Consider the following 57313-nt stretch of genomic DNA (forward strand, 5'->3'; position numbering starts at 1 on the left):
CGGACGACTCAGCCACAGCTCTGATCATCCACGCCCAACCACCAGGATCAAGCAACGACCACAGCGCGTCCCCGCAACACAAACCCCAAGGTCAGCGGGCTACCCCTGCGCACCCGTGAATGGACACCCGGCGGAGTACCTGGAAGCGAGGGTTCTTCGCGACGGGCTAGCAAGACCCGGGGACCCCAGCGCGGCACATCTCGGTGAGGCGGAGACGCTTGCGATTGTGATTCGCCGAAACCTGCAGGGGATTTTTCTTACTGATGATCGTGGAGCGGCTCGGCTCGCTGCGCACAACAAGATCCCCGTCGTGACGACCTGGCATCTTCTCAAGCTTGCCGGCAGGAAGCCGCTGGTCGACGCCAACGCTCTCTGGGGCTATACCGAGACTCTTCGCGGACAGAACCGCGGCACGCCACCCGGCGTGTTCGACCGCCCCTCCTTTGACCGGTGGCTTACGTCGTAGGTCGTGTTCCTGCCGGGCCGGTTGCACCATTGCTGTCCCCAGCGCCTTCCGGCAGCTCGTCGTCAGGCCTCTGATCGCCAATACGGTGCACTACAGCCTCCTTCGCCGCTCCGGCAGAGCTTCAGCGACCATTTTCGGCGGTAGCCGACGGTCGTAACCGTCGTACTGCTCATCCCCCGGATACAAGATCGTTCATCGCGGCAGCCGCGAGATCGGAGGCGCTGTTCCTCTCAGCCCAGACCACGACCCCGAGGCCGTCCGCGCGGTTCACGTGGCCGCCGGACGGGTATCCGCGCGGGTCGCCCGGCTTACGGTGACCTCACCTTCCGTGCCCCGCAGCCGCGTCCGCCCGGTCGCCGCTGCGGGCGTGCCGCCCCGTCGTTGTTGCTTCTTTGTGAGGTATGCCAGCCCCCAGGCGGCCTGACCGCGAGCTCGCTGGTCGAGCCAGGACTCGGACAACGGGCGCATGGCGGGATCTTCCGACAGTGCGACGGTCTGCACCAGCGTGCTGAGCGCCGCATCGGCGTCCGTAGCCGAACACCTTCCCGAGAGAGTCGGCGGCAGCGAACCGGAGCACCTGTCGACCGGTAAGGAGTATGGCACGGGGAGTATGGTCGATTGTATGGCGACGAAGAAGGTCACGGTGACGATCCCTGAGGATCTCCTGGATGAGATTCGCGTAGAGGCGGCAGAGCGGGGACTGTCGGCATACGTCGCCGATGCGCTGCGCTTCAAGCGTGACCGGGATCGGCTCCTCGAACTGGTCGACTGGCTGCAGGAGGAGCACGGCCCTGTCACCGAGCACGAGCGTGCGGCAGCACTCGACGAGCTGGCGGAACTCGACGCCGAACACGAGCGGCGCCGCGCCTCCGGGCCGAGCAACGCCGGAGAGGCGGCGTGAGGAAACAGGCCGGCGGGCGCGGGCAGCGGCCCCTCCGCGTCTTCGTACTGGACTGTGAAGCGTTGTCACTCGCGGTGCGCGGCGATCGTAAGATGATCGCCCGGCTCGACGTCGCGGCGCGAGGGGAGGCCGAGGTGGTGACCTCTCCGATGACGCTGGTCGAGGCGCACGACGGCAGAACCACCGAACAGCGGTGGGACTGGGTGCTGTCCCGGCTCCAGGTCGTCGACATCGGGAAGGACGAGGCCCGCCAGGCGCGTCGCCTCCTGGCCGACGCCTCGTTGCACGGCCACAAGCACGCGATAGACGCCGTCCTCGCCGTCATCGCGCGGCAGCAGAAGGGGCAGATCGCCGTCTTCACGTCGGACGTCGGCGACCTGGAGAGGCTGGTGCCGGACACGATCGTCGTCAAGAGGGTCTGATAGGTCCGAGATGGACCTGGTGCATGCCGTGTCCGCCCATGCCCGGCCGCTACGACCGGATCGTCTCCGTGGTATCTGTGCCGTTCATCCCGCCGAGCTGGCCGGCCGCCCTGCGTCCCGGGGGCCGGCTGGTCACCACGACCAGCGGCACGCACATTGTCGGGACCGCGGCGAACATCCCGCGCGGCTTCGTGCGCATGGTCGAGTTCGAGGATCTGGACGTGCGAGACGGCGAGCACGTTGGGCCCGGCCGCTGTCCGGTCCTGCACGTCGCGGAGGCGTTGGAGCTCTCGTCCCTGTTCACGCTCGCCGCTTCCGGCGTCCGCCAGGGCGGACAGCGCCGCCTGTGGGACTCCGCGATGACTGGCTCTGCCGCGGCTTCGCGGTCCGTCGCTGTCAACCTTCGGCCTGCGTGGCGGCCTCTGGGGGGTGAGGAGGGTTTATGGATGATGAGGGGTACGAGGATTTCCAGGCCTACTTCGCCGACCGGCTGCCCGGTCTGCTGCGGCTCGCCTACCTGCTGACCGCGGACGCGGCCGAGGCCGAGGACCTGGCGCAGACGGCGTTGGCCCGCACCTTTGTCGCCTGGCGGCGGGTCCGCGTGTGCGACTCCCCGGACGCCTACGTGCGGCGCATTCTCGTCAACGCGCATCGTCGGCGCTTCCGCGGGCGCCGGGTCAGCGAGACGTTGGTGCCTTCCGTACCGGAGCAGCCCGCCGCGGCCAGCGGACGTGGATTCGCGGCAGTGGAGGACCGAGCGGGCCTCGCCGCGGCGCTGGCGCTGCTGCCGCGTCGGCAGCGGGCGGTCGTGGTGCTGCGCTACTGCGAGGACCTGCCGGAGGCGCGGGTCGCGCAGATCGTGGGCTGTTCGGTCGGCTCGGTGAAGACCCATGCGTCCCGCGGTCTGGCGAGGCTGCGGGCCGATCCGTTGCTGCGGCTGGAGGCGGGCGTGCGTCCCGTTGAGGTGGGGGGACAGGCCGCGTCGGAGATCGATCACGCGGTGCCGCTCGGCTGCCGGTCTGCGCAGGAGCCGGAGGTCGAAAGGGACGAGATCAGGAGGGGACTGGCGTGATCACAGACGATGAGCTGGCGGCGGGTCTTCGTGGCCGTGCGGCGGCGATCACCGTGCAGCCGCCGGAGGATCTGTGGGCCGGCGTGCGGGCGCGGGTGCCCGGTGAGCGCCGGCGGCGGTTTGCGCGCCGGGCCGTCCCCGCGGTGACGCTGGCCGTGGTCGCGGCGAGTATCGCGACCGGTCTGACGCTGACCAGCGCGTCGCAGGACGCGGTTGTCACTCCGGCTGTGATCAGGCCGAGCCCGCCGGCTGAGCGACTGCATCCGATCACCTTCACTCCGGCGGAGTCGTCCCGACTGGATCTCGAATGCGCGCAGTCGGCCGAGGGGCCGGCTGACCCGGCGCGGGTGCGGCCGTTGGGCCTCACGGTGTGGGCGGCGGTCCGGGACAGGTACGGAGCGACCGTCATCTTCACGAACGGACTGGGGTTCAGCGACTGTGACGTGCCGGCCGACACCTCCGGCCGGCTCAAGATCGACGATGCTTACACCTTCTCGTTCAGCGCGCCGTCGGAGCGTTCGACCGGGCTTGGGGACGGGTCCACGTCCGATCTCCAGTTCGTCGACCGCGGCAGTCACGAGATCGGAGGCGCTGTTCCCGTCAGCCCAGACCGCGACCTTGACACCGTCCGTACTGACCACGTCGCCGCCGGAGTGGTGTCCGCGCGGGTCGCCCGGCTCACGGTGACCTCACCCTCCGGAGAGGTCACCGAGGTTCCCATCCAGAACGGACGTTTCGTCCTGAGATCCGTGCAGATCGATGGCGCCGAGCCTGGCCCGAAGCCGGGTGACGAGGGCTTCGGGCAGTTCAGGCGAGAAGATCAGGCGCTGATGGCAAGGTGGCGCCAGGAGCATCTTCCACTGATTCTGGCCTACGACCGTGATGGAAAGGTTCTCGCGAGAGAGCAAGGGGGCTGAGGCGGAGCCGGCGCCGGGTGGAGGCGGATGGTGAGGAGGGTGAGGTCGTCCTTGTCGACGGCGCCGACGGTGCGCTGGGCGGCGAGGTGGGTGCGCAGGTCGTCGCGTGGGGTGCGGATGACCTGACGTAACCCGTCGGGTTCGCGGGTCAGGGTCAGCAGCCAGCGGGCGACGGCGTCCGTGGCGAGCAGCAGGGTGTCTCCCGCGGCGAGCGGGCCCGACGACCGTTGCACCGTCGTGGCGTCCATGCTGGCGGCGAGCAGGTCCGGTTGGCCGGGGAGCAGGCTCGGGGTGTCGGAGAACTGGTCCGGGTCGGTCAGCGGGAATGACGTGACCTCACCGGCGGCGGCGACCCGCAGCAGACAGCAGTCACCGACGGCGATCGCCTGCCAGCTCGCGCCGCCCTGCGCGTCGCCATGCTCGTCGAACACCAGCTGAAGGCCGAGGAAGGTGGCGTAGGCGCTGGTCACCGCGCCGGGACCCTCGTCGAGCCAGCTGGGCCCGACCGCCGCGGGCAGGGTTGCCGCGTGCTGTGTGGCCACGGCGAGGAACCAGTCCCGTAGGTCGGCGTCGCTGGCCTGGCCCGGGGGCGGTTCGCGGATGTAGGCGCGGACGAGTGCCTGTGCCCAGAGGTGGACGTCGCGGCCGGCGGAGGCGCCATCGGCGACGGCGAAACGGCCGGTGCGCTCGCTCAGGGCCGCGCCGTCCTCGATCGGGTCGATCGGGTTCTTCGGCAGCCGCAGGACCCGCGCGCTGCACCGCGGCGGTGCCTGGGGCTGGGCCCGGCCCGGCGCGTCGTCGGCGGTCACCGGCGGTCGTCGGTCAGGCTGGTGCCGACCCGCAGGGCCAGCACCAGGTCGTCGGGGGCCGCGTTCGCGACGAAGCCGCGGGAGCCGGCGGACAGGCTGACGTTGGAGTTGTACTCCGCCCGCTTGCGCATCTCCACCGGTATCTCGCTGGAGGTGTCGAACAGCAGGCGGGTGAAGTCGTCGTCCGCGGGCAGCGCCGCGGGGCTGGCCGGGAAGCGCACCGGGGCGGACAGGCCGTCGGAGAGGCTCACGTTGAACAGCAGGAGGCTTCCGTCCCGGGTGTGCAGCGAGCGCAGCCGGTCGGCCCAGGTGCGCACCTCATCGCCGTCGCCGTCCGTCGCCATCCCGTCCGTGATGTTGATGATGATCGGCGGGTGGGACCGCTGATGTCCCGAGACCCAGCCGTTGGCGAGCCTTCCGGCCTGGTTGAGGGCCTGGCACATCGGGGTCTGACCGGACGCGAAGGGTTCCACCCAGACGGGTCTGGACCGTCCGTCCCGTTCCTCGTGGCGCAGCACCGACCCGAACAGCTCGGGGATCGACGCCAGCCACTGGCCGGCCAGTGGGCCGCCGAGCAGCGAGCGCACCTCCTTCCCGCAGTAGCCGAGGACGGCCAGGTCGTAGTAGGCCCGCGGAGTCGGCTCGGTGTGTACCTTCCGGCACCGCCGCAGGATCATCGCGATGGTGTCGTTGACGATGTCGGCCAGCAGCTCGGCGCGGGACAGGTTGGAGTGGCCCCCGACAGGCAGGTTCATCGAGTCGGACTGGTCCAACAGGAAGATCACGCAACCCGGGGTGGACCGGTCGATCGACTGGGAGTAAGGCACGGACCGGATCTCCTAGGGACGTGACGCGACAGGCGGGACGGTGCTGTCGGGATCGATCACGAGGTCGGGCCAGGGTTCGCCGGGCTCGATCGTCCACTCGTGGTCGCAGTGGTCGCAGTAGTAGTCGGCGATGATCGCCTGGTCGGTGCCGCAGCGCGGACAGATCGGGTCGTCCAGCAGCCGCCAGCCACGATCCGGCGGGGCAGACGGCCGCGGCCGGGGTGGTCCGGCGGTCCCTGTCGCGGCGTCGTCCTCGCGCTGAGGGAGCCACGGCTGCTCCCGGATGTTCCCGTCACCCGGATCACTGGTCGTGCGGTCGGGTCGCACGTGCTCTCGCTCCCGGTCAGCGGGCGCGGTGGACGCGGTGGGCGAGGTGGGCGAGGTGGGCGCTTCGGCGACGGTGGACGTCCGGTGGATGGCCGGCTGGCCGGGCGGGCTCGCCTGACCGGTCTGGCGTTGCCGCTGCCGCTGCGGCGGGGTGGCGCCGGAGGGCGGCGAGGCGGGGTCGGAGGGCGGCGAGGCGGCGTCGGCGATGGTGAGGACGAGGCGGGTCAGTGGGATCAGGACGACGCCCAGGACGTACAGCGCGAGCCAGCCGAGCGCGTGCGCCGCGGGCGCCGAGTGCCCGCCGGTCAGCAGTCCGATCACCGCGACGGCCAGACCGACCCCGGCGACGACCGCGGCGAGGGCCCTGCGCGGGCGCGTCCACCCGGCGAGGGCTGGCCAACGCTGGGACGGAGGTACCGGGGGTGGCGAGGTGTGCACAGGGCCGTCCTCGGGGTCGTGGAAGGTCACCGGACGGCCCTCACGGGCCCAGCACCGTCAGGAACCCGACGAGGGCCCCGATGAAGACCACGACGAACACCGCGGCCGCGAGGACAAGCACGCGCGGCATGTTCGACGAGGCGCCGCCGCCGTCGACCGTCCCGCCGTCCTCGTCTGTCCCGCCGTCCTCGGCCGTCCGGCTGTCCGCGGCGGTCCTGCCGTACTCGTGCAGGGTGGTGGCGCCGTCCGTCTCGCTGGGCGCGAACCAGACGGCATCGGGGTCCGGCCGGGGCGCCTCGGGATCGACCCACCAGTGGTTCACGTCGTCGTGCTCGGTGGTCCGGGTGAGCGAGGCCGGCCGCACGAGCCCCTCCGTCCGGGCGTGACGATGCCGGTCCAGCAGGCTGGCCAGATCCTGGCCGGAGTCGGCTGGGCCGTAGCACAGCTCCCGCAGCAGCGGCACGAGTTGGCGGACCGCCGGGTCGGGGCTGCTGCTGAGGCGGTCCCACAACGGGGTCCGATCCGGATGGGCGAGATCTTCGTCGGTGAAGACCAGGTTCTCGCCGTTGTGGTACCGCTCCCACAGGTCCGGGTCGGCGGCGAGCGCGACCAGGGAGAGGTGGATGACGAGGGCGGAGAACGTGTCGACTGTCCGGCCCCAGTCGCCGCGCTGGCGCCGAGGATGCTGGTAGTGCCGGTGGCCGGTCTCGTCCGGCGGCAGGTGGGCGACGGCCGGCAGCCAGACGCCGTCCAGGTCGACCGCCTTCAGCCGGCCGTCCCCGGTGACGAAGATGTTGTTCTGCTGCAGGTCGCCGTGCGCCACGTCGGCCGCGCCGAGCACGGCGACGAATCCGGCCCAGTCCCGGGCCAGTCCGCGCAGCCCGGCCGGGTTCTTCCCGAGCACCTGTTCCACCTCGCCGGCCAGCGACCGGCCTTCCACCCGTTCCATGACGATCACCGGCCACCAGGTGCCGTCGATCTCGACGCCCTCGTCGATCCACTCCGCCTCGGCGACGGCCAGGGCCAGCGGCGCGGAGGCGGCCCGGCGGGCAGCCAGCTTCTCGTAGCGGCGGGCGGCTCCGATGCCCAGGTCGCGGGTAGGGCAGCGCAGCGCGACGCCCCGCAGGCCGCGGCGACCGAAGAAGACGACCGCCGACGCACCGAGCGCGTGCAGCAGCGGCCCGGACCCGGCCTGCTCCGTGCCCGGCCGGCCTGACACGACCGAACTCTCGAGATCAAAGGTGATGCCGCTCAGTCGCGGATGCTGGTACGAGCCACGGGCGACCGCCGCCTCGAACCGCCCGTCATCGGGCCAGCTACGCACACCACTCACCACTGTCTCCGGCGGAACGGCGGGCGCCGGCTTCACCTGAATGGGGGAGAACGCGGGAACTGCCGCGACCGCCGAGCTCAGGAAAAACATCACAGGCCATCTCGGCCGCGCGAAGGACGGCCGCCGGAAGTACGCGCGCCCACTCATTCGCGCAGGTCGGAGCTGGTCCGCAACAGCCAAGGAGGGGAGCGATCAATCCCATTGCGAAGAACTGTAGTGGAGTGTCGGCGAGTGCGTCCACCGATCGATCTGGATGAGCCTTCGGGAGGGCATTGGAGGTCATCCGGTCCGCCCGCGGCCAGACCGGGCCGTGCCATCCGATCGGATGGCGTGTCTATGATGGCGCTGGCGGCTGAATCGACTCCCAGGGGGATCAGGATCGATGACTCGGGTTGTTTCGACTGACACGGCGCGTGACGCGATCGGGCGTATGCAGCAGATCATCAACTCCGGGCTCAGCCAGGAGATCAAGAATCTGGAACACGAGGGCCAGCTGCTGAGCGACCCGAACAACTGGGACGGCGGCCTCGCGGTGCAGTTCCGTACCGATATCTGGCCGCAGGCCAAGACGGCGCTCGACAATGCGGTCACCCAGCTCGGCCTGCTGCAGCAGAAGGTCAGCCAGATCAACACCGACATCATGACCGCAGGCGGCAGCTGAGCGACGTGCCGGCGGTGGCGCCGCCGGGCCGGCCGGGCCCGGGATTCCTAGGTGTAGACCGGGAGGCAGCCCGTAGCCGTGAAGGCGGGCGGCTGTGGCACGGCGAACGTGCCGGGCTCGGGACCGTAGTCCTCATCGGAGCCGAAGACCGCATCCTCGACGCGATGGAAGAAGCTCCGGTGCCGCTTTTTCTCAGTGACGTGGTCGGCGTATCGGACTCTCGCCTCCTCCTCCATCGCCTGGCTCCACAGGGTGGCCAGGGTACGGGCATCAGTCCGCATCGCGGTGCTGAGATTCGTGTCACTTCCCTGTTCGGCGGTCACGCTGCCGCGGAACTCCGTGGCATAACGGCCCTGCCAGTGGCGCAGGGCCGTGGTCGCGGCCGTGTCGCGCTTTCCGCGGAAGGTGTCGACGTCGTCCGCCAGGCCCCACAGCTGTCTGGCCAGCTCAAGCGCACCATCGAAGTCGAAGACCACATGCTGGCCGGCGTGCACACCCATCCTGCGCCTTCCCCGAGAATCAACGCACTGTCCGGAGCATTGTAGGGCTCCTGACAACGTGACGGGTCCGGACGATCGTCGAACAATGTTCGGAGCAAGGGGGGCTCGGCCGCCGGCGCGGGAACGACCGGGCCCGCGAAGGCCGGGGAGAGGGGAAAACCATCGTGGCCACCAGCTCCGCGGACCCCGAGGACCTGGGCACCTACGTCACGGACGCCACCGCGGCCCGCACGGCGCTGTCGACGGCGGCGACCGTGGTACAGGCCTACTACAACGCGGTGGTCCCCCTGTTCGGCGCGCAGTACAGCCTTTCCCATCCGGACCTGTGGGCGAAACTAAGTACACATCTGACGGACGCCGAGGAGCAGGACCGTTTCGTCGGCACGGTCAAGGACGCGTTCCTCGCCGCCGACCGGGGTTCGGCGGGCATGGCCCCCGGCACGGTCACGGTTGACGACAGCCGCATCGCCGCCGGGTTGAAGGCGGCCGGCATCGGCTCGTTGCCGACCGCCTCTCTGACCATCGATGCCCCGGAGCTGCTGGCCCGCGCGCCAGACAGCGGCTTCGCGGACGACCCGGTGTGCACGGCGAACGGCAACTTCGTCGAGGAGGAGCTCGACCTGCCGCTGCCCGGCCGGGCAGGGCCGGCCAGCTGGCGGCGGACCTACAACTCCCGCGCGCACGGCCGGCTCGGCGCGCACGGTCGCGGCTGGTCGAGCTGGGCCGACACCGCGCTGGACCTCGGCGACGAGCAGGTCGAGTGGCGCGGCCCGGACGGCGCGCGCTCCCTGCTCGCGCGCCCCACCGCGGACCGGCCGACCGTACTGCCGCTGCTGGGCGCCACACTGCACGCCGACGGCGACGGCTTTCGCTTCACGCGCGGACCAGGGGAGACCTGGTGGTACGACGCGGCGGGCCAGCCGGTGCGGGTGCACGTCGACCGCTCGGAACTGCTGCTCACCTGGTCCGGCACCCGGCTCGTCCGGCTGTCGCATCCCCGCTCGGGCCGGTTCCTCGAGCTCGCCTGGGACGAGGCCTCGGACCTCGTCACGGCGGTGCGGTCCAGCGACGGCCGCGAGGTGCGCTACGCGTACGACGAGCACGCCCGCCTGGTCGCCGTCGACGGTGGCCCTCAGGTCGCCCGCCGCTACCGCCACGCCGACGAGGCCGCCGGCCCGCTCACCGAGCTGATCGACGCCGATGGCGTGGTGCTGGCGCGTAACACCTACGACGAGGCCGGCCGGGTCCTGACCCAGCTCACCCCCGAGGGCCGTCTCGTCGAGTTCTCCTACCGCGAGGGCCACCGCACCCTGGTCACCGACGCGGCGGGCGGGGCCATCAACGAGTACCGCCACGACTCCGCCGGCCGGGTCATCTGCCTGGTGGACGACGCGGACCGCCTTTTCCACCGGGTGTTCGACGACGCCGGGCGGCTGCGCGGCATCGAGGAACGATCCGGCGCCCGCTGGACGATGGACTACGACGACGAGGGGAACCTCGTCCACCGCGCCGGCCCGTGCGGCATCACCGAGCGCTGGACCTGGGACACCCTCGGCCGTCTGACCAGCTACACCGACCCACGCGGCCACCTCACCCGATGGATCTACGCCGGCGAGGCCCACACCCCGGTGGAGATCGTCGACGCGGCGGGCGCGCTGACCCGGATCACCGTCAACGACGATGACCTGCCGACCTGCGTCGTCGATCCGGACGGCGTCACGACCAGGTTCCGCTGGGACGACGACGGCCAGCTCATCGACCGGCGGATCGCCGGCGGCGGACGGACCAGGCTGCGCTACGACGCGGCCGGCCGACTCACCGCGATCATCGGACCGGCGGGCCAGACCCGGGAGTGGGAGACCGACGACGCCGGACGGGTGGTGCGCGAGCATGGCCCGGACGGGGCAGGCAGCGAGTTCCACTACACCTCCGCCGGCCGTCCCGACGGCTACGTCGACCCCGCCGGCGGGCGGTGGGGTTCGGCGTATGGCCCGCACGGGCGGGTCGAGCAGGTCACCGATCCGTTGGGCTCGACGCTCGGCTTCGAGTACGACCTGTTCGGCAACACCGCGCTGATCGTCGCCCCCGACGGCCAGAAGTTCCACTTCGACCACGACGGCCTCGGCCGCCTGGTCGCCCTGAGCGACCCCGCCGGTGCGACGTTCCGCCGCGGCTACGACCCCGACGGCCGCCCGACCGTCGAGACCGATGCCGAAGGCCACGAGTGGCGGGTCGAGTACGACGAGGCCGGCCGGGCGGTACGCCGGACCAGCCCGGACGGGCGGGTGTGGCAGCGCGCGTACGACCCGGCCGGCGCCGTCATCGCCGAAACGGACCCCGCCGGCGCCGTCACCCGCTACGAGCACGACCCGCGCGGACGGGTGGTGGCCGTCATCGACCCGCTGGGCGGCCGACGCACCCTCGAATGGACACCCGGCGGACGCCTTGCCGCCGTCACCACCCCACTCGGCCGCCGCGAGACCTACGGCTACGACCGTGCCGGCCGCTGGGTGCTGACCACCTCTCCGTCCGGGGCGCGCACCCTCTACCGCCGTGACGCGGCGGGCCGGCTGATCGCGCTCGTCACCCCCGCCGGCCGCGAGACGACCTGGGAGTACGACGCCCACGGCCGCGTCATCGCCGTGACCCGCCCCGGCGAAGGCCGCACGACCATCGACCACAACCCACTCGGCCTGCCCGTCACAGTCACCGACGGCACCGGCGCCTCCCGCCATTACACCTACGACGCCCGCGGCGCCCTGACCAGCGCCACCGACCCCCTCGGCGCCGTCACCCGCTACGAACACAACGTCCGCGGCCAGCTCACCGCCTGGACCGACCCCCTCGGCGGCCGTTACGAACTGCGCCACGACGAGGTCGGCCGCCAGATCGCCACCACCGACTCCCTCGGCCGGACCACGACCGTCACCCGGGCGAGTGACGGCGCGATCAGGAGCTGGCGCGGGGCGGATGGCCTCGGTCGACGGTGGTGGTGGGACGCGGCCGGCCGCCTGGTGGGCGAAGGCCTGCTCGACGATGCCGAGCCCCGGGTCCGCTTCGAGCATGACACCGCCGGCCGCCTGGTCAGGGCCACAGCGCCAGCCGGTGCGACGGGACCCGATCGCACCGTCTCCCTGGACTACGACGCGGCCGGTCGGTTGCTCGCCCGCACCACCGCGGCCGGTCGGCTCGAATGGGAGTACGACGCGGACGACCAGTGCATCCGGCTGGGCCAGCCGGGCGCGCCGCCGGTCCGCCACGCCTACGACGGCGACGGCTACCTGCGCTCCGTCGAACATCCGGCGCTCGGCGTGCGACGGATCGACCGGGACGCCGACGGACGGATCACCGTTCCGGGCCGAACTGTGGAACGGGACGCCGCAGGTCGGGTGACGCGGGTCGTCGATGGCGGCCGTGAGATGCGCTTCGGCTACGACGCGGCCGGCCAGCTGATCACCGCCGAGGGGCCATGGGGGACCCAGACTCTGACCTGGGATCTGGGCGGACGGCTAGTCGCCGAGGACCGCGGCGATCCGGCAGGCGTCATCCGCTCCTCCTACGACGCCGCCGGCCAGCTGGTCGAACGCCGTCTCGGGACCGCTGGAGCAGCCGGAGTAACCCGCTACCGGCACGACGCGGGCGGCCGGCGGGTGGCGGAGGATGGCCCGTCGGGGGTGACCCGGTACGGTTGGAATGACCTGGGCCGACTCGCCGAGGTCAGCCACACCCCGCCGGGCGCCGACAGCAGTGCGTCGAGTGCGTCGCAGGAGCGGACGACCCGCCTGGTCACCGACGCCCTCGGCGAGCTGCTGCATATCGGCAACGCTCCAGTCCGCTGGGACCCGGTGACCTGGCCGGGGCAGGTCCAAGGTGTCGGCGGCACGACCTACGTCCGCGCCGAGTCAGCCATCGGCGTGATCAGCTCCGTGCCGCCGGGCGCCCGGGCGGAGCGACCGAGGGACGGTGGCGGGACCGGGCGCTGGCACGACACCGACTGGCAGGGTTCGCTCAGCAGCCATGACCCGTGGGGGCAGCCGTTCCCCACAGGCGATGCTGTGCAGGCCGCTCGCGGGTCGGCCGGTCCACGAGGGACTTCTGGGACTTTCGGGGCCTCGGGGGTTTCCGGCCCACCCGAGGCCCTGGTCGGTCTCGGTTACCGCGGGGAACTTGCCGTCGACGGCCTGCTCTGGCAGCGCGCACGCGTCCTCGACCCACAGACGCGTTCCTTCCTGTCTCCGGACCCGCTTGAGCACGTGCCCGGTATGCCAGGCGCGGCGAACCCGTTTCACGAGGCGTGGAACAACCCGATCGACATGCTCGACCCGACTGGGATGCGCCCTCTGAGCGACGGCGCCTACGAAGATTATCGGGCGCAGTCCCACAGGAACATGTTCGGCAAGGCCTGGCACAACATCCAGAAAGACCCGTGGGGAAGCCTCGGCGCCGCCGCTGTCATAGGCGTCGGGGTCGGCCTCATGTTCGTGCCCGGCGGCCAAGCGGTCGGCGCCGGAATCCTTATCGGTGCTGGTACTTCCGCTGGCCTCGGTCTTGTCACTGGCAACTTCGATCCCAGGGCCGTCGCTCTTTCCGGTATCGCCGGGGCTGTCGGCGGCAGCGCCGGCGCCGCCACGGGAAGACTTGTCACAGGGGAGGGATATCTGGTCGCGGCGGGATCGGGCGCGATCTCCGGGGCTGCCGGGGATGCCGCCGCACAGCAGATCACCCACCCCGGGCATCTTGATCTCGGCGAGCTCGCGTTCGGCACGGCGACCGGTGGGCTGGGTGGTGCGGGTAGTCGCATGCTGTTCCGGCCGACTCTCAAGCCGGCCGACGTGCGGTTCAGCCAGGGGTCGGTTGGCAAGCGAGTCCCGCAATACGTGGCCAGCATGCGGGAGAATGGCTGGGCTGGCGACCGGATCGACGTGGTGCGGATGCCTGACGGCGGGCTGACGAGCGTCGACAACCGGCGGGTGCTTGCGGCAAAGATGACGGACACCCGGATCCAGGCAAACATCCACCGGTACAATGATCCGATACCATCTGATGCCGCCGGCCGGTTTCAAAACGCGAAGAAGATCGCGCCCGAGACATGGGGGGAGGCGGTGGAGAATCGCCTGCGGGGGCAGAAAGCGGGATATCGCCGGGCGTATCCAATGGGATCGTCCATAACTGGCTGGAACGGAGGGTGGGATGAGTAACCTTATATCTGTTGTTGATCTTCCTCGGGGCTTCACCTATCCGCCGGAGTTTCTCCGTGTGGTGGAACTTGGTCTGACCAACATCGAACCCTGGTGGATCATGGACGGGGAGGCACTTTTCCGTCGACACATCGGCCTGCGTAGCCGCTACCCCGATGATTGCTTTGTTCCGTTTGCGGAACGGCAGGACAACGATGACGTCGCCTGCTGGGATCTGGACTCCGGTGGTATCACTGTCGTACACGACTTCGCCAGCCCTGGATATCATCGCGAAAACGAGTTCGCCAGCTTCAACGCCTGGTTTCGGCAGGCAGTTGAAGATTTTATCGAATGGGGTGAATAGCCGTTTCGGCGGTCAGTCACGGTTGATGTCCGGCGGCAGAATAAATCGGGACGGTAGATCCCCCGCGGCAAGCTCTGGCACCGCAATGGGGCGACGTGAAATTCTGGGCATGGTTTCGGCGGGCCATCGAGGATCTGATCGCGTTTGACGCGTGGAAGTGGATCAGTCAGGGGCGGTCATGCGGTGATGGTCAGGGCGCGGGTGGTCGCCGTGGGTGGCGGTACGCGGGACTGGCCGGTGGAGGTCGGGGCGGACGCGGCCGTGCGGGAGCTGGGATTTCGGCAGTTCGGGGCGTCCGGCGAGTTCGGGCTGGTGTTGGACGGGGAGCCGTTCGGGCCTGAGGTGCCGGTGGCGATGTGCGGGATCGTCGACGGAGTTGAGGTGGCTCCGGCCGTACCTGTGGACGGGTACCGGTCCGGGTTTGGCGGCGGGCTCACCGCGTCGAGCCTGTACGTCTGGCAGGACGACGCCGCTGATGCGTGGTGGGAGCCCACGGCCGCGCCTTTAGGCGGTGATTTCGCGGCGGCCGCGTCGGATTCAATGTCGGATTCGGATGCGGACTGGTGGACGCCGGCGCCAACATCCCGCAACAAAAGGTCCGAGCCGCTGCTCGGGTCGCTGGCGGGGGCTCCCGCGGGTGGGTGGGAGCTGGTAGTCGTGGCCGGCCTGGGGGCGAGGCGGCGGCTCGTGGCAGGCGGGAAGATGGTCTCGCTGCTCGTCGATTATCCGATGGGTTCGCCGATCACGGGATGGGAAGGAAACTTACATGGCCGAGCTGATTCCGCTGACTGAGCTGCCGGCTGGATTCAACTACCCGTCGGAATATCTCCGGGTCGTCGAGCTTGGGCTGACCGATCTCGAACCATGGCAGATCATCGAAGGGCGGATGCTATTCAGCATCTACAACACTCTCGCGGAAAGATTTCCAGAAAATCACCTCGTTCCTTTCGCCAGGTACGCGCCGAACGATGACGTCGTCTGTTGGCATCCGGAGACCGGAAAAATCGTGACTGTCGACCCCTGGGACAGACACTGGTACAGCAATCGGGACTATGAGAACTTCTGGGCATGGTTCCGGCAGGCCATCGAGGACCTGATCGCGTTTGATGCGTAGGGCGGTGTCCAGAAGTAGTGATCATCAGGGTGCGCGCGGTCTCGGAGGGTGGGGCCTCGCGGGACTGGTCGGCGGAGGTCGGCGCGGATGCGATGGTGTGGGAACTGGGCGTTCGCCTGTTCGGGCCGCTGGGCGAGTTCGGTCTGGTGGTGGAGGGGGAGTCGTTCGGGCCCGACCTGCCGGTGGCGGTCTGCGGGCTCGTTGACGGCGTGGAGGTCGCCCCGGCCGAGCCTGTGGACGGGTATCGGTCCGGGTACGGCGGCGGGCTGACTGACCCGGGGCCGTCCGCCTCGGCCGGCCAGACGGGCGGCACCGATGTCTGGTGGGAGTCCACGGCCGTTCCGGAGGCTGGCGGCCTCGAATCAGCCGCGGCCGAGGTGGAGTGGTGGATACCGGCGCCAGCGGTGGCAGGCGCTGAACCCTCCGGTTCTTCCGAGACGTCTGGTCCGCGCGGGACGCCCGGTGGACACAGCCCCGTCAGCCCGTCCGACCCGTTGCTCTGGTCCTCCGCGGGGGCGGGTGGCGGCGGGTGGGAGCTCGTCATCGTGGCTGGTCGGGGCGTTGGGCGGCGCCTGGCGGTGCCCGGGGGAGAGACGGTGTCGCTGTTCGTCGATCCGTTCGAGGGGGCGTTGCTGGAGCGTGGCGGCGACTTCGAGGAGGCGGCCGCCGAGTTCGTCCTCGTCGACGACGTCGTGACCCTCAGGTGGGCCGTGCGGGAGCTGACCGTCGATGGCGAGGCCGCCGGGAACGGCGATGACTCGTGGGACGGCGGTGCCGTGAAGGACGGTCAGGTGCTGCGTCCCGGTGCGGTGCTTGCGGTGGGCTCCAGCGCGATGCGTCTGGGCCGGAGGGGGGGCCGCGCCCAGCCCGGCCAGACCGTGGGCGTGCCCGTCGAGAACCGGTCGACCGTGGCGTTCCACCGCACCGCACGTCCGGTGTCGCCGCCGGCGCCAGGCGTGGTCACGTTGCCGCCGGTTGTCCGGGAGCCGGGGCAGGCGAGTCCGTTCAACTGGGCGTCGCTTGGTGCGCCGCTGGTTCTGGCCGGCGTTCTGTTCACGGTGACGAGGCAGCTCATGTATGCGCTGCTGTCGGCGCTGGGCGCGATCATCGTGGTGTTCTCGTTCGTGGAGAACCGGCTGCGTCGCCGCAGGGAGGTGCGTCGCAGCGCGGCCGAGCGGGCGGCGGAACTTGCCGCGTTCGACGCCAGGTTGGCCGAGGCCAGGCGGCTGGAGCTGCGGCGGCGCTGGGACGTCACGCCGACGGCCGCCGACTGGGTGCGCGCCGCCGATCAGACGGGCGCCACCCTGTGGGAACGTGGGCCCACCGACAGCGACTTTCTGGACGTCTTCGTCGCCGTCGGGCACCTGGACTGGCGCCCGGCGGTCGAACGGGTGGAGCAGGCCGGCGCCGAGATCAGGGAGCGGGTGGTCCGATCGGGGGGCCTCGCGTCCGTGCCGCTGACGTTCAGTCTGGATCGCGGCGAGCTCGTGACGCTGCGCGGCCCGCGGCCGGACGTGCTCGGCCTGGTCCGGGCGGCGATCTGCCAGGCCTGCTGCGCGCAGGGGCCCGCTCATCTGCGGATCGGCCTGCTGGTCGAGGACACCACCGACTGGGAGTGGCTCAAGTGGCTCCCGCACCTGCGGGACGAGACGAGCGGGGAACTCCGGGTACGTCGCATCGACGCGACCGCCGACCCGCAACGCGCCCTCGACGAGGCCGCCGCCTGGCTGACCGGCGCGGGTACGGGTGCGGGTGCGGCCAGTCCCGTCGGCGCCGGACCGCACCGAGCCACCGGCCACGGCGGGCGAGGTGCTGCCTCTCCCACGACCAGCGGCGGAGGCGGCGGTCCGGCGATCAGCCTGCCGAACGCCACGTCGCCGGAGCGGATAAACGCGGTCCGCACCCTGCTGATCGTCGACGGCCCGAGGCTGCGGCCCGGGTCCAGTCTCGCCTTCCGCCGGGCGCTCGCGGCCGACGCGTCGGCGATCGTCGTGGATGGGCCACCCCCCAATCTGACCACCACCCTGATTGAGATCGGACCCGACGGCACGGTTGCGCAGGTCGACGCCAGGACCGGTCGGGCCACGCACGGCGCGAGCCCGGCGCCGCTGGGCGCCGACGACGCGCAGCGCTGCGCGCGGATGCTGGCCCGTCTCGACGATCCGCTCGTGGCCGAGCGGGACGCACCCCTGCCGGCCCGGGTGCGGCTGGCAGACCTCGTCCCGTTCGATCTGGCGCAGCCATCCGACCGGCTCGCCGACGACATCCGCGCGCTCTGGGCCGCCCGCCGCGACCCCGACAGCCTCGCGATACCGGTCGGCCTCGGGGAGGACGGGCCGTTCGAGCTCGACATCGTCCGCCATGGCCCGCACGGGCTCCTCGGCGGCGCGACCGGCTCCGGCAAGAGCGAGCTACTCAAGATGATCGTGGTCGAGCTCGCGACGCGGTACTCACCCGACGAGGTGATCATCGGGTTGTTCGACTTCAAGGGCGGCACATCCCTGCAGGACCTCACCGCGCTGCCGCACTGTGTCGGCCTGGTCAGCGACACCGACCTGCACGCGGCCGAGCGGGCGCTGCGCTACCTGCGCACCGAGCTGCTGCGCCGGGAACGGCTGCTGTTCGCCCGCGGCGTGCAGAAGATCGAGCAGATCGCCGGTGAGCTGCCCCGACTGCTCGTGATCATCGACGAGTTCCAGATCCTCGCCGACGAGCTGCCCGACGAGCTGGCGACCATCATCGACCTGACCAAGCGGGGCCGCTCGCTCGGCGTCCACCTGCTGTTCGCGACCCAGAGCCCCACCTCGGTCCGCAACTACGACGAGATCAAGCGCAACACCCACCTGCGGATGACCCTCAAGCTCCTCGACGTCGAGGACTCGGTGCGCCTGATCGACCTGCCGGACGCCGCTCGGTTCACCGCGTCCGGCCGCGGCCTGGCCCGCGTCGACAACCGGGTGCTCGCCTTCCAGGCCGGCTACCCGTCCGGCCCCGTCGAGGCCGCCGAGGACGACGCGGTCCGCCTCACCCCGTTCACGCTGCTTCCCGACGCCGACGCCGACGCCGCCCCGCGGACCGCCTCGTCCAGCGCAGACGCCATCGCCCCCGCGGGTGTCGAGCTGTCGAGGCCGCGCAGTATCGACCCGGCCGGTGTCACCGAGCTGGACGAGCCATGGTGGGAGACGGGCGGCACCGGCCCGGGCGGCACGGGCTCCGACGGTGTCGGCTCAGGCGGTGTCGGCCCCGGCGGTGTCGGCCCCGCGGCCTGGGTGCCCATCACCGATGGAACCGGCGCCGGCGACACGGGTGTCAGGGACGGCGAGGCCGGGGTGCGGGCCGAGGGGGCCGGGCGAACCGAGGGGACGGAGCTGAGTGCGCTGATCGTGGGCGTCCAGCGGGCCTACCGGTCGGCGCTGGACTGGCGCCAGGTGCGGCCGGTCGCCGACGTCTGGCCGCCCGCGCTTCCCGCGTCGCTGACGCTGGCCGAGGTCGTGGCCCAGGCCCGGGCCGGCGAGATGATCCCGGGCCGTCCCGCCGGGCTCGCGGCCTACTTCGCCCGCGGTGACCGTCCCGACGAGTCCGAGCACGCCCGCCAACCCGCCGTCGCCTGGCATCTCGACGCGGGCAACCTGCTCGTCTTCGGCGCCCCGGGTGCCGGCGCCAGCACCGCGCTGACCGTGCTCGCCACCAGCCTGACCGCGTCGCTGCCGCCGACCGGGCTGCACCTGTACGTGCTGGACTTCGCCGGCGGTGACCTGCGGGCGCTCGGCGCGCTGCCGCACTGCGCCGGCAACGTCATCCTCGGCGACGAGCTGGAGCGGCAGGCGAACCTGCTGGCGTTCCTGCGGGCCCGGATCGCGCGGCTGGGAGCGATGGACGCGGCGGCTCGGGACGCAGAGGCCCAGTCGATCCTGCTGATCGACAACCTGGGCGGCTTCATGAGCACGCACGAGGCCGTCAGCTCCAAGCAGGGCATGGCGCTGCTCGAGGACTTCGCCACGGTGATCGGCGCCGGGCCCGCGTCGAAGGTGGCCGTGGCCGCGTCGATCGCCGGCACCCGGGTGCGCGCCGAGGTGGCCGCCCGCGCGCCGCAGCGGCTCGTGCTGCGCCTCGCGGATCGCAACGCCTACGGCGACCTCACCATCGAACGACGTGCGATCCCGAGCGGTGAGCCGGGCCGCGGCCTGTGGACCACCGGCAACGAGCTGCTGATGGAGGTCCAGGTCGCCCAACCGGGTCCCATCCTGTCACCGTCCCAGCCGGAGGCCTGGGCGAACAGCGCCGTCGCCGTCGCCGGCAGCGGCACCGACGCGGATAGCAGCAGCGACGCGGGTAGCGGTAGCGGCGCCGGTAGCGGCACCGGCGCAGACGCCGGATTCCTGCCGCGGCGCGTCCGTGCCTTGCCTGCGACGGTCGACCCCGCGGAGCTCACCGCGGACGGGGACGCCCGCCTGGACGGCGACGTGCTGTCCATCCCGGTGGGCCTCACCCTGCACGGTGGGCTGGTCGTGCCGGCCTGCCTCGACCTGGCGGAGGCCAGCCCGGCGCTGATCTACGGTCCGCCCCGCTGCGGCAAGAGCATGCTGCTGCGCCGGCTCGCGGAACTCACCCGGGCCGGTCTCGGTGACGCGGTGGCGATCTACGCCGCGGCTCCCGTCGACTCGCCGCTCGCCACCTGCCCGGCCGCGGACCGGGTACGCGACCTCGGCGCGGCGGCGACCCTCGCCGAGCGGGCCGCCGGCGAGGGCCGGCCCACGCTGCTGCTCATCGACGATGTGACCCGGCTCGGCGACACCCTCAACGATTTTCTGAAGGACCGTCACCCCCGCGTCCGCCTGGTCGCGACCGCCCGCATCGGCGAACTGCGCACCGCCGACTACTCCGGGACCGCGAGCCGGCTCAAGTCGGCGCCCACGCGCCTGGTGCTGGAACCGGAACCCGGCGAATCCGATCCCGTCAGCGGCCGGTACTTCGCGTATCCGCCGAGCGGCCCAGGCCGCGGCCGAGCATTCCTCCTCTCCGCGACCGGCACCCGCTTCCTCCAGACCTGATCGAACGCCGGGCTGGTAGGGAAAGCGCCAGGCACGCCATCATGGAGAGGTGGCCCTCGTGGTGCTGGCGGGTGGGTCCACTCGAGCTGGTCATTTCTTCGCGTGAAGTCGTCCGGCCTCGGCCGAGGCATTCTGGCCACGTTGTCTCATCTCACTGAGTAACCGCGTTCGGCTGGATTTCTGACCCCCAACTGTCCGCTGGTGCCTCGTCAGTAGCCTCCGATGCCCTACGGGGACGAGGGGGACATTCATGGCACCGCCGCCGCACCAACGCTCAGGCTATGACCGGGTGATGGCCGGCCTGGACCGACGGGTGCGCGCCGTCGTCGGGCCGCTCACGGGACTGAAGATCGCCTTCGGGGTGGTCCTGTACCTCGCGCTCATCATCGGCGTCGCGGCGCTTCTGCCGGCCGCCAACACGCCGACGGCCACCACACTGACCAGCGCGGCCGCGCCGTCGCCGACGGCCCAGGCCACTGTTCCCGTGTCGGCCGATCCGGCCCGTTCGACGACCGTCAGCCCGCCGCCGTCGGTGAGCCCGCTGCCGCCATCGGCGGCGACGACGGCCCCCGCGGCCGTCGCGCCCGCGCTCGGCGCCGCTGCGGAGCCGGCGGCGACGCAACAGCAGGCGGCGACCCACGCACCCGCTCCAGCGGCTCGTCCCGCGACGCGCGCGGTTCCGCCCGCCGCGGCGACCCGCGCGCCCGCGGCTCCGCCCGCGGCCGCCGCACCGGCGAACAACCCGGCACCGTCGAATACCTCGCCGGCGAACGACGCTCCGCCCGCGAACAACCCGGAGCCGGCTACGTCTGCCGCCGCCAGCTGCAGTCCGCGGACCAACAGCGGTGGCTGCTACAAGCCGGGGCAGTACTGCCGGGCCTCGGATCACGGGGCGCGTGGAGTTACCGCCAGCGGCGAGGCGATCGTCTGCCGGGACAACAACGGATGGCGCTGGGAACCAGCCTGACCAGGATCTCGCCGGCCGGTCCTGCCCGGCAGCCCGAGGTGCGGCGCTGGGTAGGAGACAGCCCCTGGGGACGGTCCGGGGGCAGGGGATTGGGCGTGATGAGGCGGTTTCGGCGCGCAGATCATGTCGACGCTGCTGCCGGTGCGGCCGCGGCGGGACGCCCATCCTGTTCGACACCTATGTGAGCGCGCCCGAGATGCTCCGTGACCGGCTGCCGTGGGAGGACGTCGACGTCCCGACCCTCGTCCTCACCGCCGAGGACTCGCCGCTGCCCACGCCCGCCGAGGCCGCGGCTGTCGTCGACCGGCTGCCGCGCGGCGAGCTGCTGGTCCTGCCGCACGGCGGCCACCTGCTGCTCGGCAACGTCACCCGCCTGCGCGACGTCCTGCGTGAGGCGCTGACGGACGTCCTGACGGGCTGACCTGGGGCCTCGAACCGACCTCTTGACAACCGGAATCGCGGTTCTATCTTCGTAACCTGGAAGAGTAGTTCCGATTCCTTTTGCTGGGAGAGTCAATGATCGTTGTCTGCACCCCCACCGGGCAGATCGGCCGCCAGCTCCTGCTCAACCTCCTCGGCAGCGGGGTGACCCCCCGGGTGGTCGTACGCGACCCCGCGCGGCTCGTCCCCGAGGCGCAGGGCAAGGTCGAGGTCATCCAGGGGTCGCTGTCCGACGCCGACGTCATGGACAAGGCGCTGACAGGCGCCGAGTCGGTGTTCTGGCTGCTGCCGCCCGACCCCACCGCCACCGATCCCGTGCGGCGCGCGGCCGAGTTCGCCGGGCCGCTGTCCGCGGCCATCACCAGGCACGGGGTGCGGCGCCTGGTCAACATCGGCGGTCTCGGCCACCAGGAGACGGCGGACACGGACACGATGGGGCGGGCCGTCGGCGAGCTGATCGACAAGACGGGGGTCAGCTACCGCACGCTGCGGATGCCGGCGTTCATGGAGAACCTGCTCTGGCAGGTCGCGCCGCTCAAGCACCAGGGAATGTTCTTCTACCCCATCAACGGCGACCTCAAGCTCCCGACCTGTTCGACCCGGGACATCGCCGCCGTCGCCGCGCGGCTGCTGCTGGACAGCTCCTGGAGCGGTCAGGACTATCAGGCCGTCCTCGGGCCGGAGGACCTTTCCTACAATGACGAGGCACGGATTCTCTCCGAGGTTCTCGAGCGGCCTATCCGGTACCAGCAGGTGCCGCCGGACGCGTACAAGGCCAGCCTGATACAGAACGGCCAGACCGAGGCCGCCGCCCAGTGGCTTGTCGATCTGCTGACCGCCATTGACGGCGGTCTCTACAATGCCGAGCCGCGTACAGCCGAGGCGACCACGCCCACGACCTTCCGTCAGTGGGCTCAAGAAGTGCTCAAGCCCGCGGTTCTTTCCTGATTCGAACACCGGCCGGAGGGCTGCGGCACCGTACGATGGCGCTGTCGTGCCGCCGCCCCTCCGGGGAGCCTTTCTGGCGCCGTTCGCACACAATCCACCGTCATGGGAATCGGCGGCCCGCTCGTGCACCGATCATCCGCGGGAGGACGAGAAAAATGAAGTTTGGAGCCGATCTCGGGATCAGGGCGGTCAGTACCTGGCTCCCCGAGACGACGGAGTCCATCAAGGCGGAGGTCGACGGCGGCCGGCTCGATGCCGGGGCGGTCGAGCTGCTCGGCGTCACCGACGTGCCGGTCACGGCCGATCTCGCCGCACCCCAGATGGCCGTGCTCGCCGGGCGGAAGGTGCTGGGCCGGGCGGGCTGCGATCCGGCGTCCGTCGGCATCCTGGTGCACGCCTGGGTCTACCACCAGGGCCAGGAGGTCTGGTCGCCCGCGCACTACGTGGCCAGCGAGCTGGACCTGCCGCCCGACGCCCTGCCCACCGGCATGCACGAGCTGTGCAACGGCGGCACCTCCGCGCTCTACTTCGCGGCCAGCGGCCTGCTGGCGAATCCCGACCTCACCGCGGCCCTGGTGACCACCGCCGACAGGTTCGTGGCGCCGGTGTGGGACCGCTGGCGGATGCACACCGACATCGCCTACGGCGACGGTGCGACGGCCGCCCTGCTCCACCGCCGCGACGGCGGGCCCGACGAGCTGCGCCTGCTCTCCCTGACGCACGCGAGCGCCGGCTGGCTCGAGGCCCTGAACCGCGGTGACGCGCCGTTCACCACCGCGCCGATGGAGGGCAAGGAGGTCCTGTCGTCCGCGCAGGCGCGCAGGGAGTTCTACGCCGCGCACGGCAAGGAGAGCCTGGCCGCGACGGCCCGCGACCGGGTCGGCACCTCGCTGCGCACGGCGCTGGCGCAGGCCGAGCTCGACGCGGACGATCCCCGCCTGAAGATGATCGTGACGCCGCGCCTGGGCCCTCGGCTGCTGCACGTCATGTACGACCGGGCCCTGGGCGAGCAGCTGCTGGCCAGGACGGTGCAGCTCGGCACCCGTACCGGGCATCTCGGCGCCGGCGACATGGTGGCGAACATGGCCGACATCGTCGAGCAGAAGATGCTCGAACCCGGGGAGTACGCCGTCATCCTCGGCTGCGGATCGGGCTTCACCTGGTCGACGGCGGTCGTCCAGGCACCCTGACGACGCCGCGCACGTGACGAGGCGGTGCACCGGGCCGGGCCGTCCCGGCAGGTCCGGCCCGGCGTACCGCTGGCACGATCCGCCCAGCTCACGGTGCTACGCGCGGACGACTCCAATGGTGATCGGAACTAGACTTCCTGATGTTCCGTGGGTGACGCGAGAGGGGTTGACATGGCCGAGGCCGAACGTCCCCTGCGCGCGGACGCCCGCCGCAACCGCGAGCGCATCCTCGCCAGCGCCGGTGAGCTCTTCGCCCGGCAGGGCAATGCCGTCCAGATGGAGGAGATCGCCGCGCACAGCGGGCTCGGCATGGGCACGCTGTACCGGCATTTTCCGAGCAAAAAAGATCTGCTCGTCGCGGTCGTCCGGGAACGCTTCCAGAACATGAGCGTGCTCGCCCGTGAGGCCGAGAGCATCGCCGATCCCGGCGTCGCCTTCGAAACGGTCCTGCACCGCTATCTCGAGACGGCCGACGGTGATTCCGCCTTCCAGCTCGCCCTGCTCGGATCCACCGGGCTCCAGTGGGACGGCGCCGAACAACAGAAGGCCGAGTTCGCGGAGATCGTCACGCGTATCATCGCCCGGGCCGTCGCCGCGGGTCACCTGCGCGCCGACTTCACCTTCTCGGACTTTCCCGTCCTCGCCTGCGGGATCATGTCCACCATGTACTTCCGGCCCAGCCGGAACTCGGACTGGCGCCGGCATCTCGACCTCGTCCTGAACGGGATCCGAGCCGACCCGGCCCGCTCGGCGCCAGCCCACCCGTAGGAGAACGCTCTGCCGACGGAGAACGCTCTGCCGACGGAGAATGCTCTGCCGACGGAGAACGTCAGTCGTAGGAGACGTGCCGGGACGCGTTCAGCAGTTCGCCGTCCAGCTCCACCAGGATGTCGTGCATCGTGCAGCTGACGAACACGGGTTCCTGCCCCGGCCGGACCTTCACGACCAGGCAGTAGGCGGTCGACCGCAGGCGCCCGTCGTCCAGCGGCTCCAGATTGATCATTGTCACCAGGTGCCGGCGCTGCATCGGGTCGTCGGAGAACTTCCGGTGGAAGTCGGTGAGGTCCTCGATGATGCCGGCCCGGGTCCGCGACGGCGGGCGGCCGGGGGTGTGCGCGAACTCGGCGTCGTCCGAGAAGGTCCCGGCATAACCCACGATGTCGCGGGAATCCAGCCGCTGCATCTGGGCGGCGTAGAACTGCTGGACCCGCGGGTAGACGGTGGCGAGGTCGAGTCCGGCGGACGCGGTGGTCATCGGTGCCTCCACAGCTCGGAAGGATTCGGGGGGATCCAGAGGGATCCGGAACGGAACAGGGATCCGGCGGGATTCCGAGGCAGTGTCGGCCGGGCGGCTCAAGCGCCGGTCAAGCGCGCCCCGAGGGCCGGCCCGAGCACTTCTTGAGTGCTTCTCGACCGCCGGTCGTGACAGTCACCGCATGTCGACTTTCACCGGCCCGGTGAGGCTGTGCGAGCTGGCCGACGGAGTTCACGCGTTCCTGCAGCCCGACGGCGGCTGGTGCCTGAACAACGCGGGCCTGCTCGTCGGCGGGGGCACGGCCGTCCTCGTCGACACCGCCGCCACCGAGGCGCGGGCGAGTCGGCTGCGCGAGCTCGCCGTGACGGCGGCAGGCGCGATACCCAGGGTGGTGGTCAACACCCACGCGCACGGGGATCACACGTTCGGCAACGGCGTCTTCCCCGAGGCGCTGGTGGTGGGGCACGAGGGCACGCGGGCGGAGGCGGAGCGGGCCGGCCTGCACCTGACCACGCTGTGGCCGGACGTCGAGTGGGGGAAGATCGAGGTCGTCCTGCCGCAGGCGACGTTTCGCGACCCGATCGCGGCCCGCCTGGGCGGGCATGACATCGAGCTGCACTCGTTCGCCTCGGCGCACAGCGCCAGCGACACCGTCGTGTGGCTGCCAGGGCGGCGCGTGCTGTTCGCCGGGGACCTCGTCCTGTCCGGCGTGACCCCGTTCGTCCTCACCGGATCGATCAGCGGGCTGCGGGCCGCGCTGGGGCGCCTGCGGGAGTTCGACGCGGCGACGGTCGTGCCCGGGCATGGCCCGGTCGGGGGGCCGGAGCTGTTCGACCAGACCGAGCGCTACCTCGGCTGGCTGACGGAGCTCGCGCGGGCGGGGATCGCGGCTGGTCTGACCCCGCTGCAGGCCGCGCGGGACGCCGACCTCGGGGAGTTCGCCGGGCTGATCGACTCGGAGCGGCTGGCACCCAACCTGCACCGCGCCTACGTCGACCTCGGCGCCGAGCCCGCCGACCTCGACCAGCTGCTCGCCGACATGACGCGGCTGCACGGCGGGATGCCCGCCTGTCATGCCTGAGCCCGCGCCGCTTGAGTGATCCTTTAACACCCTTTGGCAGCGTCCCACCACGACGCGCCACGACATGGAGGAAGGCGGACGGTCATGGCCGAGCGCTCCGAGCAGGTCGCCCTCGTCACCGGTGCCACCAGCGGCATCGGGCTGGAGATCGCGAGAACCCTGGCCGCGGACGGCATGCGGGTCTTCCTGTGCGCGCGCACGCCGGAATCCGTGGCCACGACCGTCAAGGAGCTGGGTGCGCGGGGCCACGAGGTCGACGGGTACCGCTGCGACGTCCGTTCCCCGGCGGAGATCGGAGAACTCGTCCGGCGGGTTCTTGACCGCTTCGGCACCATCGACGTCCTGGTGAACAACGCCGGCCGCCCTGGCGGTGGGCATCTGCCCGACATCTCCGACGAGCTGTGGTGCGACGTCGTCGACACGAATCTCACCAGCGTCTTCCGGATGACCAAGGAGGTGCTCGTCGCCGGCGGGATGCTCGAGCGCGGCCGCGGCCGCATCATCAGCATCGCCTCGACCGGCGGCAAGCAGGGCGTCATCCACGCCTCGCCCTATTCCGCCTCCAAGCACGGCGTCGTCGGCTTCACGAAGGCGCTGGGGCTTGAGCTGGCCAGGACCAGAATCACGGTCAACGCCGTCTGCCCCGGTTTCGTCGAGACGCCGATGGCCGAGCGGGTGCGGGAGCACTACGCCGACATCTGGGGCGTCGACGAGGACGAGACGAAGTCCCGCATCGAGGCCCGCGTGCCCATCGGGCGGTACGTCGAGCCGCACGAGGTGGCGGCGATGGTCCAGTACCTGCTGTCGCCGGGGGCCGCCGCGGTCACGGCACAGGCGCTGAACGTGTGCGGAGGACTCGGGAACTACTGACCGGCGCCGCCCGGCCGACATCCGGACCGGGAATCGACGCGAGAACTCAGGATCTTCGGTGCCGGGAGCGCGGATGCTGATGGAGAGGGACCTCGTCGGAGCATGGCGGCTGGTGTCGCACTGCTACCTCAACGAGGACGGTTCCACCGACGAGGGTCCGCTGGGCGCGGGCGCGGACGGCCTGCTCATCTACCATCCCAGCGGTTTCATGGCGGCCAGTCTGATGCGGACCGACAGCTGGTCCGGCGACGCGCCGGCACCCTACCTGGGATCCGTCGAGAGTTACCTGGGGTATTCCGGCCGGTGGCGGGTGGAGAAGGACGCGGTCGTCCATCAGGTGGTCATCGGGTCCCATCGCCGTGTGGTCAACACGGAGCAGGTTCGCGGCGCCCGGCTGACCAACGGCCTGTTGACGTTGCGAAACCGCCTTCCCGACTCGACCCGGCATGTGGTCATGGACTGGCGGCGCGCGTGACGTCGTGACGTCGTGACCGTCCGATTCGGCTGTGCGTGGGGAAGGATCGTGCGTTGGACACACTGTTGAGCAGGCGGGCGGCACTGAAGGCCGTCGGTCTGGGAACGGCGGCGCTCGCGGCCGGGGTCGGGCTCGATCTCGGGACCGGGGTCGCCGAGGCCGCGACGGCGTCGGACGCGCTGCGCGGCGCGCTCGGGTCGACGGTGCTGCTGCCCGGCGATCCCGGCTACGACGCCGAGCGCGCCGGTTTCAACACGCTGGTCCAGCAGCGCCCGAAGGCCATCGTGCTCGCCGAGTCGGCGCGGGACGTGGCCGCGGCCGTCCGCGTCGGGGCGGGGCTCGGCTGGCCGATCGCGGTGCAGGCGACGGGGCACGGCATCAGTGTCCCCGCGGACGACGCGCTGCTGATCAACATGCGCAGGCTCGCGGGCGTCGGGATCGACACCGGCCGGCGCGTCGCCCGCGTCGACGGCGGAGCGCGCTGGCGGGACGTGATCGCCGCGTCGGCTCCCGCGGGCCTGCTTCCCCCGGCCGGGACGACGTCGAACGTCGGGGCCACCGGCTATGTCACCGGCGGCGGTGTGTCGATCATCGGCCGGACCTACGGCTACGCCGCCGACCGGGTCCGCGGCATCGACCTCGTCACCGTGGACGGCCGGCAGCGTCGGCTGAGCCCGACCCAGGAGCCGGACCTGTTCTGGGCGGTGCGGGGCGGCATGGGCAACTTCGGCGTCGTCACCTCGTTCGAGATCGACCTGCTGGCGGCGCCGACCGTCTACGGAGGGGCGCTCACGTTCCCCGCGGCGGCCGCCGAGCGGGTGTTCGCGGCCTACGTCGGCTGGACGGCGACGGTGTCCGACCGCACGACGTCGGTCGCGGCGTTCGTCCGCTACCCCGACATCCCCACGGTTCCGCCGGAGCTGCGCGGCACACTCGCGCTGATCATCAGGGCGGTGCACGTCGGAGCGCCGGCGGACGCGGACGCGGAGCTGGCCGCGCTGCGGGCCCTGGGCCCGGTGTCGGACACGGTCACCGCCGTGCCGGTCGCGCGGCTCGACACGATCTACGGCGTGCCCACCGCCCCCGTCGCCACGATCAGCGAGAGCGGCCTGACCCGCGATCTGGGTGACGACGGCGTCGCCACGGTGCTGCGTGCGGTCGGGCCGGCTGCCACGCTGCCCCCGGGCTTCGTCGAGATTCGCCACCTCGGCGGGGCGTTCGGGCGCCGACCGGCGTCCCCCAACGCCATCGGGCACCGGGATGCGCGGTTCCTGGTGTTCCTCAGCAACCCGCTCGCGGCTCCCGAGCAGGCCGGCGCGGTCCATCAGGCGCAGCTGGCCGCGCTGACCGGACTCGGGCCGGTGCTCACCGGGGGACGGATTCCGACCTTCCTCGGCCCCACGGACGTGACGCCGCAGGCGGTCAGCGTCGCGTACGACCAGGCGGACTGGACCCGGCTGCGCGGCCTCAAGAGCAGGTACGACCCGAACAACCTGTTCCGCATCAATCACAACATCCGCTAGCCGGACGCCGGCGGATCCGTTCCGGGCCCGACCCCGCGCCGGGGCCGCGCCGGACAGCCCCGGCACGCGCGAGATCGGCGACCAGCTCCACCCGCTGGCCGTCGGTCTCGCATGCGCGTGTTCCCGCCGAGGGATCACCGCTTCGACGCATCCCGCCGTCCCACTGTCCCGCCCGCTGTTCCGCCCGCCGTCCCGTCCGCCGTCCCCACGGCGCTCCCGCCGTGTCTCCTTCCGGCCGGCGCCTCCTTCCCCGCGGCGTCGCCCGCGGCCTCGGCGGTGGAATGGCGAGGCGGCGGCCCGCCCTGACCTCGCGGATAATTGACGTCGCAATTTCCTGGTGGCCATCTCGGCCATGTCGGCCGTCGATTTACCGGCCGGCTCGAAGTATGCGCGGCTGGCCTGTGGCCCGCCACGACCTGCGAAGACGCGCGTTCTTCGGTCGGTCGGTGGCGATCCGCGGCCGCTATCTTGTCATTGGCTTCTGTCGGAGTTCTGACAGTGGGCTCAGTCACGGTTGAATCAAATCGTGGGGTTCGTGTTAGACTTTCCGCGTACGCCGATTGACGGACGGCTATCGGAGTGCTGGCGACTGCCGGATTCTGATTATTTGCATGTTGAACTGAGCCATGATCGTCGAGGGATGGGTCGAGGGGTCCAAGGGTCGCGCGGGAGCGTGCACGAGCTCTGTGTCGAGGGTGGTGTATCTGTGCCCGGAAAGGCCCGGCGCGACGCCCGGAATCCACGGGAGACTGTGATGATCGCAACCTGTCTGCAGATAAAGGTCCTGGGTCCACTCGAAATCAGTCATGTCGTGACGGCGGCGGCCGGCGCGCCCCCCTTCGGAATCACAGCGGCCAAGGTTCGGCAGGTGCTGGCGATGCTCGCCGTCAACGCGAACTCGCTGGTGACCATCGAGCAGCTCATCGACGAGCTCTGGCCGGACGGGCCGCCCAGCACCGTCAAGACGGTCGTGCAGACCTACGTGTACCAGCTGCGGAAGCTGTTCGAGCGCAGCTTCGAGTGGCCGCGGGGCGCGGAGATCGTGGTGACCAGGCCGGGTGGTTATCTCCTCGAGATGCCGCGGGACAACCTGGATGTCTTCCAGTTCCAGCACCTGATGCGCTGCGGGAAGGACGCCCTGGCCGAGGGCCGGACCGCCTCCGCGGCCGACCTGCTGCGGCAGTCGATCGACCTGTGGCGCGGGCCGGTGCCGGCGGACATCGTGTCGGGTCCCTTTCTCCGGGGGCTCTCGGTCTATCTGGAGGAGCAGCGCCTGGAGGCCGTCCTGTTGCGGGTCGAGGCGGATCTGGCGAACAACCGCCACCGGGAACTCGTCGGTGAGCTCCGCTCCCTGGTGTCCACCCACCATCTGCACGAATCCTTCTACCTGCGGCTGATGCAGGCTCTGCACCGGTCCGGCCGCCGCGGCGAGGCGCTCGCCGTCTACCACCGCCTGCGCGACATCCTGGACGACGAGCTCGGCCTGGAACCCTCCGCCGAGGCGAAGCGGCTTCAGCGTGAGATTCTCGTGAGCAGCTGATCGAAGTCACCCGTGCCGGCGGAAGGGTGCCGGGCCTGAGTACGGATTGAGTGGCGATAGAGAGGGCGACCTTAGCGTCCCTGGCGAAAGGAAGTACAGGACGGATTCCCGTCCGGTACCTCCGCCAATGTATTCCAGGGGCAGAGGAGGTCATGTCCGGTATGCCTGGGCTGCTCTTTACCGGTCCATGTCCGCGAGTTCTGGCGGCGGGCCGGCGCGTTGTTGACGCCGACCACTGTGGCGGCACGCCGTGAACCGCCGGGTTGTGATCACGGGAATGGGGGTGCGGGCGCCGCGGGCGCGGGGGCGCGACGCGTTCTGGGAGCTGCTGTCCGCCGGCCGGACCGCCACCCGGCGGATCTCGTTCTTCGATCCCTCCCCCTACCGGTCGCAGGTCGCGGCCGAGGTGGACTTCGACGCGGCGGCGGAGGGCCTGCGCCCCGCGGAGATCCGGCGGATGGACCGGGCCACCCAGTTCGCCGTCGTGTGCGCGCGTGACGCGGTCGCCGACAGCGGGCTCGACCTCGCGACGGTGGACCCGCACCGGATGGGGGTGAGCCTGGGCAGCGCGGTGGCCGCGGCCACCAGCCTCGAGCGGGAGTACCTGGTGCTGTCCGACTCGGGCCGGCGCTGGGTGATGTCGCCGGACCAGCTGTCCCCACACATGTTCGACTACATGATCCCGAGCGTCATGCCCGCCGAGATCGCCTGGACCGTCGGCGCCGAGGGCCCGGTCGCGATGGTGTCGGACGGATGCACGTCGGGCCTGGACTCGGTGGGGCACGCCGTCGCGCTGATCCGCGAGGGCAGCGCGGACGTGATGCTCGCCGGCGCGTCGGATACGCCGATCACCCCGATCGTGGTCGCCTGCTTCGACGCCATCAAGGCCACCACCACCTACAACGACGACCCCGCCCACGCCTCCCGCCCGTTCGACGCGACCCGCAACGGCTTCGTGCTCGCCGAGGGCGCGGCCGTGTTCCTCCTCGAGGAGCTCGACGCCGCCCGCCGGCGGGGCGCCCGCATCTACGCGGAGGTCGGCGGATTCGCCAACCGGTGCAACGCCTACCACATGACCGGGCTCAAGGCCGACGGCCGCGAGATGGCCGAGGCGATCCGGGCCGCCCTCGACGAGGCCAGGCTCGACGCCACCGCCGTCGACTACGTCAACGCCCACGGTTCCGGCACCAAGCAGAACGACCGGCACGAGACCGCGGCGTTCCGCCGCAGCCTCGGTGACCACGCGTACCAGACGCCCGTCAGCTCGATCAAGTCCATGGTCGGCCATTCGCTCGGCGCGATCGGCTCGGTGGAGATCGCCGCGTCCCTGCTGGCCATCGAGCACCAGACCGTGCCGCCGACGGCGAACCTCGAGGTCGCGGACCCGGAATGCGACCTGGACTACGTGCCCAAACAGGCCCGCGAGCACCGGATCGACACCGTGGTGACCGTCGGGAGCGGATTCGGTGGCTTCCAGAGCGCGATGGTCCTGACCCGGCCGCGTGGACAGGGGGAGCGGCCATGACCGTCATCACCGGCCTGGGCGTCATCGCGCCGAACGGCCTCGGCACCGAGCGGTACTGGGACGCGACGCTGTCCGGCCGCAGCGGCATCGGCGAACTCGACCGGTTCGACACCACCGGGTACCCGGCCCGGCTCGCCGGCCTGGTGCGCGACTTCGACGCCGCCCAGTACCTGCCGGGCCGGCTGCTGCCCCAGACCGACATCTCCACCCGCCTCGCGCTCACCGCCGCCGGGTGGGCGATCGAGGACGCCGGCCTCGACACCGCGGCGGTGCGCGACTACGACATGAGCGTCGTCACCGCGAACGCGTCGGGCGGGTTCGAGTTCACCCACCGGGAGTTCCGCAAGCTGTGGACCAGGGGACCGGAGCACGTCAGCGTCTACGAGTCGTTCGCCTGGTTCTACGCGGTGAACACCGGCCAGATCTCCATTCGGCACGGGATGCGCGGCCCGTCGTGCGCCCTGGTCACCGAGCAGGCCGGCGGCCTGGACGCGCTGGGCCAGGCCAGGCGCACCATCCGGGCGGGCACCCGGGTGGTCGTGGGCGGCGGGGCAGACTCGGCCTTCGACCCGTGGGGGGCGCTGTCCCAGACGGCCGGCGGGCGGGTGAGCGCCGACCCGGACCCGGCCACCGCCTACCGGCCCTTCGACACCCGCGCGGCCGGCTACCTGCCTGGTGAGGGCAGCGCCATCCTCGTTCTGGAGGCCACCGAGTCGGCCCGGGCGCGGGGGGCCCGGGCATACGGCGAGCTCGCCGGCTACGCCGCCACCTTCGATCCCGCCCCGGGCAGCGACCGTGCGCCCGGGCTCGGCCGGGCGGCGAGCCTGGCGCTGGCCGACGCGGGGATCACACCGGCCGAGGTGGACGTCGTGTTCGCCGACGCGGCCGGCCTGCCGGAGCTGGACCGGTCCGAGGCGCTGGCCCTGCGCGAGTTGTTCGGGGCGGGCGGGGTCCCGGTCACCGCGCCGAAGTCGCTGACCGGCCGTGTCTTCTCCGGAGGCGGGACGCTCGACGTCGTCTGCGCGCTGATGAGCATCCGCGACGGCGTCATCCCGCCGACCTTCGGCACCCGGTCGGTACCGGCCGAGTACGGCCTCGACCTGGTGCTCGGCACCGCCCGCCAGACGCGGGTGGACACCGCGCTCGTCCTGGCCCGCGGCCGCTGGGGATTCAACGCGGCCGTCGTCATCCGTTCCGTCGAGAAGGGAAGTTGACCATGAGTAGGACCATGACCATCGACGAGCTGCGGGACCTTCTCGTCGAGTGCGCCGGCGGTGACGACGCGGCGGCGCCGGCCGGCGACATCTCGAACGTTCCCTTCGAGGACCTTGGGTACGACTCGCTCGCCCTCATCGAGACCGCGACCCGGCTCAAGCTGGAACGCGGCGTCGTCGTGCCGGACGAGGTGATCACCCAGGCGCGCACCGCCGGCGAACTGCTCGCCGAGATCAACGAGCGGATCGCCGCGTAGCCATGGACATCACGATGACCCACAGCCGGGTGGTCGCCGCGCCGGCGGACGACCTCTACCGGCTGATCGCGGACGTGACGCTCTGGCCGGTGATCTTCGGTCCGAGCGTGCACGTCGAGCACCTGCAGCGCGGCCCGCGCGAGGAGCGGTTCCAGCTCTGGGCGCTGGTCAACGGCGAGGTGCACAGCTGGATATCGCGCCGCGAGCTGGACCCCGACGCGCGACGCGTCACCTTTCGCCAGGAACGCAGCAATCCGCCGGTCGCCGGCATGGGCGGCGGCTGGTCGCTGCGCCCGATCGACGACCGCAGGACCGAGGTCGTGCTGGACCACTCGTTCTCGGTGAGCGAGCCCGGCGCGCGGGAGACGATCCGGGCCGCCGTCGACCGCAACAGCACCGAGGAACTGACCGCCCTCGGGCGCGTCGCCGAGCTCGGTGAACCGGTCGACGAGATCATCGACACCTTCTCCGACACCGTGGTCCTGGACGGCCGGCTACCGGACGTCTACGACTTCGTGTACAGGTCCGACCTGTGGCCCGAGCGGCTCCCGCACGTGTCCCGCGTCGACCTGACCGAGGGGGATCCCGGCATCCAGGTCATGGAGATGGACACCGTCACCGCCGACGGGTCGGCGCACACGACCTGCTCGGTCCGGGTCTGCTCGCCGAACGCGAGCATCGCCTACAAGCAGCTCGTCCCACCGAGCATGCTGCTGGGCCACAGCGGACGGTGGCGGTTCGCCGAGGTGGACGGCGGGGTCGAGGTGACGGCGACGCACACGGTCGCGATCGATCCCGCCGCCGCCCGCGCCGTGCTCGGCGAACGGTCCACCCTCGCCGACGCCCGCCGCCACCTGCGTGAGGCGCTCGGCGGCAACGGCCGCGCCACCCTCGCGCACGCCGGCCGGCACGTCACCGCCACGCCCGGCCTCGCGGGACCGGCGGGATCGCGCCCCGGCTCGTAACAGCACGGCACAGGAGAGCCCGAGGGATGGTCTCCCTCGGGCTCTCCGTCGTGAGCGTGCTGGTGTCAGGCCGTGGTCGTCAGGCGGTGGTCGTCAGGCGGTGGTGGTCAGGCGCAGCGGGAGTTCGCCGAGCCCGCGCAGCGTGTTGTTCAGTCGCCACCGCGCGGGGCCGGCCGGCGCGAGCGCCGCGGACGCCCGCTGCAGGGCGCCCACCAGGGCCTCGGCCTGGCCGTAGGCGAACACCCGGCCGAGGCAGGCGTGGATGCCGAAGCCGAAAGCGAGGCTGCCCGCCGGCCCGCGGGTGAGGTCGAAGCGCTCGGGCTCCTCCCAGCGGCGTGGGTCGCGCCCCGCCGCCCCGAACAGCAGGACGACCCGATCCCCCGCGCCGACGGTGACGCCGTCCACGTCGACGGCGCGGGAGGCGGTGCGGAAGAACATCTGGATCGGGGTTTCGAGCCGGACCGCCTCGTCGAGCGCGACCCGGATGAGCCGGGGATCGTCGCGCAGCGCGGCGTACAGCCCCGGGTCCGCGGCCAGGTACATCAGCAGTGCGGCGAGGCCCTTGGTCGTGGTGTCCATCCCCGCGACCAGGATGCCGCGGACCAGGACGGCCGCCTGCTCGCGGGTGAAGCCGTCGGCCAGGGCCCGTTCGTGGATCTGGGCGCCCCAGCCGTCCGGGCTGAGCTTCTCCGGGTAGAGATGCTCGTCGATCCACGGCATGACGGTCCGGGCCCGGCCCATCGCCTGGTCGAACAGCTCGCCCGGAGGGCCGTTGAGGTTGAACGCGGTCTCGGCGAACGCGGGCAGGAACTCCGCGCGCCCCTCCCGGGGCACGCCGAGCCCGTCGGCGAACACCGTGAGCGGCAGGGCCTGGGCGAGCGCGCCGACGCCGTCGACCTCGCCGCGGGCGAGGGCGTCGCGGACCAGCCGCCGCGCCGCCGCCTGGGTGGCGCCGCGCAGGTCGCGGCCCACCGACGAGGAGAACACCGAGGCGATCACCTGCCGGGCGCGGGTGTGCTCCGGCGGATCGGCCTCCTGCAGCTGGCTGCGCGAGCGCCAGGCCGATCCGCCGCGCAGGTCGGTGTACCCGGTGCCGGCCGAGGAGTAGAACCTCTCGTGGTCCTGCAGGGCGGATCGCACGGCGCTGTGGCGGGCGAAGGCCCACACCCGGTGGCGTTCCAGCCAGACGACCGGGCCCGCGTCCCGCAGCCGCGCGTAGGCGGGGTACGGATCGGCGAGGGTCTCGCGGGCGAACAGGTCGAGGTCGCTGGCCGGGACGGCCGCCGTCGAGGCTGGGACCGCCGTCGGGCCTGGGACCGCCGCCGTCACCAGATGGTCCTGGCGGAGAGGTCGGCGGTGAACCGGTGGTAGGAGCCGGACTGCAGCACGAGCATCAGCTCCAGCAGCTTCGCCTTGTCCCCGGCGACGGCGAACTGCCCGGTCACGAACGCGGTGGCCGCGTGCAGCTCGCCGGTCTGGAAGTCGACCAGGTCCCGGTAGGTGGCGGTGATCGCGAGGTCGGCGCGGTCCAGCTCGCCGCGCCCCGCCCGGACGATGACGCCCTTCTCGATCAGCAGGTAGTAGTCGACGCGACCCTCGGGGGTGTCGGTGGCGTGGAACTGCAGCCGCACGTTCACCGCCGGCATGTTCGGCTGGCTGGCCGAGGCCAGGCTCTCCAGCGCGGCCAGGTACTCCCCGGACAGGAACCGCAGCCGGGGCCCGGCGCTCCCGGTGGTCCCGGTGGTCCCGGTGGTCATGTGGCTTCCGTCCGGTAGCCGCGAAAGCGCACCCGCAGTTCCTCGACCTGGGGGAAGGCGACCCGGGCACGGTGGCGCAGGGGAGCGGCGATCTCCAGGCCGTCCAGGCGGTGCAGCACGACCGGGAAGACGACCTCCGCCTGCAGCCGGGCGAGCCGCCAGCCGGGACAGACGTGGATGCCCGCGCCGAACGAGATCGACGGCCCCTGCCGGCGGGTGACGTCGAAGGCGTCCGGATCGGTGAACTTCGCCGGGTCGCGGTTGGCGGCCGCGATCAGTGCCATGATCCGCGCGCCGGCGGGCAGCTCGACGCCGCCGATCCGGACCGCCTCGCTGGTCGTGCGGGGGACCATGTGCGCGGGCGGGTCGTACCGCAGCACCTCGTCGATCGCCGGGTCCAGCAGAGACGGGTCGGCGCGCACCCGGTCGGCCTGGTCGGGATGCTCGGCGAACAGGCGGATGCCGTTGGTGAGGAAGTACGTCGTCGTCTCGCTGCCCGCGGCCACGATCATGTGGCACATCTGGACGAGCTCGTCGAAGCTGAGCTTGTCGTCGCCGTCGCGGACCCCGATCAGCGCGGACAGCAGATCGTCGCCGGGCTGGCGGGTCTTCTGCCGGACCAGCTCCCCGTAGTAGCCGTCGAGGAACTCCGCCGCCTCGTCGGCCCGGCGCAGCTCGGTCGCGGTCATGCCCAGCTCGAAGGTGCGCTGGAAGTCGCGGATCGGCTCGCGCAGGATCGGGGCCTCGTCCAGCGGGATCCCGATCAGGCCGGCGACGACGCCCAGCGGGAGGGGGAAGCAGAGTTCGTTGCAGATGTCGCCGCCGCCGGCCTCGGCGATCGGGGCGATCAGCTCCTCGGTGCGGCGCCGGATGGCGGCCCGGTGCTCCTCCACCCGCTTCGTGGTGAACACCCGGTTGACGATCCGGCGCAGCCGGGTGTGCTCCGGCGGGTCCGCCCACAGCATGGCGGCGGCCAGCTTGCGCAGCGCCGGGTGCTGTTCCCAGTCGCCGCTGAACCGCCCGGCCATGAAGCGGCGCACGTCCTTGCCGACCTGCCTGCTGCGCAGCGTGTCGTTGACGTCGTCGAAGCGGGTGAGCGCCCAGATCCCCATCGCGCTGTGATGGACGGGGACGGCCTCGCGCAGCCGGCGGTAGCGCGAGTACGGGTCGGCCCTGCCCTCGGGTGAGAAGAGGATCTCGGCGAACGCCTCGTTGGCCGCGTGCACGGCCGTGGGGTCCGGTGGGGCGGTGGGGTCCGGTGGGGTGGGGTCCGGTGGGGCCGCGGTGGTGGCCATCAGCGCCTCCTCGGTCATCGTCCGCTCAGCCGGGGATGGTGGTCTCGACCACGTGCAGCAGCGGATGGACCGCGGTGACGCCCTCGAGGCGCAGGCCGGCGCGCTCGACGAGCGCGCTCACACCGGCGCGGGTGTGCCGGCGGCCGTTGGTGTTGAGCAGGAACAGCAGGTCGATCCCGGTCGCGTAGCGGATCTCCGGGCTGTCGTCGACCAGGTTCGTGATGACGAGCACGCGGCTGCCAGGCCGGCCGGCGCGCACCGCGTTGCGCAGCGCGGTCACCGTCAGCTCGTCATCCCATTCGAGGATGCTCTTGAACTGGTAGACGTCCGCCTCGACCGGGATCTCCTCCAGGCAGCTGCCCGCCACCACCCGGGACCGCCCGGCCAGCGCGCCGTCGGCGCGCAGCCGCGGATCCGGGTTCGCGACGGCGGCCGGGAGGTCGACCAGCGTGCCGTGCAGGTGCGGATGGTGCTCCAGGATCGTCGACAGCGTGTACCCCCGGCCGCCGCCGACATCGGCGAAGGTCTTCACCCCGCTCAGGTCCAGCGATTCGGCGATCGCGTCCGAGGTGATGCGGCTGAGTTCGGTCTGGGAACGGTTGAAGACCTCGGTCGACTCCTGCCATTCCCTGTGGAGATGCGTGAAGAACGGGGCGCCGTACCGCTCGTCGAAATGACCGCGCCCGGTGCGGACGGCCTCCTCGAGGTCCGGCCAGAGCTCCCAGACCCACGGCTCGGTGACCCACAGGACCCAGTTCCGCAGGCTGTGCGGATCGTCCTCCCGCAGCAGCCGGGACGTGGGCGTGTGCGCGATGCCGCCCGCGGTCTCCTCGAACACCCCGTAGCTGCGCAGATTGCGCAGCAGCCGCTCCAGTACGGCCGCGTCGACGTCAAGGCCCTTCGCCAGCTGGTCGATCGGGACGGGGGTGTCGCCGATCTCGTCGGCGAGCCGGATCCGCAGTACGGTCCGCAGCGCCGCCGGAACGGCGGAGGCGAGCGAGAGATCGCGCAGGAGCGTGATGGGCGACGGACCCTCACTCCCACCGGCAACGGACAGCGTGCTTTTGACGAGAGCCACCTTTTCTCCTCTCTCGGGCGGATCCGGACCGCGGCGGGACTCCGATCGTCCGGCCGCGGTCGGTTCCGCGCGAGGACAGCAACTGCGGCGGGCCGCTTCCGCGTCAGATGCTGAGGTGCGCCGTTATAGGAGCACTCAACCGTCGCTGAGGAGTCGCCGCCACCTGGGTCCGCCGTCGACGGCGGGCCGCGCGCTCCAGTCGGCGCGGGTGAGGGCGTAGATGTGGCGGGGGTTTCCGTTGCGGACGGTGGCTTCGGCGAAGGAAAGGCCGAGTTTCTCGGCGACGCGGATAGACGCCGCGTTCTCGGGATGGATGATGGAGATGACGCGGTCCGCGTCGACGTGGGTGAAGGCGTATTCGACGGCGGCGGCGCCGCCCTCCGTCGCCAGACCCTGCCCCCATCGCTCGGGGCATATCGTCCAGGCCGCCTCCAGACCGGGCCAGCCGTGCTCGCGGTAAAGGCCGGCGCGGCCGACGAACTCGCCGGTCACCCGGTCATGCGCCAGCCACATGCCGAAGCCGTTCAGCGCCCAGTGGCCGATCTGGTGGGCGAACATGTTCCACACCGCGGACTCGCTGCCGGGGGAGCCGGTGTAGCGGCTCATCTCGGATTGCAGGGCCATCCGGGTGTACGCGGGAATGTCGCGGGCCTCCCAGCCGCGCAGGACCAGCCGCCTGGTGCGCACGACAGGCACCCCGGCGACGGGAACCGACTCGCCGATGTCGAGGGTCACCGTTCCATCAAAGCCCGCCGACCCGTCGCCGTGAGCTGTTCGCGGAAGTCGGTCACCTCCGGAATCGCGCGGTAGGGCGCCAGATCGGCCGCGAGGCGGGCCACCCGGCTGACGAGGCTGTGGGTGGGGCTCGCGGTCAGCAGCGCCAGGGTGCGCCCGCCGAGCGCCGCCGCCTCGGCGGGTTCTGGCTGGTCACGGCACAGCAGGGTGGTCGCGAGGACGAGCAGGGCGTGCCCGTGGTCCTCGAAGCCGACGGCCCGGCCGCTGTCGAACGCGTCGACGGCGTCGCGGGCGATCGGCTCGACCTCGCGGCCGCGGCCGAAGCGGGCGAGCAGGCCGGCGCTGAACCACTCGGCGTTCGCGGCGCCGAACGGCGAGCTGCCGGGACGGGGCTGCGTCTCGACGGTGGCGTGCCGCATCCGGGTGAGCGCCGCGTGGGTGCCGTCCAGGTCCCCGAGCGCGGCCAACGCCCGCGCCTCGTAGGCGGCGAGGCGGGCGCGGGTGTACGGATGGTCCGGCGCCCGGCGGGCGGCGTCGACGGCCGCGGTGTGCTGGCCGCCGTAGAACGCCAGCGTGGCGGACATCGCCGCGACGGACGCGGCGAGCACCGGTTCGTCGATCTGGTCGGCGTGGTCGCTGGCCTGGGTGACGAAGCGCCGCGACGAGGAGTGGTCGCCGAGGTTGAACGCGAGGCGGGAGAGCATGTACGCCGAATAGCCGGCGATCGCGGTCAGCTTCGCCTGCGCCCGTGCCTTGGCGCCGGTGTCGAGCAGCGCCTCGGCGGACGTCCACGTCCGGTAGACCCGCGGGGCGAGCACGGCGTGCGGGGTGGTGGTGAACACGGCCGCGTGCTGGTCGATCGCGTCGTCGAGCTCGGCGAGGGTCAGCGCGTCCGGGCCGATCCGGGTCCGCCGCCGGTAGGTCTCCGCGGCGATCAGCCCCGCCGCGGAGAGCTCGAACATCTGCCGCCTGTTCGTGGCCGCCTCCCTGTCGTCGAGCCTGTCGCCCAACCGCGCCTGCCAGGCCTGGAGTTCGCCGCCGGTCTGCCAGAACTCGTCGAGGGCGCCGCACAGGTCCGCGGACGGAAGGTCCCCGTTCTCGGCCTTGGAAATCCGGGTGCGATGAAATCCAATTCGCCGACTGAGTGTGTCCTGGCTCATCCGTCCACGAAGTTGTCGGATGCGCCGGCCAAGCTTCGTGGCGTCGGCCTCGTCCTCGTCCACCGCACTGTCCCTTCCCGGTTTGCCCGGGTGACCGACGGGATCGGCGTAGTGCGGCACAGAGCACGGCACAGCACAGATCGCGCGCACGTCTGGTGTTCTCCCGGTCGCGTCCGCAGACTTCTGCTTGTCGGAAAGGTAACCGGACCGCGACTCATATGGATTGATTTCCAGGAGGACACGTGTCGTCCGTTGTTCGGCTGGGCCGTCCCGTAGGCGGGGCCTGGCCGGCCCACCTGACCGCCGCGCACCAGCTATCGCCCCATGTCGCCCGACCCCCTGGAGAGACGGCCGTGCCCTGGCGGACCACCCCCGTCGCCCCCGCCCTCGCCTTCGGCAGACAGGCCGGCGACGTGCTGGTGCGCTACGAGTTCGCCGGCACCGAGAACGAGATCCGGCTGAGCGCCGCGCTGTGGCGGGACCTGACCGGCGCGATCCGGGACGGGCGTCTCGGCGGCGGGCTCGGCGACGAGTGGACGGCCTGGACCCCGACCGTGGGCCTCGCGGCGCTGCGCGAGGGGCACGTGCACCTGCGCCACGGCCCCGGCAACCAGGTGGAGGAACGGCTGCCCGAGTCGGTGTGGCAGCAGCTCGCGGCGGCGGTCCGCTCCCGCGCCGTCGATGAGCTGCCCGTCATCACGAGCGCCGAGGCGGCGCCCTGACCTCGCGCCCGCCCGCGCACCGGACCCGGCGGGAACGCGCGAGCGGGCGTGGCGGTCGGTCAGGAACGGGCCAGGGCCTCGCGGATGATGGCGGCCAGCGGCAGGGGAGAGTCGCTCTGGACCGAGTGGCCGGCGCCGGGGACGACGTGGACCTGGGCCGACGGGCTGCGGCGGACGAACTCCTCGGCGTCCTCGTCGGCGGTGAAGATCGACGCCCCGCCACGGACCAGTGTCAGCGGAACCTTCGCGGCGGAGACGTCCTCCCACAGCGTGGCGAACCCGTCGCCGCCCGAGAGCCGGTCGTAGCGCCACTCCCAGCGGCCGTCCGGCCGCCGGCGGGTGTTGTGCAGGACGCCGCGGCGGATGTTCGACAGCGGGCGATGCGGCGCCGCGGCGGCGGTGAGCTTGACGATCTCCTCGAAGGTGGCGAAGCTGGCCGGGCCCTCGACCAGGGCGGTCGTGCCGCGCTCGGCCCGGGTCATCGACGGCTGGCGCAGGCCGACGGACGGCGTCACATCAACGATCACGCCGCGGCGGACGAGATCGGGGGCGATCGCCGTCAGCCGGATCGTGGTCAGGCCACCGAGCGACATGCCGACCACCGCGTCGGCCGCCGGCGCCCACGCGCGCAGCACGGGATCGACCGCCTCGGCGGCCCGCCAGGCCATGTAGTCGCGGTCGGCGCGCCAGTCGGAGTGGCCGTGACCGGGCAGGTCGACGGCGAGCGCCGGCAGCCCGAGAGCGAGGATGACCGTGTCCCAGGTGTGCGCGTTCTGGGCGCCGCCGTGCAGGAAGACGACCTTCGGCGGCTCGTCGCCCCACAGCAGCGCGCTGGCCTTCTGGCCGCCGCCGACATCCGTCGACACCCGGCGCACGGTCGGCTGCCCACCCCAGGGGATGCCGGCCTCGTCGGCGTTCTCCCGCAGCAGGGCGAACTCGTCGTCCTCGTACCTGGTCAAGATTCCTCCCCGCGAAGTCCGGCCGCGCGATGTCCGGCCGCGGCGGCCGTGAGCAGTCTGACCAGCAGCGAGCCGGTGGTACCCCAGCCGACGGCGTCGCCGCCGACGGTGAAGAACGGCTGCGCCAGGCGCACGTTTCCCATCAGTGCCTCGTACCAGTGCGCGTCCTCACGCGCCAGATCCGCGAGCGGGACGCTGAACGCCCGCTCCAGTTCCGCGCGGTCGATCAGGAGCGCGGGCCGCGCCGGCAGCAGGCCGACGAACGGTGCGATCACGAATCCCGACTGGGTGGCGACCATGTCGAGTGACCCGATGACCTCCACGTCCGCGGCGGGCACGCCGATCTCCTCCCACACCTCCCGCAGGGCGCCGTCGACCGGCTCCTCCCCGGGCTGCAGGACGCCGCCCGGGAACGCGATGTCACCCCGGTGTGTCCCGGCGGTCCGCGACCGCTCGATCAGCACGACGTGGGCGTCGTCCGCCCGGCCACCGTCCACGGGGCAGGCGACCGCACCGGCGTCGTCCGCGGGGGAGCCGGCCGCGTCGGCACCGGCCGTTGCGGTGCCGCTGGCGACCGGGGAGCCCGGGTGCACGAGCAGGACGATGGCCGAGCGCCGGCTGGCGGCTACGACCGGTGCCGCGGGCCGGCCGGGCGGGACCGCGGCGAATCCACGACGCACGTCGGCCATGGACGGGCGCCACCCGAGGGCGGCCAGTGGGGCCCAGGACGGCCGCGGATCAGGCGTGAGACGCGGCCCTCCGCCGTAGCGAAGATGGCTCGGCAGCCCGGCGGACGCCGGATCGTCCGCATCACCCAGGAAGGAGATCCCCGGGTCCGTGGGCCGCGACACCCTTCGGACGCTACCACCCTCCAGCAATAAGGACACTGTTCCGCACATATGCCCTGGTGTTCGGAGCGCATGGACCCTGCTGAGGAGCGCATGGACCCTGTCGAGGGGATTCGGCATCGTTGGCGACTGGAACGACTCCGGCGATAGCTTCCACCCTGGCGACCGATTCGGGCGGTGGAGCGGAGGCACGGTGGGGACGCAGCTGCAGGGCCGGACGGCGATCGTCACCGGCGCTGGCCAGGGCCTCGGGCGAGCCATCGCGCTGGCGCTCGGCGATCGCGGCGCCAACATCGTCATCAACGGGCGTACGAAGGCCAAGCTCGACCCGGTGGTCGCGGAGCTCGCCACGCGCGGCACCCGGGCCGTCGCGGTCGCCGCCGACGTGGCCCGGCGGGCGGACGTCGACGCGACCGTCGCCGTCGCCGTCGACGCGTTCGGCGGCGTGGACATCCTCGTCAACAACGCGCAGGCCACCGCCCCGCCCGCGCGCCTGACCGCACTCGACGACGAGACGTTCGACCTCTACTTCGGCAGTGGGGCGCGCGGCACGCTCTACGCGATGCAGGCCTGCCATCCCGTGATGAAGCAGCGCGGCGGCGGCTGCGTCGTGAACTTCGGCTCGTCGACGGCGATCATCGGCGACGTCGGGTTCGGCCCGTACGTGATGACGAAGGAGGCGATCCGCGGCCTGAGCCGGGTCGCGGCGCGCGAGTGGGGCCGCGACAACATCCGGGTCAACGTCATCTGCCCGGCGGCGCTCACCCCCGCGGGCCTCGAGTTCCAGGAATCCCATCCCGAGGCGTACCGGGCGATGCTGAAGACCGTGCCGCTCGGCCGGATGGGCGACGAGTCCGCGGACATCGCGAACGCCGTCGCCGCGCTCGTCGGCGACGACTTCCGGTACCTGACCGGCGCCACGCTCATGCTTGACGGCGGTCGGCTGCTCTTCCCCTAGGCTGGGCCACCGGGAGGCGGGAGCCGGCGATGGCCGGCCCGCGCCCCCCGGTGTCGGTGCGGGACGCAGTCAGGCCGCGGCCTTCTCCAGGATGTGCACACCACACGCGCTGCCGATGCCGATGACGTGCGCGAGGCCGACCCGGGCACCCTCGATCTGGCGGTCGCCGGCCTCACCGCGCAGGTGGGTGGCGACCTCCCAGATGTTCGCGATTCCGGTCGCGGACACCGGGTGGCCCTTCGACTCCAGACCGCCGGAGACGTTGACGGGCGTGCTGCCGTCCCGCCAGGTGGCACCGGAGTTGAAGAAGTCGACCGCGTTGCCCGGCTCGCACAGCTTGAGGTTGTCGTAGTGCACCAGCTCCGCGGTGGCGAAGCAGTCGTGCAGCTCGACGAGGTCGAGGTCCTCCGGGCCGACGCCGGCGGCCTCGTAGGCCTGCTCGGCCGCCCGCCGGGTGAGCGTGTTCACGTCCGGCAGGACCTGGCAGGCCTCCTGCCACGGGTCGCTGGTCAGCACCGAGGCGCTGATCTTGACGGCCCGGCGCTGCTGCTCGGGGGACAGCGTGCGCAGGTACCGCTCGCTGACGACCACGGCCGCCGCGCCACCGTCGCAGTTCGCGGAGCACATCGCCCGCGTGTTCGGGTAGGAGACCATGACGTCGTTCATGATCTGGTCGAGGGTGAACCGCTTCTGGTACGAGGCCAGCGGGTTCAGCGTCGAGTGGGCGTGGTTCTTCTCCGAGATCCGCGCGAACAGCTCGAAGCTGGTGCCGCCGTAGCGGTGGCCGTACTCCATGCCGACCTGCGCGAACACGCCCGGCATCGTCTCGGTGCCGATGCGGCCGTCGAGCGGGGCGACGGCGCCCTGGCGGCCCTCGGGGGTCCAGGTGTCCGCGTCGGCGGCACGGGTGTTGCCGCCGAGCAGGCCCGCTCCCGAGAGCTTCTCCACACCGACGGCCATGCCGACATCGGTCTCGCCGGCCTTGATCGCCATGATGGCCACCCGCAGCGCGGTGGCTCCCGTGGCACAGGCGTTCGCCACGTTGAACACCGGGATGCCCGTCTGGCCGATCTGCTTCTGCAGCTCCTGGCCGAAACCGGCGGCGTTGCCGATCAGGTTGCCGGCGCCCAGCACGCCGACGTCACGCATGGTGAGGCCGGCGTCGCGCAGCGCGCCGCGGGCGGCCTGGGCGCCGAGGTCGAGCGTGTCGAGCGTCTTGTGCTTACCAAACTTGGTCATGTGGATACCGAGGATCCACACATTGTCCGTCATGGACGTCTCCTGTCTCGCCTGAACCGTGCCTGATCCGGTGGGGTACCGACTGCCTGGCGGAATCAGGCGACGGGCTCGAAGCCGAAGCCGACCGCCTCCACGCCCGCGGCGTCCGTGCCCACCGTGGTCAGCGCCAGCCGCACCTTCATCCCGAGGCGCACGTGCTCCGGATCGGGCGGCGTGTTCACGATGTTGGCGCGCACGCTGGTGCCGCCGCAGTCGACGACGGCGGCCACGAACGGCACGGCGATACCGGGAGCCGCGAAGCTGACGATCGTGAACGTGCGCAGCTCGCCCTCGGTCGGCACGTCCACGGTGCGGAACTCCTCGCCCTCGCAGGACGCGCAGGCGATGCGGTGGTCGAAGAAGTGGGCCTGACAGCTGACGCACTCCTGCGCGGCGAGATGCGCGGAGCCGTCGGGACCGTCGAGCACCAGATAGTCGACGAGGGGTACCTGCTTGCTCACGTGTCCGTCCTCCAGATCGAACCGGGGCGCGTGCGGCGCCCGCCCACGCACCCCGCGCGCCGGCTGGTGTTCCGGCTGGTGTCGAGGTACCGGCCCCCCGCCTGGGGGTGGGGAAAGTGCCTGCTCCGTAGGCCCGGATCGTATTCACAAGCCCGGTCGAGGCGCATTCGATGCGGATGGGGCAGGCCGTCAGCGGTCCGCGCCGGCCGTGACCAGTCCTTGCGGCCGGTGAGAGCGCTCTGTTATTGAGGCTGGAGGGATCGGGCGAGGAGGAGCGGGCGATGGGCGCACTGGACGGGCGGGTCGCCGTCATCACCGGGGCGGGTCGCGGGATCGGACGGGAGCACGCGCTGCTGTTCGCCCAGGAGGGCGCCCGGGTCGTGGTCAACGACCTCGGTGGCGCCCCCGACGGCACGGGCGCCGACGCCGGCCCGGCCCAGCAGGTGGTCGAGGAGATCCGCGCGGCCGGCGGCGAGGCGGTCGCGAACGGCGACGACGTGACCGACGCCGACGGCGCCGAGCGGCTCGTGCGGACCGCGCTGGACACGTTCGGCGACCTGCACGTCCTGGTCAACAACGCCGGCATCCTGCGCGACCGGCAGCTGGTCAACATGTCCGACGAGGAGTGGGACGCCGTCATCCGCGTGCACCTGCGCGGCCACTTCATGCCGCTGCGCGCGGCCGCCCGCTACTGGCGGGACGCGGCGAAGGCCGGCCGCGAGCTGCGGCCCGCGGTGATCAACACGTCCTCGACGTCCGGCCTGTTCGGCAACTTCGGGCAGACGAACTACGGCGCCGCCAAGTCGGGCATCGCCTCGCTGACCCACATCGCCCAGCTGGAGCTCGACCGTTTCGGCGTCCGCCTGAACGCGATCGCCCCGGCGGCGCGCACGCGGCTCACCGAGAGCCTGTCCGGCGAGGCGAAGCCGGACGAGTTCGGCTTCGATCCGGACGACCCGGCGAACATCGCGCCGTTCGTCGCCTACCTGGCGACGGCGGACTGCCCGCTGCGGGGCCGGTCGTTCTTCGTCCACGGCGGCAGCGTCCAGCTGTTCCAGCCCTGGGCCCTCATCGACGGGATCGAGACCGACCACCGCTGGACCGTCGCGGAGTTGCAGGAGCGGGCCGGGCGCCTCGCCGACGTCCCGTTCGAGCTCAACCTGCCCTGGTAACGCGCTGACCTGGATGCGCGCGGCCGCCGGGTGACGGGCCCGCAGGACGGGCCGGACGATTTCTGGCGGGCGGTCGCCGCCGCCGGGCGGGAAGCGGCCGTGACGACCTGAGCCGAGCCGAGCCGAGTCGGGTCGGGTCCGGGCTGGGCGGGCCGGGCCGGGCCGGGCGATCAGGGGCGCGGCTCCCGGATGGCCGGTGAAGGGGACGCGGCTGCCCGGCCGGGGGACAGCGTGGCGGTCCAGGCGCGGGATAAGGAGGGCAGGGATGGTGCGGACGCCCGGGCGCGGGCGTACCACTCGGCGCGGCTGATCGCGTAGACGTTGCTGGCCCGCCAGGGCCCGACGTCCGCGACGCCGCGGAACGTCATTCCGAGCCGGTGGGCGATCGCGTTCATCCCGGCGTTGTCGCGATGGGTGGTGGTGATCAGCTCGTCCACCCCCAGCCGCTCGAAGCCGAAGGCGAGCGACGCGCGGACCGCCTCGGTGCCCAGGCCGTGCCCCCAGTGGTCACGGCGGATCGACACGGCCACCTCGATCCCCGGCCAGCCCTCCCCGACGTAGGCGCCGGCGCGGCCCAGGAACTCGCCACTGCCCCGTTCCTCCACCGCCCACATGCCGTGCCCGCGTAGCGCCCACATGCCGATGAGATGCGTGATCAGGCGTTCCGTCGCGGCCGCGCCGATGGGTCCGTCCAGGTAGCGCATGGTCTGCGGATCGGCGTTCATGGCCGCGTAGGGGCGCAGGTCCGCGGGCCGCCAGCCGCGCAGGACCAGCCGGGAGGTGATGACCGTCGGTATCTCGAAGCGGGCGGGAACGCCGTATGTCAACGCCATGTTAAAGATGGTCCGCCCGCGCAGGCCCGACGGGAAGCATCGCGCGGCACCGATCGCCGATCACCGCGGGCACGTCCGCTGGAAGGGCAGGCCACGAACGTAGAACTGCCAGGACGAGGCGTCGAGGCCGCCGCCGGCGACCCGGCAGGCCCGCGCGACGATGCCGCCCGTGAGAAAGTCCGCGACCGGATCGAGGCTCCACAGGCGGATGCTGCCGTCATAGGCGCCGGAGGCCAGCAGCGTGCCGTCCGGGGAGAACGCCAGGGACAGCACCGAGCGGCGATGGCCCCGCAGCGGCTCGCCGACGGGGCAGATCCCGCCCGACGTCACCGGGCCCGATCTCACCGGGTCCGACGTCACCGGGTCCGACGCCGACGGCTCCGACGCCGGCGAGCCCGGTGTCGGTACCGATGTCGGGGTCGCGGGTGCGGCGCCCGCGGGGCAGGCGCCACCGGCGGGTACCGCGTGCCACAGGCGCACGCCGTCGCCGGAGTCGGCGCTGGCCAGGATGCTGCCGTCGGGGGAGAAGGCCAACGCCCGCACCGACCCGGTGTCGGTCCGGATCTGACCGAGCGGCCGGCGGCCGCCGTCATCTCCGACCGCGGTGACGTCGATGACGCCGGACTGGCCGTTCTCCTGGGCGCGGCCGGCGCGCAGGTCCCGCCCGTCGGCCTCGATCGTCACCGGCGATCCGGGCTGCCCGACCCGGGCCACCCGCGGGTCGCCGAGACTCGTGCCGGTGCTGGACGTGCCGGTGTTGGACGTGCCGGTGTTGGACGTGCCGGTGATGCCGAGGGGGCGAGGACGTGTGCGGGTGCCGATGTCCCACGCCTGGCGATGGCCGCCGGTGTCGGTGGCGGTCAGGGTGCGGCCGCCGTCGGTGAACGCGACCGTGTCGACGGGGCCGCGCAGCCCGGTGAGCGGCGGGCCGAGCGCGACGGTCTGGCCCCGGACGACCGTCCATAGCTGGACCGACGCGTCCGCCCCGCCGGCGGCCAGCAGATCGGAGCGTGGGGAGAAGGCCACGGCGGTGACCGGATCGCCGCGACTGGCGAGCCCGGCGGGGTCGGTGGCGAGGCTCTGCAGCAGGTTCGCCCGGCTCGCCGGGTCCGGCTGGCCGCCCGCCGCGTGCGGCCCGATCGCCGCGGCGGCGATGCCCAGGCGCAGTGCCAGCGTCGGGTCGGTGTCGCGGACGCCGTCGGCGGACGTCAGCAGCGCGCGGGAGATCGCGGCTCGCTGCGCGTCCTCGGCGGCCTGCTGCGCGGCCCGGGCCCGGTCGGCCTGCCAGTAGGTCGTAACGCCGCCGAGGACGGCCAGCGCGAGCAGCAGGGACAGCCCGATGGTGATGCGCCGGCGCCGAGCCCGGTCCCGGCGGGCCCGGTCCTCGGCCCGCTGGTTGCAGGCGGCGAGGAACTGGCGGCCGAGGCGGTTGAGGTTGACGGCCGGCTCGGCGCCGGCCCGGAACCGGTCGTGGGACCCCCACAGGATGGTCGTCGCGGCGCGCAGCCGGTCGGTGCCCCACAGCGCGTGGTCCTCCTGGCCGTTTACCTGGCCGTTCGCCGGCCCATCGGTGCCGGTGCCGGTGCTGGTGCCGGCACCGTCCGCGCCGCGCGCCCATTCGGCGGCCGCCCGCTCGACCTGGCCCTCTGCCAGCAGCGCCGCCTCCCGCCCGCGGATCGCCGCGTCCAGGGGCAGCCAGGCGGTCAGCAGCGCCTCGTGGACGACGCCCACGGCCGTGCCGCCGAAGCTGCCGCTGTCGCTCGCCGTGGACAGCAGCCGTTGCTCGACGAAGGTCCCGAGGGCGGTGCGTAGCGCGGCCGAGGACAGTTCGTCGAGGTCGATGCGGCGGCGGGTGCGCCGGCCGGCCTCGTCCAGGGTGGCGAGTTCCGTCATGCTCGCGAGGATGTCCTCGCGGGGAAGGCGGGAGGTGGCGACCGCCTCGTCGAGCACGGCGTCGGCGCGGCGGGCCAGCGCGCCGCGCACCCCGCCGAGCTCGTCGTAGCGCCGTTCGGACAGCCGGCCGCCGCGGGTCTGGCCGCGGGCCAGCTCATGCAGGGTGAAGGCCAGCAGCGGCAGTGCCTCCCCGTCCGCGGTCTCCTCGACCATCCGGCCGACCAGCTCCGGATCGACCGCGAGGCCGGCGACCCGGGCCGGCTCGGTGATCACGACGTGCAGCATGTCGCGCCCGAGCGGGCGCAGCGGGAACGCGTGCAGGTGGGCGTCGCGCAGCTCGGGCACGGCGAACAGCTGGTCCTGGAACTCCGAACGCACCGCGATGACGACCCGGATGGGACCGTCGAGCCCGCGGGAGAGCACCGCGGCGAAGTGCGAGCGGTCCTCGGGCCCGGTGCGGGTGAACAGCTCCTCGCCCTGGTCGACGACGAGCAGCAGCCGGTCGCGCGGGGGACCGGGCACCGCGTCGAGCAGACGTTCGCTGAGTGTGGCGAGGGAACTCGGTTCCCCGCGCAGCCGCCGCAGCGCGTCGGGCGCGTCCCACGGCGCGCCCGCGGTCTCGGCCGCCTTCGCGAGCGCCAGCGCCAGCTTGCGGACGGGGTCGCGGCCCGGCACGAACGGCTCGGCCACCAGCCAGCCCGCCTCACCACCCAGCCGGGCGGCGAGCCCGGCGCCGACCAGCGACGACTTCCCGCAGCCCGAGCCGCCGACGACGAGCAGCAGGCGCCGGTCGCTGAGCGCGCGCAGCCGGTGGGTCAGCCGGCGCAGCTCGTCGTCACGGCCGTAGAAGACCCGGGCCATGTCCCGGGTGAACGGGCTCAGGCCGGGAAACGGCGAGCGCTCCCATGCCCAGCCGAGCCCGCCGGAGGCGTCGACCCGGCGCAGCGCGACGTCCAGATCGCCGATCCAGCCGTCGTCGACCGCGGCGACGACGTGCTGCCGGTCGTCCAGCAGCGGGGAGGTGACTCCCGGCTGGGAGCGCAGCGGCAGCAGCAGACTGCCGACCTCGTGCGCGATGCCGATCTCGTACGCGCACCAGGGGGACGCGTTATAGGCGTCGGTGAGTACGCAGATGACCGCGTCGGCGGCGCGCAGTTCCTGATGCAGACGGTCCTTCCAGAGATCGCCGACCCGGATTCCCTTGCGGATGTCCCGGGCCAGGAATGCCTGGTGCCCTAGATCGGCCAGCTCGCGGTGGATCCGCTCCGCGAACGTGCTGTCGGAGCTGGCATGACTGATGAAGACGCGGGCCACTCCCCATCCCCGGGCAGGCTACGGACGGACTCATTCTGATATTGCGGCGTACGCATATCGCCGCCCCTTCGATACTACGTCGCCCGGCCGGGTCCGCTCCCGTCGGAATACGGGTTGTCGGATTCCGTGTCGCCGTTGCCGGCGCTGGAATTCGGTGAGATGAACGGGCAGTGTCCCATCGCTGGCGTGTCGCTTACCCGAAGGTGAATGTCTGAGGTGATCCGGATGTTGACGGGTGGTTTCCGCGGCGCGTGGCGGGGACATCCGTGGTGGCTCCGCGGCGGGGCCGGCCGCGCCCAGGGCGGCCGGTGGCGTGTCCCCGCGGGGGAGGGAGGGTGCGATGACCGCGCCGCGTGTCCATGTCCGACTCTCCCGGGCGGCCGGCTGGCGCAAGCCCGACGACGTCGTCGTGGTCGCCCGTCCCACCCGGTGGGGCAACCCGTTCGACCAGCGGGAGATGGGCCGGGACCGGGCCATCGCCCGCTACGCCGCCTGGATGTCGGGCGACGGGCCGGACGAGTGCCGCGACCGGGCCGGCCGGCGCTACTCCCGGGCGGAGCGGCTGGCGGAGCTGCCGGCGCTCGCCGGCCACCGGCTGGGCTGCTGGTGCCCGCCGGGCGAGCCGTGCCACGCCGACGTCCTGGCGGCCCTCGTCGCCGAGCACGAGGGTGCGGCGCCCTCGCCGCCCGTGGGATCGCGGCCGGCCGGTTGACGGTACGTCGTGGCCGGGTGGCCCTGCGCTGTTCTCACGACAGTGCGGCATGGTTCGGCGGGCCCCGGCACACCCGGGGCCCACCCACGGCCGGCAGGCGGGCGAAAACGTCGTCAAGGCGACAGATTCGGGGAGGATTGCCCTGGGATACGGCCCCTGTCCGAGCCCTGGAGCGGGGAGGAGCCCGTAATTCTGGCGGGCCGGTCGCGCACCCGGGCGTCCTTCATGGCATGCTCGGATTCCAACGGCATGAAGGCATCGCCGCCGGGTCGCCGTATCGTTGTGGACGACCGGTCAGGCGATGCGCGCGGTATCTGTCCGTCACGTGGCGGATGGGCCCGGATCAGCCGTTCAGCGTAGCGTGAGTCCTCATCGTGGAGGTTCGTTGTGAAGCGTGTCGGTGCGATCATCCTGCTGGTTGCGCTCGTGGGTGGCGGCTTCCTCTTCAAGCGCCAGCGCGGCCGGTCGGAGGCGTAAGAACCGGGGTCTGCTCTGGTCGGTCGAGTTTCCGTCGACGTGCACCAGTTTGACGCCGAGACGGCCGATCTGCTGCGGGCGGTGTTCGACGTTACCCGGCTGCGGCTCGGGTTCGATCCGGTTCCCCTCGATGGTCCGGCCTCGCCGGCGGAACTGACCGCCCGCGCCGGGCCGACGATCACGCCGGAGGGTATCGGCGGTCGCCGCGCGCTGGAGATCTTCGACGAGGTGCTGGCCCGGGCCTGCATCTCCGCCGATCATCCGCGCAATCTCGCGTTCATTCCGGCCGCGCCCACCCGCGCGGCGGTGTTGTTCGACCTTGTGGTCGGCGCGTCGTCCATCTACGGCGGGAGCTGGATGGAGGGCGCGGGCGCCATACACGCCGAGAACGAGGCGCTGCGCTGGCTGGCGGATCTGGCCGGCCTGCCCGCCGAGGCCGGCGGTGTGTTCGTGCCCGGCGGCACGGTCGGGAACCTGTCGGCGCTCGCCGCCGCCCGCCACGCGGCGCGGGAGCGGCTGGCGGCGGCCGGATCACCGCAGCCGTCGCGGTGGCGGTTCGTCTGCGGCGAGGAGGCGCACTCCTCGCTCTACCAGGCCGCATCCGTCCTCGACGTCGACCTCGTGGCCGTCCCGTCCGGTGTGGACGGCCGGCTGACCGGCTCCCGCCTCGCCGCGGCGCTCGACGCCATGGCAGAGGCGGCGCCACCCCGGACCGGCCCGCCCGTGGGAGGCGGCTGCGGCGGGAACGCGTTCGCGGACGGTGTGTTCGCCGTGGTGGCGACCGCGGGGACGACCCAGTTCGGCATCGTCGACGACCTGCGGGGCATCGTCGAGGTGGCGCGCGGGCGCGGTTTGTGGGTGCACGCGGACGGCGCGTACGGCCTCGCCGCGCTCGCCGCCCCGTCGGCACGCCCGCTGTTCGACGGCATCGCCGAGGTCGACTCGTTCATCGTCGACCCGCACAAGTGGCTGTTCTCGCCGTTCGACGCGTGCGCGCTGGTGTACCGAGATCCCGCCGTGGCGCGCGCGGCACACAGCCCGCAACGGGCCGGATATCTCGACGTGCTCGATTCGGCGGCGAACTGGAATCCGTCCGACTACGCGATCGGGCTGTCGCGGCGAGCCCGCGGGTTGCCGTTCTGGTTCTCGCTCGCCACCCATGGCACCCACGCCTACGCGAACGCGGTGGAGACGACCCTGGCCACCGCCAGGTCCGCGGCCGAGCAGATCGCCGCCCGTCCCGACCTGGAACTCGTCCGCCCGCCGCAGCTGTCCGTCGTGGTGTTCCGCCGGCGTGGCTGGGACGAGGTCGACTATCACCGCTGGAGCGGCAGTCTGCTGCGGGCCGGATTCGCGTTCGTGCCGCCGACCCGGCACGACGGCGAGACGGTCGCCCGTTTCGCCATCGTGAACCCGCGGACCACACCCGGCGACATCGAGGCGATCCTCACGACGATGTCCTGAGGGATGTCCTGAGGGATGCCTTGAAAGATGCCTTGAAGGATGTCCTGACGGACGTCCTGAAGTCCTGAAGGATGTTCCGCGGGCCTCGACGGCGCCCGCGGAAACGGCCGGAAAACGTGAATGGCCCGGGCGGCGCGGAGCGGACGGGCGAATTGCCCTGTCCACCCGCGCCACCCGGGCCGGCGCACCGGTCAACCAAACCGGCATCGTCGACGGGGCCGCCGGTGCGCCGTGTCACCCGTGGTCGCCATTGGCCACGGGATGGCACTCAGCGTGGGTTCAGTTGCCCACCGTGATGCGCCGGTTGCGGTTGCGTGGCCGCTCGATCTCGTCGACGACCGCGATCGCGAAGTCCTCGTGCGAGATGCCGACCTGGCCCTGGGCGTCGACCACGGGACGGTCGGTGCCGGTGCGGTAGGCGCCGCGGCGCTGGCCCTGGCCGACGTTGCGCGGCGGCGGGGCGATGGCGACCCACCGCACGTTGCGGGCCCCGCGGTAGACGTCGAGCGCGTCCGCCTGGTCGAGCGCGTCCTTGCGCTCGGCCGCCGGGAAGTCGGAGCCGTCGACGAGCCGCTGACCGTTCTCGTCCTCCAGCGTGCCACCGCTGGAGACGTGCACGATGGCCGGGGCCTGCTCGCCGATGCGGGGCAGAACGTCGACGAGGGTCCGGGCCGCGTTCGCGTGCACCGGACGGTCGACACCACCCACGGCGACGACGACGGCGTCCGCGTCCTGTGCCAGCCGCTGGACGACGTCCCGCGACGTGACGTCACCCTCGACGCCGTTCGCCTTGCGGGGGAGCTTCTTCACGCGGGCGGCGTCGACCTCGACCGCCGTGACCTCGTGCCCCCGCCGAATCGCTTCGTCAGTGATGCGGCGTCCGATCTGACCCGCGGCACCAAAAATGACGATCCTCGCCATGCCATTGCCTCCGACTCATCGGTCGTGCGACTGATGGACAGTCCTGCGACTAGCTGGCTCCGGCGTGCGTTCACCGGAACCATGGTCAGTAATGAATTACTGCCCGGGCTGACTATTTCACGCTGCGTAGTCGCCGCAAGTTGACGAGGGGGAGCTGTCTCGCCCACCCGGGGTGGGACGGGCTGTCGCCCGCCGCGGGCGGGCGGGCAGGCGGGGCGGGCGTGTACCAGGCCGTGACCTTCGAGTGCCTGGCCGCGGCGAGTCGTGACAGCGTCTCGGCAGTTTCACAGCGGCCCGTGTCGCATATTCGGGGCAGAACGGACAGGGAGCCGCGTGTTCGCGACACGGCGTCGCTGTCCCCTGCACGCACCTTCCCGCCTGCGGGAAGTACGCCCGCTATGCGGCTTACGGGAAGTTGGCCGTGGAGATCACGCCCCCAGGGCGTGGCCTAGGGGACGCCCGAGACCCAGCTCGTCGTCTACCGGTGGCGAACGCCAGGCCTGGACCTGGCGGATGGGCGGTGGAGGTGGGATTTGAACCCACGGAGGGGTTGCCCCCTCACACGCTTTCGAGGCGTGCGCCCTCGGCCACTAGGCGACTCCACCGTGGATGAGCTTACCGGACGCCCAGAGCGTCCGGTTCGCCGCCCCCCTCTGATGGCGTCGGCGGCTCGGCGAGCGGCGCCCGGCCGGCGGAGTCCGGGCGGCGGTCAGCGAAGAAGGAGGCGAGCAGGGCACCGCACTCGTCGGCGCGGACGCCGGCGATCACCTCGGGGCGGTGGTTGAGACGGCGGTCGCGCACGACGTCCCACAGGGAGCCGACCGCGCCGGCCTTGTCGTCGAACGCGCCGTAGACGAGCCGGTCGACCCGGGCCAGCACGAGCGCGCCCGCGCACATCGTGCACGGTTCGAGCGTGACGACGAGGGTGGCGCCGGCCAGCCGCCAGGCGCCGACCGCGCGTGCCGCCGCCCGCAGCGCGATCACCTCGGCGTGGGCCGTCGGGTCGCCGTCGCGCTCGCGCGCGTTGTGGCCCGCTCCCAGCACCGTGCCGTCGCCGGCGACGACGACCGCCCCGACGGGCACGTCCCCATGCGCCAGCGCCAACCGTGCCTCGGCGAGCGCCAGCCCCATCGCCGCGTCGTGGCGACCCCCCGCGATCGTCGCCGTCACGAGCCGTTCCCGGGCACGCTGGTACGGGGGTGCGTTCTCACCCGGGTGGGCGTCCCCGGACGGGTGGACACGTCCTCGTCCTGGCGGGTGCCCATCACGGCGTGGTGGAGCGGATCAGCCACGGGCGTCGTCGAGGATCTCCCCGGCGCCGGCGCGCTCGCTCAGGGCGCTGATCAGGTCGGCGGGGAGCATGCCCTCCTCGCTGATCAGCTCCAGCAGCGCCTCGGCGGACGTGCCGAGGTCGGCGAGCAGGTCCAGGTCGCCGACGGGGGCGGCCTGGGTGAGCGCCGAGGCGTCGTCGTCCTCGTCGTCCTCGGTGAACGCGGCCATCGACGGCAGGGCGTCGGCGAACAGGCGCTCGGCGAGTTCGGAGGTCACGAGGACCCGGCGGTCGGACAGGAAGACCTTGGTGTCGGGATCGTCGGCGCCGAGGCGGACGACCGCGAGGTACTCGTCGTCCTCCTCCAGGAACGCCACGATGGTGTCGTCTCCGAAGTCACGCATCGCGTCGGTGAGGTCGTCGAGGTTCTCGGCGTCCGCCGGGTCGATGTCGTGCACGGACCAGCGGCCGTGCTCCCGCGCGATCGCGACTGCCTTCGTGGTCACTGTGCGCCCTCACGTCCTTTCCGTGCCCCGGGTGCCCGGCCGACCGGGACCGCGGGCCGCTCGCGGACCCGTAGGCGGGGCGGCGCGTCCCCGCCGAGCCCGCTGCGACTGTTCCGCCTGTGATTCTCGCCCCGCGCGCCGGTCCTGGGAATTCCGGTTCACCCCGTCGGGTGAGTTCTACCGTGCCACCGAGTCGATTCCCCCACCGAGGTCCGGTTGACACCCGCGGCCGCAGCCGCGAGGTGACTATCGGTGTCCCCTCCTGCGGGGACGGACGGTCATCCTCATTCACCTGCGGTGATGGAGACGGCGAAAGGGGACGTCCGGGGCGGGACACCTCCTCGGCCGACCGAAGCCGGCAACAGCGGCAAGTGTGAGGTTTCCGAACGACAGGCGGGGGTGGCCTTCGCAGCCCACCACCCTCGTGGCACTGTAGAAAGCGCGATGACGACATCATTCCCGCGCAGGTTCACCGCCAGGACCCAGGCCGCGCTCGCCGTCGAACGCCTGGCCGCCGAGGCGTCGCGCCGCCTTGGCCGCGGTTCGGGGGAGATGATCGGCGGCAAGCTCGCCCTGCGGGTCTCCCCGGAGATGCTCGCCGAGGTCGGTTCCCACCGGCCCAGTGCCTGCGTGTCCGGCACGAACGGCAAGACGACGACGACCCGGCTGCTCGCCCGGGCGCTGGGCACCCTCGGCCCGGTCACCTCGAACAGCGGCGGCGCGAACATGGCCCCGGGCGTGCTGGCCGCGCTGTCCCGCCCGCCGTTCGACGCCGCGGCGGCCCTCGAGGTCGACGAGATGTGGCTGCCGAAGGTCGCCCGGCAGATCACCCCCCGGGTGGTGCTGCTGCTCAACATCAGCCGCGACCAG

The 57313-nt window shown here is 72.0% G+C and carries 52 protein-coding genes and 1 tRNA gene (1 of these 53 cut by a window edge); 30 read left to right on the forward strand and 23 right to left on the reverse strand.

Translation table 11 applies throughout. The features are described from left to right. The first annotated feature begins 1088 nt into the window (after positions 1 to 1088). Together AC6EXY_RS14255 and AC6EXY_RS14260 are read left to right on the forward strand one after the other, a co-directional pair. A complete protein-coding gene (locus AC6EXY_RS14255; RefSeq protein ID WP_101831026.1) occupies positions 1089 to 1367 on the forward strand; it encodes a CopG family transcriptional regulator in 279 nt (92 codons plus the stop codon). 74 nt (positions 1368 to 1441) lie between these two features. Then, positions 1442 to 1789, forward strand: coding sequence for a hypothetical protein (locus AC6EXY_RS14260; protein ID WP_499817452.1), 348 nt, complete (start codon positions 1442 to 1444; stop codon positions 1787 to 1789). Positions 1790 to 1838: 49 nt separating this feature from the next. On the opposite strand, the gene AC6EXY_RS14265 is transcribed toward AC6EXY_RS14260, so the two are convergent. Next, a complete protein-coding gene (locus tag AC6EXY_RS14265; protein ID WP_165818297.1) occupies positions 1839 to 1988 on the reverse strand; it encodes a hypothetical protein in 150 nt (49 codons plus the stop codon). A gap of 243 nt (positions 1989 to 2231) precedes the next feature. Between AC6EXY_RS14265 and AC6EXY_RS14270 the strand changes: the two genes are divergently transcribed. Together AC6EXY_RS14270 and AC6EXY_RS14275 are read left to right on the forward strand one after the other, a co-directional pair. Then, complete coding sequence (locus AC6EXY_RS14270; RefSeq protein ID WP_101831024.1) at positions 2232 to 2861, forward strand: SigE family RNA polymerase sigma factor; 630 nt, start codon at positions 2232 to 2234, stop codon at positions 2859 to 2861. Then, positions 2858 to 3778, forward strand: coding sequence for a hypothetical protein (locus AC6EXY_RS14275; protein WP_101831023.1), 921 nt, complete (start codon positions 2858 to 2860; stop codon positions 3776 to 3778). Before AC6EXY_RS14270 ends, AC6EXY_RS14275 begins: the two co-directional genes overlap by 4 nt. On the opposite strand, the gene AC6EXY_RS14280 is transcribed toward AC6EXY_RS14275, so the two are convergent. Genes AC6EXY_RS14280 through AC6EXY_RS14295 form a run of 4 tightly spaced genes read right to left on the reverse strand, consistent with a single transcriptional unit; the run spans position 3733 to position 7503 of the window. After that, the gene (locus AC6EXY_RS14280) at positions 3733 to 4587 is read right to left on the reverse strand and encodes a hypothetical protein (RefSeq protein ID WP_499817453.1); all 855 of its coding nucleotides are present in this window, start codon (positions 4585 to 4587) and stop codon (positions 3733 to 3735) included. The two genes, AC6EXY_RS14275 and AC6EXY_RS14280, sit on opposite strands and share 46 nt — an antisense overlap. Further along, a complete protein-coding gene (locus tag AC6EXY_RS14285) occupies positions 4584 to 5414 on the reverse strand; it encodes a vWA domain-containing protein (RefSeq protein WP_101831021.1) in 831 nt (276 codons plus the stop codon). Before AC6EXY_RS14285 ends, AC6EXY_RS14280 begins: the two co-directional genes overlap by 4 nt. Positions 5415 to 5426: 12 nt before the next feature. After that, on the reverse strand, positions 5427 to 6209 hold the full coding sequence (locus tag AC6EXY_RS14290; protein ID WP_499817454.1) for a hypothetical protein: 783 nt from the start codon (positions 6207 to 6209) through the stop codon (positions 5427 to 5429). Between the two features lie 10 nt (positions 6210 to 6219). After that, complete coding sequence (locus AC6EXY_RS14295; protein ID WP_499817455.1) at positions 6220 to 7503, reverse strand: phosphotransferase family protein; 1284 nt, start codon at positions 7501 to 7503, stop codon at positions 6220 to 6222. A gap of 439 nt (positions 7504 to 7942) precedes the next feature. On the opposite strand from AC6EXY_RS14295, the gene AC6EXY_RS14300 reads away from it, so the two are divergent. Further along, positions 7943 to 8173: a pyrophosphorylase gene (locus tag AC6EXY_RS14300; RefSeq protein WP_499817456.1), complete on the forward strand. Its 231-nt coding sequence runs from the start codon at positions 7943 to 7945 to the stop codon at positions 8171 to 8173. A gap of 47 nt (positions 8174 to 8220) precedes the next feature. On the opposite strand, the gene AC6EXY_RS14305 is transcribed toward AC6EXY_RS14300, so the two are convergent. After that, on the reverse strand, positions 8221 to 8673 hold the full coding sequence (locus AC6EXY_RS14305) for a hypothetical protein (protein WP_499817457.1): 453 nt from the start codon (positions 8671 to 8673) through the stop codon (positions 8221 to 8223). A 164-nt stretch (positions 8674 to 8837) separates the two neighbouring features. On the opposite strand from AC6EXY_RS14305, the gene AC6EXY_RS14310 reads away from it, so the two are divergent. The 10 genes from AC6EXY_RS14310 (at position 8838) to AC6EXY_RS14355 (ending at position 24693) form a co-directional block, all read left to right on the forward strand. Further along, a complete protein-coding gene (locus AC6EXY_RS14310; protein ID WP_499817458.1) occupies positions 8838 to 13871 on the forward strand; it encodes a DUF6531 domain-containing protein in 5034 nt (1677 codons plus the stop codon). Then, complete coding sequence (locus tag AC6EXY_RS14315) at positions 13864 to 14214, forward strand: hypothetical protein (RefSeq protein WP_101831015.1); 351 nt, start codon at positions 13864 to 13866, stop codon at positions 14212 to 14214. The genes AC6EXY_RS14310 and AC6EXY_RS14315 overlap by 8 nt, the downstream gene beginning before the upstream one ends. A 237-nt stretch (positions 14215 to 14451) precedes the next feature. After that, the gene (locus AC6EXY_RS14320) at positions 14452 to 15006 is read left to right on the forward strand and encodes a hypothetical protein (RefSeq protein ID WP_499842348.1); all 555 of its coding nucleotides are present in this window, start codon (positions 14452 to 14454) and stop codon (positions 15004 to 15006) included. Continuing rightward, entirely contained in the window at positions 14981 to 15328 is a 348-nt protein-coding gene (locus tag AC6EXY_RS14325; protein ID WP_101831062.1) for a hypothetical protein, read from the forward strand. The genes AC6EXY_RS14320 and AC6EXY_RS14325 overlap by 26 nt, the downstream gene beginning before the upstream one ends. 29 nt (positions 15329 to 15357) lie before the next feature. Continuing rightward, positions 15358 to 20379, forward strand: coding sequence for an FtsK/SpoIIIE domain-containing protein (locus AC6EXY_RS14330; RefSeq protein ID WP_133150616.1), 5022 nt, complete (start codon positions 15358 to 15360; stop codon positions 20377 to 20379). A 292-nt stretch (positions 20380 to 20671) separates the two neighbouring features. Then, on the forward strand, positions 20672 to 21346 hold the full coding sequence (locus tag AC6EXY_RS14335) for a hypothetical protein (protein ID WP_101831059.1): 675 nt from the start codon (positions 20672 to 20674) through the stop codon (positions 21344 to 21346). 181 nt (positions 21347 to 21527) lie between these two features. Continuing rightward, positions 21528 to 21767 (forward strand): alpha/beta fold hydrolase, encoded by a 240-nt coding sequence (locus tag AC6EXY_RS14340; protein ID WP_101831058.1) that lies wholly within the window; start codon positions 21528 to 21530, stop codon positions 21765 to 21767. Between the two features lie 95 nt (positions 21768 to 21862). Further along, positions 21863 to 22735 carry an NmrA family NAD(P)-binding protein gene (locus AC6EXY_RS14345; RefSeq protein ID WP_499817460.1) on the forward strand — a complete coding sequence of 291 codons (873 nt, stop codon included), beginning with the start codon at positions 21863 to 21865 and terminating at the stop codon, positions 22733 to 22735. Positions 22736 to 22890: 155 nt separating this feature from the next. Next, positions 22891 to 23925 (forward strand): ketoacyl-ACP synthase III family protein, encoded by a 1035-nt coding sequence (locus AC6EXY_RS14350; RefSeq protein WP_499817461.1) that lies wholly within the window; start codon positions 22891 to 22893, stop codon positions 23923 to 23925. 171 nt (positions 23926 to 24096) lie between these two features. Then, positions 24097 to 24693 (forward strand): TetR/AcrR family transcriptional regulator, encoded by a 597-nt coding sequence (locus tag AC6EXY_RS14355; RefSeq protein ID WP_499817462.1) that lies wholly within the window; start codon positions 24097 to 24099, stop codon positions 24691 to 24693. A gap of 61 nt (positions 24694 to 24754) precedes the next feature. On the opposite strand, the gene AC6EXY_RS14360 is transcribed toward AC6EXY_RS14355, so the two are convergent. After that, entirely contained in the window at positions 24755 to 25180 is a 426-nt protein-coding gene (locus tag AC6EXY_RS14360) for a nuclear transport factor 2 family protein (protein WP_101831063.1), read from the reverse strand. Between the two features lie 181 nt (positions 25181 to 25361). Between AC6EXY_RS14360 and AC6EXY_RS14365 the strand changes: the two genes are divergently transcribed. The 9 genes from AC6EXY_RS14365 (at position 25362) to AC6EXY_RS14405 (ending at position 34630) form a co-directional block, all read left to right on the forward strand. Then, positions 25362 to 26261 carry an MBL fold metallo-hydrolase gene (locus tag AC6EXY_RS14365; RefSeq protein ID WP_101831054.1) on the forward strand — a complete coding sequence of 300 codons (900 nt, stop codon included), beginning with the start codon at positions 25362 to 25364 and terminating at the stop codon, positions 26259 to 26261. 84 nt (positions 26262 to 26345) lie between these two features. Further along, a complete protein-coding gene (locus tag AC6EXY_RS14370; RefSeq protein WP_499817463.1) occupies positions 26346 to 27131 on the forward strand; it encodes an SDR family NAD(P)-dependent oxidoreductase in 786 nt (261 codons plus the stop codon). A gap of 73 nt (positions 27132 to 27204) precedes the next feature. Beyond that, complete coding sequence (locus AC6EXY_RS14375; protein WP_101831052.1) at positions 27205 to 27606, forward strand: lipocalin-like domain-containing protein; 402 nt, start codon at positions 27205 to 27207, stop codon at positions 27604 to 27606. Positions 27607 to 27659: 53 nt separating this feature from the next. Then, on the forward strand, positions 27660 to 29129 hold the full coding sequence (locus AC6EXY_RS14380) for an FAD-binding oxidoreductase (RefSeq protein WP_499817464.1): 1470 nt from the start codon (positions 27660 to 27662) through the stop codon (positions 29127 to 29129). A gap of 754 nt (positions 29130 to 29883) precedes the next feature. Further along, positions 29884 to 30669, forward strand: a complete 786-nt coding sequence (locus AC6EXY_RS14385; RefSeq protein WP_165818403.1) for an AfsR/SARP family transcriptional regulator — start codon at positions 29884 to 29886, stop codon at positions 30667 to 30669. Positions 30670 to 30919: 250 nt separating this feature from the next. Continuing rightward, positions 30920 to 32194: a beta-ketoacyl-[acyl-carrier-protein] synthase family protein gene (locus AC6EXY_RS14390; RefSeq protein ID WP_101832166.1), complete on the forward strand. Its 1275-nt coding sequence runs from the start codon at positions 30920 to 30922 to the stop codon at positions 32192 to 32194. Then, a complete protein-coding gene (locus AC6EXY_RS14395; protein ID WP_499817465.1) occupies positions 32191 to 33408 on the forward strand; it encodes a ketosynthase chain-length factor in 1218 nt (405 codons plus the stop codon). Before AC6EXY_RS14390 ends, AC6EXY_RS14395 begins: the two co-directional genes overlap by 4 nt. Positions 33409 to 33410: 2 nt before the next feature. Beyond that, the gene (locus AC6EXY_RS14400; protein WP_499817466.1) at positions 33411 to 33665 is read left to right on the forward strand and encodes an acyl carrier protein; all 255 of its coding nucleotides are present in this window, start codon (positions 33411 to 33413) and stop codon (positions 33663 to 33665) included. A 2-nt stretch (positions 33666 to 33667) separates the two neighbouring features. Further along, the gene (locus AC6EXY_RS14405; protein ID WP_101832163.1) at positions 33668 to 34630 is read left to right on the forward strand and encodes an aromatase/cyclase; all 963 of its coding nucleotides are present in this window, start codon (positions 33668 to 33670) and stop codon (positions 34628 to 34630) included. A 93-nt stretch (positions 34631 to 34723) separates the two neighbouring features. Here the strand turns inward: AC6EXY_RS14405 and AC6EXY_RS14410 are convergent, their stop codons facing one another. The 6 genes from AC6EXY_RS14410 to AC6EXY_RS14435 form a co-directional block, all read right to left on the reverse strand. Continuing rightward, complete coding sequence (locus tag AC6EXY_RS14410; RefSeq protein ID WP_101832162.1) at positions 34724 to 35959, reverse strand: cytochrome P450; 1236 nt, start codon at positions 35957 to 35959, stop codon at positions 34724 to 34726. Beyond that, a complete protein-coding gene (locus AC6EXY_RS14415) occupies positions 35956 to 36387 on the reverse strand; it encodes an SCP2 sterol-binding domain-containing protein (protein WP_101832161.1) in 432 nt (143 codons plus the stop codon). The genes AC6EXY_RS14410 and AC6EXY_RS14415 overlap by 4 nt, the downstream gene beginning before the upstream one ends. Continuing rightward, the gene (locus AC6EXY_RS14420; RefSeq protein WP_499842349.1) at positions 36384 to 37682 is read right to left on the reverse strand and encodes a cytochrome P450; all 1299 of its coding nucleotides are present in this window, start codon (positions 37680 to 37682) and stop codon (positions 36384 to 36386) included. Before AC6EXY_RS14420 ends, AC6EXY_RS14415 begins: the two co-directional genes overlap by 4 nt. A 25-nt stretch (positions 37683 to 37707) precedes the next feature. Further along, complete coding sequence (locus AC6EXY_RS14425; RefSeq protein WP_207770471.1) at positions 37708 to 38760, reverse strand: methyltransferase; 1053 nt, start codon at positions 38758 to 38760, stop codon at positions 37708 to 37710. Positions 38761 to 38895: 135 nt separating this feature from the next. Next, positions 38896 to 39495 (reverse strand): GNAT family N-acetyltransferase, encoded by a 600-nt coding sequence (locus AC6EXY_RS14430; RefSeq protein WP_101833627.1) that lies wholly within the window; start codon positions 39493 to 39495, stop codon positions 38896 to 38898. Beyond that, positions 39492 to 40718, reverse strand: coding sequence for a helix-turn-helix transcriptional regulator (locus AC6EXY_RS14435; RefSeq protein WP_101833626.1), 1227 nt, complete (start codon positions 40716 to 40718; stop codon positions 39492 to 39494). The genes AC6EXY_RS14430 and AC6EXY_RS14435 overlap by 4 nt, the downstream gene beginning before the upstream one ends. 290 nt (positions 40719 to 41008) lie before the next feature. Here AC6EXY_RS14435 and AC6EXY_RS14440 point away from each other — a divergent pair, with 290 nt between their 5' ends. Next, complete coding sequence (locus AC6EXY_RS14440) at positions 41009 to 41377, forward strand: hypothetical protein (RefSeq protein ID WP_101833625.1); 369 nt, start codon at positions 41009 to 41011, stop codon at positions 41375 to 41377. A 59-nt stretch (positions 41378 to 41436) separates the two neighbouring features. On the opposite strand, the gene AC6EXY_RS14445 is transcribed toward AC6EXY_RS14440, so the two are convergent. Together AC6EXY_RS14445 and AC6EXY_RS14450 are read right to left on the reverse strand one after the other, a co-directional pair. Then, a complete protein-coding gene (locus tag AC6EXY_RS14445) occupies positions 41437 to 42336 on the reverse strand; it encodes an alpha/beta fold hydrolase (RefSeq protein ID WP_499817468.1) in 900 nt (299 codons plus the stop codon). Continuing rightward, a complete protein-coding gene (locus tag AC6EXY_RS14450; protein ID WP_207770470.1) occupies positions 42333 to 43187 on the reverse strand; it encodes an NUDIX hydrolase in 855 nt (284 codons plus the stop codon). Before AC6EXY_RS14450 ends, AC6EXY_RS14445 begins: the two co-directional genes overlap by 4 nt. A 190-nt stretch (positions 43188 to 43377) precedes the next feature. On the opposite strand from AC6EXY_RS14450, the gene AC6EXY_RS14455 reads away from it, so the two are divergent. Continuing rightward, positions 43378 to 44142 carry an SDR family NAD(P)-dependent oxidoreductase gene (locus AC6EXY_RS14455; RefSeq protein ID WP_101833622.1) on the forward strand — a complete coding sequence of 255 codons (765 nt, stop codon included), beginning with the start codon at positions 43378 to 43380 and terminating at the stop codon, positions 44140 to 44142. A 69-nt stretch (positions 44143 to 44211) separates the two neighbouring features. Here AC6EXY_RS14455 and AC6EXY_RS14460 read toward each other — a convergent pair whose 3' ends face one another. Together AC6EXY_RS14460 and AC6EXY_RS14465 are read right to left on the reverse strand one after the other, a co-directional pair. After that, complete coding sequence (locus AC6EXY_RS14460) at positions 44212 to 45414, reverse strand: thiolase family protein (protein ID WP_101833621.1); 1203 nt, start codon at positions 45412 to 45414, stop codon at positions 44212 to 44214. 62 nt (positions 45415 to 45476) lie between these two features. Beyond that, positions 45477 to 45881, reverse strand: a complete 405-nt coding sequence (locus AC6EXY_RS14465; protein WP_101833620.1) for a Zn-ribbon domain-containing OB-fold protein — start codon at positions 45879 to 45881, stop codon at positions 45477 to 45479. 281 nt (positions 45882 to 46162) lie between these two features. Here AC6EXY_RS14465 and AC6EXY_RS14470 point away from each other — a divergent pair, with 281 nt between their 5' ends. Then, complete coding sequence (locus AC6EXY_RS14470; RefSeq protein WP_101833619.1) at positions 46163 to 47053, forward strand: SDR family oxidoreductase; 891 nt, start codon at positions 46163 to 46165, stop codon at positions 47051 to 47053. A gap of 170 nt (positions 47054 to 47223) precedes the next feature. Here the strand turns inward: AC6EXY_RS14470 and AC6EXY_RS14475 are convergent, their stop codons facing one another. Further along, positions 47224 to 47886, reverse strand: coding sequence for a GNAT family N-acetyltransferase (locus AC6EXY_RS14475; RefSeq protein WP_499817469.1), 663 nt, complete (start codon positions 47884 to 47886; stop codon positions 47224 to 47226). A gap of 60 nt (positions 47887 to 47946) precedes the next feature. Next, positions 47947 to 51093 carry an nSTAND1 domain-containing NTPase gene (locus AC6EXY_RS14480; RefSeq protein WP_499817470.1) on the reverse strand — a complete coding sequence of 1049 codons (3147 nt, stop codon included), beginning with the start codon at positions 51091 to 51093 and terminating at the stop codon, positions 47947 to 47949. Positions 51094 to 51433: 340 nt separating this feature from the next. On the opposite strand from AC6EXY_RS14480, the gene AC6EXY_RS14485 reads away from it, so the two are divergent. Both AC6EXY_RS14485 and AC6EXY_RS14490 read left to right on the forward strand, forming a co-directional pair. Continuing rightward, positions 51434 to 51805 (forward strand): DUF4326 domain-containing protein, encoded by a 372-nt coding sequence (locus tag AC6EXY_RS14485; protein ID WP_101833616.1) that lies wholly within the window; start codon positions 51434 to 51436, stop codon positions 51803 to 51805. Between the two features lie 516 nt (positions 51806 to 52321). Next, positions 52322 to 53746 (forward strand): pyridoxal phosphate-dependent decarboxylase family protein, encoded by a 1425-nt coding sequence (locus AC6EXY_RS14490; protein ID WP_101833615.1) that lies wholly within the window; start codon positions 52322 to 52324, stop codon positions 53744 to 53746. 279 nt (positions 53747 to 54025) lie between these two features. On the opposite strand, the gene AC6EXY_RS14495 is transcribed toward AC6EXY_RS14490, so the two are convergent. The 4 genes from AC6EXY_RS14495 to AC6EXY_RS14510 form a co-directional block, all read right to left on the reverse strand. Beyond that, the gene (locus tag AC6EXY_RS14495; protein WP_101833614.1) at positions 54026 to 54667 is read right to left on the reverse strand and encodes an NAD(P)-dependent oxidoreductase; all 642 of its coding nucleotides are present in this window, start codon (positions 54665 to 54667) and stop codon (positions 54026 to 54028) included. Between the two features lie 518 nt (positions 54668 to 55185). Continuing rightward, positions 55186 to 55272, reverse strand: a tRNA-Ser gene (locus tag AC6EXY_RS14500). Between the two features lie 10 nt (positions 55273 to 55282). Then, positions 55283 to 55798 (reverse strand): tRNA adenosine(34) deaminase TadA, encoded by a 516-nt coding sequence (gene tadA, locus AC6EXY_RS14505; RefSeq protein WP_101833613.1) that lies wholly within the window; start codon positions 55796 to 55798, stop codon positions 55283 to 55285. Positions 55799 to 55951: 153 nt separating this feature from the next. After that, on the reverse strand, positions 55952 to 56443 hold the full coding sequence (locus tag AC6EXY_RS14510; RefSeq protein ID WP_101833612.1) for a tRNA adenosine deaminase-associated protein: 492 nt from the start codon (positions 56441 to 56443) through the stop codon (positions 55952 to 55954). Between the two features lie 444 nt (positions 56444 to 56887). On the opposite strand from AC6EXY_RS14510, the gene AC6EXY_RS14515 reads away from it, so the two are divergent. Next, positions 56888 to 57313, forward strand: the 5' portion of a protein-coding gene (locus AC6EXY_RS14515; protein ID WP_101833611.1) for a MurT ligase domain-containing protein. Its footprint extends 825 nt past the window's final position; 426 of the gene's 1251 nt are visible here — the first part of the coding sequence; it begins with the start codon at positions 56888 to 56890; its stop codon lies beyond the right edge, outside the window.

This window comes from Frankia sp. RB5, from assembly GCF_059816245.1.

What these genes read in the sequence shown, in the direction of transcription:
- AC6EXY_RS14335 (WP_101831059.1), top strand. Translation starts at nt 20,672, where the DNA reads ATGGCCGGCCTGGACCGACGGGTGCGCGCCGTCGTCGGGCCGCTCACG.
- AC6EXY_RS14485 (WP_101833616.1), top strand. Translation starts at nt 51,434, where the DNA reads ATGACCGCGCCGCGTGTCCATGTCCGACTCTCCCGGGCGGCCGGCTGG.
- AC6EXY_RS14345 (WP_499817460.1), top strand. Translation starts at nt 21,863, where the DNA reads ATGATCGTTGTCTGCACCCCCACCGGGCAGATCGGCCGCCAGCTCCTG.
- AC6EXY_RS14360 (WP_101831063.1), bottom strand. Translation starts at nt 25,180, where the DNA reads ATGACCACCGCGTCCGCCGGACTCGACCTCGCCACCGTCTACCCGCGG.
- AC6EXY_RS14395 (WP_499817465.1), top strand. Translation starts at nt 32,191, where the DNA reads ATGACCGTCATCACCGGCCTGGGCGTCATCGCGCCGAACGGCCTCGGC.
- AC6EXY_RS14300 (WP_499817456.1), top strand. Translation starts at nt 7,943, where the DNA reads ATGCAGCAGATCATCAACTCCGGGCTCAGCCAGGAGATCAAGAATCTG.
- AC6EXY_RS14475 (WP_499817469.1), bottom strand. Translation starts at nt 47,886, where the DNA reads ATGGCGTTGACATACGGCGTTCCCGCCCGCTTCGAGATACCGACGGTC.
- AC6EXY_RS14460 (WP_101833621.1), bottom strand. Translation starts at nt 45,414, where the DNA reads ATGACGGACAATGTGTGGATCCTCGGTATCCACATGACCAAGTTTGGT.
- AC6EXY_RS14420 (WP_499842349.1), bottom strand. Translation starts at nt 37,682, where the DNA reads ATGGCCACCACCGCGGCCCCACCGGACCCCACCCCACCGGACCCCACC.
- AC6EXY_RS14365 (WP_101831054.1), top strand. Translation starts at nt 25,362, where the DNA reads ATGTCGACTTTCACCGGCCCGGTGAGGCTGTGCGAGCTGGCCGACGGA.
- AC6EXY_RS14305 (WP_499817457.1), bottom strand. Translation starts at nt 8,673, where the DNA reads ATGGGTGTGCACGCCGGCCAGCATGTGGTCTTCGACTTCGATGGTGCG.
- AC6EXY_RS14255 (WP_101831026.1), top strand. Translation starts at nt 1,089, where the DNA reads ATGGCGACGAAGAAGGTCACGGTGACGATCCCTGAGGATCTCCTGGAT.
- AC6EXY_RS14400 (WP_499817466.1), top strand. Translation starts at nt 33,411, where the DNA reads ATGAGTAGGACCATGACCATCGACGAGCTGCGGGACCTTCTCGTCGAG.
- AC6EXY_RS14270 (WP_101831024.1), top strand. Translation starts at nt 2,232, where the DNA reads ATGGATGATGAGGGGTACGAGGATTTCCAGGCCTACTTCGCCGACCGG.
- AC6EXY_RS14375 (WP_101831052.1), top strand. Translation starts at nt 27,205, where the DNA reads ATGCTGATGGAGAGGGACCTCGTCGGAGCATGGCGGCTGGTGTCGCAC.
- AC6EXY_RS14470 (WP_101833619.1), top strand. Translation starts at nt 46,163, where the DNA reads ATGGGCGCACTGGACGGGCGGGTCGCCGTCATCACCGGGGCGGGTCGC.
- AC6EXY_RS14415 (WP_101832161.1), bottom strand. Translation starts at nt 36,387, where the DNA reads ATGACCACCGGGACCACCGGGACCACCGGGAGCGCCGGGCCCCGGCTG.
- AC6EXY_RS14350 (WP_499817461.1), top strand. Translation starts at nt 22,891, where the DNA reads ATGAAGTTTGGAGCCGATCTCGGGATCAGGGCGGTCAGTACCTGGCTC.
- AC6EXY_RS14265 (WP_165818297.1), bottom strand. Translation starts at nt 1,988, where the DNA reads ATGCGCACGAAGCCGCGCGGGATGTTCGCCGCGGTCCCGACAATGTGC.
- AC6EXY_RS14355 (WP_499817462.1), top strand. Translation starts at nt 24,097, where the DNA reads ATGGCCGAGGCCGAACGTCCCCTGCGCGCGGACGCCCGCCGCAACCGC.
- AC6EXY_RS14405 (WP_101832163.1), top strand. Translation starts at nt 33,668, where the DNA reads ATGGACATCACGATGACCCACAGCCGGGTGGTCGCCGCGCCGGCGGAC.
- AC6EXY_RS14370 (WP_499817463.1), top strand. Translation starts at nt 26,346, where the DNA reads ATGGCCGAGCGCTCCGAGCAGGTCGCCCTCGTCACCGGTGCCACCAGC.
- AC6EXY_RS14495 (WP_101833614.1), bottom strand. Translation starts at nt 54,667, where the DNA reads ATGGCGAGGATCGTCATTTTTGGTGCCGCGGGTCAGATCGGACGCCGC.
- AC6EXY_RS14315 (WP_101831015.1), top strand. Translation starts at nt 13,864, where the DNA reads ATGAGTAACCTTATATCTGTTGTTGATCTTCCTCGGGGCTTCACCTAT.
- AC6EXY_RS14385 (WP_165818403.1), top strand. Translation starts at nt 29,884, where the DNA reads ATGATCGCAACCTGTCTGCAGATAAAGGTCCTGGGTCCACTCGAAATC.
- tadA (WP_101833613.1), bottom strand. Translation starts at nt 55,798, where the DNA reads ATGGGGCTGGCGCTCGCCGAGGCACGGTTGGCGCTGGCGCATGGGGAC.
- AC6EXY_RS14325 (WP_101831062.1), top strand. Translation starts at nt 14,981, where the DNA reads ATGGCCGAGCTGATTCCGCTGACTGAGCTGCCGGCTGGATTCAACTAC.